Source organism: Lelliottia sp. (genome assembly GCF_045627565.1).
GTDB lineage: Bacteria > Pseudomonadota > Gammaproteobacteria > Enterobacterales > Enterobacteriaceae > Enterobacter.
In genome coordinates, this window is record NZ_JAZQNX010000042.1 from 1 (window position 1) to 57,671 (window position 57,671).

Consider the following 57,671-nt stretch of genomic DNA (forward strand, 5'->3'; position numbering starts at 1 on the left):
CAGGAAAACTGATGCCACGCCATGAGCTCACCCGCGGGCTTGAAAACCCAGAGGGCTAACGGGCTGTGGCATCAGGTCAAACGCATTGACAGTTTACCCGTCTGTTGACGGGGAACTGAAGTGACTTTAAACATACAAGGGGGAACAGGCGGCTCGGTGATTCGTTCCGTTCACCTTTCGTTCTCGGCTTCCTTGTTACACCAGAACCGGTGAACGTGTTAAGGGAGCTATCGCCATCCCCTTAACAATCCCGACTCCCGGCAAGAACATCGCCGCTTCGCGGATGACTCGCCCCATCCATGGGGCTCGCCCCGGCCTGCGCAAAACGACTCAGCGATTGACAGCCGGACCAAAACCTCGCGGTGAGTTCTTTATCTCGTTTAAAAGGTGAATCGTATAATTAAATTTTATCCCGCCCGATAAAACGGCTTATCACCCAAAATCGTGGCGCGCTCCATAATCCTGCGCTGCGGCAGATAATCGGCGTTGGCGTAGTGCTGTGTCACACGGTTATCCCAGATCGCCAGATCGTTTTGCTGCCAGCGCCAGCGCACCTGGAACTCCGGTTTGGTGATGTGCGCAAACAGGAACGTTAAGAGCGTTTCGCTCTCTTTCTCGCTCACATCAACAATGCGCGTTGTGAACCCTTCGTTCACAAACAGCGCCTGCTTACCCGTCACGGGATGCGTGCGGATCACCGGATGCAGCAGCGGCGGATGTTTCGCTACCGCCTCCAGCCAGCGCTGATGCTCTTCTTCCGTTTTACGGTATTTGTATTCCTGGAACGATTTCCTGAAATCGTGCTCCGCACGCAGGCCACTCAGTAACTGCTTAAACGGTTCTGAAAGTGCCTGATATGCCGCAATTCCGCTGGTCCATAAGGTATCGCCCCCGCTTTCAGGCAGCTGTTTTGCCGCCAGAATCGCCCCTGCGGGCGGCGTCTCAATAAACGTCACATCGGTGTGCCAGTTATCATTGTCCGGCGGGTTATCGTTGTGGGTATCCAGCACGATGATTTCTTCCACCCCTTCCGCATGCGGATACACCGGGTGAATGTGCAAATCGCCGAATCGCAACGCCAGCGCGCGCTGCTGCTGAGCAGTCACCGCCTGCTCACGCAGAAACACCACCTGATGGCGCAAAACCGCGTGATACAGTTGCTCGAACTGGTTATCGCTCAGCGGGCGGGCCACGTCGAGACCCGAAATTTGCGCGCCGATATGCGGTCCCAGCGGGGTAATGGTCAGACGTTCACTCATTGTATTTCTCCATGCCAGGGCGTCAGGCGGCGCTGTAGCGCGCGCAGCCCCAATTCTAAACCAAAGGCAATCACGGCGATCACCATGATCCCTGCCAATACCACGTCGGTTGCCAAAAACTCACCCGCCGACTGCACCATAAAACCGAGCCCGCGCGTGGCGGCGATAAGCTCCGCCGCCACCAGCGTCGACCAGCCCACGCCCAAACCAATGCGCAAGCCGGTTAAAATTTCCGGCAACGCGCCGGGTAAAATCACAAACCACAGCACCTGCGCGCGACTCGCCCCCAGCGACTGGGCTGCGCGCAAACGCACCTGCTGCGCGCTTTTTACTCCCGCGACCGCCGACATGGCGACAGGGGCAAAAATCGCCAGATAGATAAGCAAAATCTTCGACGTTTCGCCGATGCCAAACCAAATCACCATCAGCGGCAAATAGGCTAGCGGCGGCACCGGGCGATACAGCTCAATCAGCGGGTCGAGAATGCCGCGCACCGTTGGGCTTAAGCCCATCGCGATACCCACCGGGATCCCTAAAACAACCGCCGCCAACAGCGCCACCAGAATTCGGCCAAGACTTGCCGCAAGATGCTGCCAGAGCGTCGCATCCATAAAGCCCTGCGGCCCGGCGATGGTGATAAGTTTCGCCAGCACCTGTCCCGGCGGCGGCAAGAACAGCGGGCTAACCCACTGCTTCGCGGCCACTGCCCACCAGATGGCTAACAACACCAGCAAAGTAAGCGTGCTTAAGGTAATTTGACGGGAAAACGGCCAGCGCAAAGTGATGCGTTTTCCTGCCCGTTTTTCGCTAAACACGATGCTCATGAGAAGGCCTCCCGCTGCTCAAACACGCGGCTCAGCACATATTCGCGCTGGGCAATAAACTGCGGATCGGACTTGATGCTGCGAACCGGTTCTCCCGCGACGTAGCGTCGTGCAAAATCCAGCGGCAAACGTTCCAGTACGCGCCCCGGTCCCGGGGATAACAGCACCAGCTCGGTCGCCATAAACACCGCCTCTTCAATATCATGGGTAATCAGCAACACCTGCTTGCCGGTGTCGTGCCACAGGCGCAGCAGCAGAGTTTGCATCTGCTCGCGAGTGAAGGCATCCAGCGCGCCAAAAGGTTCGTCCAGCAGCAACAGCTGAGGATTAGCCGCTAGCGCGCGAGCAATGCCCACACGCTGACGCTGCCCGCCGGACAACTGCCAGATAAAGCGTTTTTCAGCGCCTTCCAGACCCACTTTTTTAAGCATCTGGCGCGCAGTCTCTAACCGCTGCTCGCGGGGTATTCCTGCCAGTTGCAGGCCAAAGGCCACGTTTTCCTGCACGTTGCGCCAGGGCAACAGCCCCTCGCTCTGGAAGACCACGCCGCGCTCTGCGCCAGGACCGTCCACGCGTTGCCCTTCCAGCTGAATCGTCCCGTGCTGATAAGGTACAAACCCGGCGATCAGATTCAGCAGCGTGGTTTTGCCGCAGCCGGACGGCCCCAGCACCACCATCAGCTCGCCGCTCTCCAGCGTCAGATTAATATCGTCCAGCGCGGGTTTCCCGCCGTAGCTGGCGGACAGGTTTGTAATATTCAGCATCGCGATCCCCTTATTTCACAAAGCGATCGGTCACGAACTGGCTATAATCCGCCGCCACCGCAGGCACTTTGCCCTGCTCTTTCAGAAACCCGGCGGTGTCGATAATCGCTTTATTCACCGGGCCAGAAAGCTGCTGGACCTGCTGCGCTGGCGTCAGATAGGTATTGCCCTTGACCAAACCCGGCACGTCCGCTTCTGGCACACCGCTGAGACGCGAGAGTTTTTCCAGATTGGCGGGCTGTTTCAGCCATTCATCGGGATTGGCGATGTAGGGCTGTTGCGCGTCGATGGCGCTTTTCGCAAAGGCTTTCACCACGTCAGGATGTTTCTCGGCAAAGTCTTTACGCACCACCCAGACATCAAGCGTTGGCGCGCCCCACTCTGCCACTTTTTCGGAATCGGTCAGCACCGTGCCGTCTTTTTCCAGCGCGTTCACCGCCGGTGCCCAGACATACGCCCCATCAATATCACCGCGCTGCCAGGCGGCGATAATCGCCGGCGGTTGCAGGTTAAGGATCTCCACCTGACCCGGCTTGATACCCCAGTGTTTGAGTGCCGCCAGCAGGCTGTAGTGGGTGGTAGAGATAAACGGCACGGCGATACGTTTGCCGATCAAATCTTCAGGTTTGGTGATCCCTTTCTTCACCACCAGCGCTTCGGAATTCCCGAGCTGCGAGGCAAGAAGAAACACTTCAATGGGCACTTGCTGGCTCGCAGCAACCGCCAGCGGGCTGGAGCCGAGATTCCCGATCTGCACGTCGCCGGACGCCAATGCCCGCACGATGGCTGCGCCGCTGTCGAACTTACGCCAGTCCACTTTCGCGCCGCTTTCTTTCGCAAACGCCCCATCCGCCTGCGCGACTTTTGCCGGTTCCGCAGAAGTTTGATACGCGACGGTGACATCAACCGCCTGCGCCTGAAATGCCCACAGCGCCAGAGCGCCGAGTAGTGTGATACGCGATGAAATTGCCATGGTGTCTGCTCCCCTCTTTTGTTATGGGTGCAGTATTTCCGGCGCGAGAATTTTGATAAAGGAATAAAAAAGCATCGTTAATGCCGAAAGGTTTTTAGAAAAAAAGCGGCAAAGGATAGTGAATTTTGTGGAATCTGGATGCGTCTTCGTTTGAGCTAACGCAGCCCGAAGCATTTAGCATCGGCACAGTCTGCTCCTTCACCCCAGGGGGAGAAGGCTGGGATGAGGGGAAAAGATAGCTCTGGCGGTCATTCCGTTCACCTTAGGTTTCTTGCTTCACTGTGACACGTTGACCTGTGAACGTGCCAGGGTGGCTCATCGCCCCCCTCTGGCAACCCGGGCTACCGGCAAGAAAATCGCCGCTACGCGGTGCCCTCAGCTTATTCCTGCAGGCTATCGGGTCGGGCGTGATCCTGCATCCATGCAGGTCACACCCTCTCGGTGCTTCCATGCGCCTCGCCCCGGCCTTTCGGAAACGCTTCGGCGATTTACAGCCGGACCCAAGGTCATCGCTGAATTATTGTCAGTGTCATCAACACTTTTCCTGCGGCCATAAGAATGGAATAGCAAAACCCGCACGGAACACTCTATATATTGCAATTCTGTTACATCCGTTACATAACCATACGCACACGATTGCCAGCCCGGCGGCGGCAGGCATCATAGAGAAACTATTCAGCAAAGGTATGAATGATGATCAAAGTGGTGCTGGTGGACGACCACGTGGTGGTCCGATCTGGATTCGCTCAGCTGTTAAATCTGGAAGAGGATCTGATCGTCGAAGGCCAATACGGCAGCGCTGCCGAAGCGTGGCCAGCCTTGTCACGTAACGATATTGACGTCGCGGTGATGGACGTCGCCATGCCCGACGAAAATGGTCTTAGCCTGCTGAAACGCCTGCGTCAGCAGCGCCCCGGCTTTCGCGCAATCATTCTCAGTATTTATGATACTCCTGCGTTTGTGCAGAGCGCGCTCGATGCGGGTGCCAGCGGATATCTCACTAAACGCTGCGGGCCGGAAGAGCTTGTACAGGCCGTACGCTCGGTCGGGATGGGCGGACATTATCTTTGCGCCGATGCGGTCAAAGCCCTGCGCGGCGGCCAGCCCATATCCAAAGTGCTCGATGTACTGACTCCGCGCGAGCGCGAAGTGTTCGACCTGCTGGTGAAAGGTGAAAGCGTCAAAGCCATCGCCTTTACGCTCGAACTGAGCCACAAAACGGTACACGTGCATCGCGCCAACGTATTGGGAAAATTGCAGTGCAACAGCACCATCGAACTGGTGCATTTCGCTCTCAATAATCAGCTGCTGACGGGCCACTGATGCGGCGCTCCGTGCGGCACATTATCCTCTCGCTGTTCATTATGCTGGCCTGGGGCACCGGCTGGCTGATGCTGTGGACGCTCAGTTTTTATCTGACGCACAACGGCCAACAGGCTGCGCTGTTCCTGCCGCAGGGCGTGTACCTGGCGCTGCTGATTTTGCTGTCGCGCCGCTTCTGGCCGGCGTTAATTCTGTCGACTCTCGTTGCCATCGGGTGGTTACACAGCGAACAGCTCCTGACCCGCTACGAGATGCTGGCGGTTCCGCTGATTGGGACGGCCGCCGCCTGGCTGACGCAACGCTACTGGCACCGTTTCCCGCTGTACTGGCAGCGTCTTTCCCTGCTGATTGCGGCGGTGACGTTCAACGCGCTGCTGCAAACGTTGCTACTTTCACCGTTTCTGGAAAGTCCTGGTACGCTTCTGCTGCTGGCCTCTTTTACCGGCGGGGTGTTGCTCACGCCGTTTGTCTATCTGGTGTTTGAGTTTTTGCGCCAGCAGCATCGCTACCATTTGCTCGGGCTGGACACCAGTAATCCACCGCTGCGCACCTCGCTTATCATCTGGTGCAGCCTGTTTTTTATCATCGGGATCGGCACGCAAATGGTGCTCTCCCCCGCCCTTGAGCGCCTGCTGCTGATTGTGGTGTTTCTGCCAAACGTGGTGATGGCGTGGAAGTTTGGCTGGCAGGGCGGCGTGCTGTCTGGGCTGCTGGGCAGCATGATGATCACCATCGCGCGCCAGGTTGGCGTGGGGTTTACCGATCTGATGGAGCTGGAGATTTTCCTCGCCACCCAGTCGTTGCTCGGGATTGGCCTGGGGATCGCCATCAGCCGTCAGCAGCAGCTGGCGCTGAACCTTGACCACTATCGCCGCCGGCTGGAAGCCGAACTTCAGGCCCGGCGGGCGCTCACCGAAAAGCTGATCCATACCGAAGAAGATACCCGCAAGCATCTGGCTCGCGAGCTACACGACGAGATTGGTCAGAACATTACCGCCATTCAAATTCAGTCTCAACTGGTCAAGCGCGCGGGCGATACCCCGCTGGCGGTTGAGGCGGCCGGGCAGATCAACGAACTGGCGCGGCGGATTCATCACTCCACCCGACAGCTGCTGCGCCAGTTGCGCCCGCCCGTTCTCGACGAACTGTCGCTGAAAGAGGCGCTGCATCATCTGGTCAACGAATTTGCTTTTGCCGAGCGCGGGATTACCTGTCGGTTTGACTATCAACTGCCCGCGCCACCGGAAAATGAAACCCTGGTATTCACCCTGTATCGCCTGTTGCAGGAGCTGCTGAATAACGTCAGTAAACACGCCGATGCCAGTGAAGTGACGATTGTCCTTCGCCAGCAGGAAAACCGGCTGCATCTGGAAGTCGCGGACAACGGCAGCGGCATCAGCGCGGAAAAAACCTCCGGCTTTGGAATTCAGGGGATGCGCGAGCGCGTCCACGCTCTCGGGGGCGAATTTACGCTGAGCTCCCACGCCGGTACGCGCGTAACTGTTAACCTGCCCACAATTTTGCAACAAACACTTCACTAACCAGGAAAAAGTCTTAGTCACTCCAGACTTTCTCTCATCCCTTTTTCGTCACGCTTTCATACAGTCATCTCAAACGGAGAACACCATGCACGCACTGTCTGCTGAAGAGATTACTCAACGCTATCGGGCGATTCGCCCACGATTGCTGTTGTGCATGGCCATCGGGTACGCCGCGTTTTACCTGACGCGCAAAAGCGTGAATTACGTTTTACCCGCGCTGCAAATGGATTTGGGGCTGAGTAAAAGCGATATCGGGCTGATCGGTTCGCTGTTTTATCTGAGCTACGGGCTGTCGAAATTTGCCGCCGGTCTGTGGCACGACAGCCACGGGCAGCGGGCGTTTATGGGCATCGGACTGCTGGCGACCGGCGTGCTGAACGTGCTGTTTACGTTTAGCGATTCGTTCCCGCTGCTGCTGTTTATCTGGACGCTGAACGGCTTCTTTCAGGGATGGGGATGGCCGCCATGCGCCCGATTGCTCACCCACTGGTATTCGCGCAACGAGCGCGGTTTCTGGTGGGGCTGCTGGAATACCTCCATCAATATTGGTGGCGCGATTATTCCATTGATATGTGCCTTTGCCGCCCATCTTTGGGGCTGGCAGGCAGCGATGCTGACACCGGGGATCATCAGCATTGTGCTCGGCATTTGGCTGACCACACAGCTGCGGGGAACACCGCAGGAAGAGGGTCTGCCGACGGTCGGGGAGTGGCGCAACGATCCGCTGGAGTTGCGCCAGGAACAGCATAGCCCGCCGATGGGGCTGTGGCAGATGTTACGCACGACTATGCTGCAAAACCCGATGATCTGGCTGCTCGGCGCGTCGTATGTGCTGGTGTATCTGATCCGTATCGCGCTGAACGACTGGGGCAATATCTGGCTGTCAGAAAGCCACGGCGTCAATCTGTTGAGCGCCAACGCCACGGTAATGCTGTTTGAAGTGGGCGGTTTACTGGGCGCGCTGTTCGCCGGATGGGGTTCGGACCTGCTGTTTAGCGGCCAGCGTGCGCCGATGATTTTGCTGTTCACGCTGGGATTGATGGTTTCCGTTGCCGCGCTGTGGCTGGCACCGGTTCACCACTACGCCCTGCTGGCGATGTGCTTTTTTACCGTCGGATTTTTTGTGTTTGGCCCGCAAATGCTGATCGGCCTTGCCGCCGTGGAGTGCGGGCACAAACAGGCGGCAGGCTCGATTACCGGTTTTCTCGGCGTGTTTGCCTATCTGGGGGCGGCGCTGGCCGGGTGGCCGCTGTCGTTGGTTATCGAACATTACGGCTGGTCGGGGATGTTCAGTTTGCTCTCGATTGCCGCCGTACTGATGGGTTTATTGCTGATGCCGCTGCTGATGTCGGGCATCACCGCTTCTCGCAGTCACATAACGTCCTAAAAAGGCTGAATAATGAAAACAACTCTCCTCTCTACCCTCATTGCTTCTGGGATCGCGCTGGCCACCTTAACGGGTGCCGCGCAGGCTAAAGGCCGTCTGGTGGTGTATTGCAGCGCCACCAACGAAATGTGTGAAACCGAAACCAAAGCCTTTGGCGATAAGTACGACGTCAAAACCTCGTTTATCCGCAACGGCTCCGGCAGCACGCTGGCGAAAGTCGATGCCGAGAAGAAAAACCCGCAGGCTGACGTCTGGTACGGCGGCACGCTGGATCCGCAGTCGCAGGCCGGCGAAATGGGTCTGTTGCAGCCGTATAAATCGGCAAATCTGGAGCAGATCATGGAGAAATTCCGCGATCCGGCCAAGGTGAAAGGCAACTACTCTTCCGCTGTCTACGTCGGCATTCTGGGCTTTGGCGTGAACACTCAACGCCTGAAAGAGAAAAACCTGCCGGTACCCAAATGCTGGAAAGATCTGACCAAGCCGGAATACAAAGGCGAGATCCAGATAGCCGATCCGCAAAGCTCCGGTACGGCGTATACGGCACTGGCGACCTTCGTGCAGCTGTGGGGCGAAGATCAGGCGTTCGATTACCTGAAACAGCTGAACAGCAACGTGTCGCAGTACACCAAATCCGGTATCGCCCCGGCACGTAATGCCGCACGCGGTGAAACCGCCATCGGGATTGGCTTCCTGCACGATTACTCGCTGGAAAAAGAACAAGGCGCACCGCTGGAGCTGATTTCACCGTGCGAAGGCACCGGGTATGAAATCGGCGGCGTGAGCATTCTGAAAGGCGCGCGTAACGAAGAAAACGCGAAGCTGTTTGTGGATTGGGTGCTGTCGAAAGAGGCGCAGGAGCTGGCGTGGAAGAAAGGCAAATCCTACCAAATCCTGACCAACACCACGGCGGAAACCTCCCCGAACTCGCTGAAGCTCGACGACCTGAAATTGATCAGTTACGACATGGATAAATACGGCTCAACGGACGTGCGCAAGGCACTGATCAACAAATGGGTCAGCGACGTGAAGATGGGTAAATAAGCCCGCAAACCGTAGTTATACCCAAATAATTCGCGTTGCAGGCAGGCGGTAAACGAGCAAATCCCCGGGAGCTTACTCAAGTAAGTGACTGGGGTGCGTGAGAGCAGCCAACGCATCTGCAACTCGAAGTATGACGGGTATATCGCCCGGCGGATTTTCCCATCGGGCCTCCAACACTCGGAAAACGTATGTCACACACATTAGCTCTCCATCCCGCCAAGAAACGGGATGCGGTATTCCTTTGGGTTTTGCTTGGCTGGCTGGCGTTTGCCCTCCTGCCAAGCTGGAGCCTGGATTACGGCCTGCTGGAGTCGACGCGCGACGAGATCCTCGACGCCTACAGCTGGTCACATTTCAACGTTAGCTGGCTGTGGTATTTACTGCCAAGCCTGCTGCTGGTGCGTCCGTTCAGTGAAGCGAAACGCGAACAGATTAGCCGCCATTATATTGATGCCGGATGGGCGCTGCTGTGTATGGCGTTTATCGTCATCAGCGCCACGGTCGAAGGACGCGGGTTAGGTTACGCGTCTATCGTGCTGTTCGTCGCGCTGGGGGCGATCATGACGCTGGCGCTGACGCGACTCGAGTGGCTGGGCGGCGATCGCTTTGTGATTGCCTCTCTGATAACCATCGTCGCCCTGATCGGCATCTTTATCGTCTGGCCGAGCATCGCCATTTTCATTCCGATGTTCACCACCGATACGGGCGAATTTGCGCCGCTGGCCTTTATGACGGTGCTGTCGCAGGCGCATATCGTTCAGGTCATTATCAACTCGATTGTGCTGTCGATTGCCGTCGGTATCGGCTGTACGTTCTTTGGGTTGGTGCTGGCGATCTACACCACCCGCATCGCCAGACGCAGCGCCATTATTGGGCGTATCTTCTCGATTCTGCCGATCGTCACCCCGCCGTTTGTGGTGGGCCTGGGCGTGACGCTGATGATGGGCCGCTCCGGCTACATCACCGAGCTGATGGTCGATTGGTTTGGCCTGACCAACACCAACTGGCTGTACGGGTTCACCGGTATCTGGCTGGCGCAGGTGCTGGCCTTTACGCCGATGGCGTTCATGATCCTCGACGGAGCCATCAAAACGATTCATCCGTCGCTGGAAGAGGCGTCGTATACCCTGCGCGCCAGCCGCTGGCAGACCTTTAACGGCGTGTTTGTGCCGTTGCTGAAACCCGCGCTGGCAAACGCCTTCCTGATTGTTATCGTGCAGTCGCTGGCCGATTTCAGTAACCCGCTGGTACTGGGCGGCAACTTCGACGTGCTCGCCACGCAAATCTACTTCTATATCACCGGCTCGCAGCTGGATTATCAGGCCGCCAGTACGCTTGGCGCGTTCCTGCTGGTCTTCTCGCTGCTGGTGTTCTGCATTCAGTATATGTGGATCGGCAAGCGGTCTTACGTGACCGTGTCGGGCAAATCCTACCGTGGCGACGTGCAGCCGCTGCCGGTGACGCTGGTATGGGGTGTGGTGGCGCTGTTGTCCGTCTGGATCGCCTTTAACGCCCTGCTCTACGGCAGCATTTTCTACGGCAGCTTTACAGTGAACTGGGGCGTGGATTACACCCTGACGCTGGATAACTTTATCAAGCTGTTCGGCCAGGGCATGAGCGACGGCGCGTGGCCTTCACTGCTCGATACGCTGCTGTACGCCGGGATCGCCGCGCCGATCACCGCAGGTTTTGGCCTACTGATCGCCTGGGTGGTCGTGCGCCAGCAGTTCCGTGGCAAAAAGACTATCGAGTTCACCACCATGCTGTGCTTCGCCGTGCCAGGCACTGTGGCGGGCGTGTCGTACATTCTGGCCTTTAACAGCGCGCCGGTTTACCTCACGGGAACCGCCGCGATTGTGATTATTTCGATGGTGATGCGTAACGTGCCGGTGGGCATTCGCGCCGGGATCGCGGGACTGGGGCAGATCGACAAATCGCTGGATGAAGCGTCGCTTAGCCTGCGCGCCGGGAGTTTCCGGACCATCACGCATATTCTGCTGCCGCTACTGCGCCCGGCGATTCTGTCGGCGCTGATTTACAGCTTCGTGCGCGCCATTACCACCGTTAGCGCCATTGTGTTCCTCGTCACGCCGGATACCCGCGTGGCAACGGCCTACATTCTGAACCGCGTGGAAGACGGCGAATACGGCGTGGCGATTGCCTACGGCTCGATCCTGATTGTGGTCATGCTGGCGATCATTTTCCTCTTTGACTGGCTGATCGGTGAATCTCGCACTTCCCGTTCAAAAGCCAAAAACCAGGCGTAACACTATGACTCAGAAACATTTCGTTGAACTGCGCAATGTCACCAAGCGCTTTGGTAACAACACCGTTATCGAGAATATTAATCTGGCGATTCCGCAGGGGCAGATGGTGACGCTGCTCGGCCCGTCGGGCTGCGGCAAAACCACCGTGCTGCGTCTGGTAGCGGGACTGGAAAAACCCACAGAGGGGCAGATTTTAATCGACGGCGAAGACGTGACGCATCGGTCCATTCAGCAGCGTGATATCTGCATGGTGTTCCAGTCTTACGCCCTGTTCCCGCACATGTCGCTGGGCGAGAACGTGGGGTACGGCCTGAAAATGCTCGGCGTATCGCGCAGCGAAATAAAAACCCGCGTCAAAGAAGCGCTGGCGATGGTGGATCTGGACGGCTTTGAAGACCGATACGTCGACCAGATCTCCGGCGGGCAGCAGCAGCGCGTGGCGCTGGCCCGTGCGCTGATCCTCAAACCGAAAGTGCTGCTGTTCGATGAGCCGCTGAGTAACCTCGACGCCAACCTGAGGCGCAGCATGCGAGACAAAATTCGCGAGCTGCAAAAGCAGTTCAACATCACGTCGCTGTATGTGACCCACGATCAGAGCGAGGCGTTTGCGGTGTCCGACACCGTGCTGGTGATGAACAAAGGCAACATTATGCAGATTGGCTCGCCGCAGGATCTGTATCGCCAGCCCGCATCGCGCTTTATGGCGAGCTTTATGGGCGATGCCAACCTGTTCCCGGCACGCTTTCGCGAGGATTTCGTGGAGATCCACGGCTATCGCCTGCCGCGCCCACTGCACTTTGCCCGCGAAGGAACGGGATCGGTTGGCGTGCGCCCGGAAGCGATCACCCTGAGCGAACACGGCGAAGAGAGCCAGCGCTGCGTGATTCGCCATGTGGCGTATATGGGACCGCAGTATGAGGTGATTGTAAACTGGCACGGCCAGGAGATTTTGTTGCAGGTGAACGCCACGCGCCTGCAGCCGAACGAAGGCGATAACTATTACCTGGAGATCCACCCGTACGGCATGTTTGTGCTGGCGGATGCAGCCTAGGTAAAAGCAAAACGGCAACGCATGTTGTCGTTTTTAATGTCTTCCCCCTCTCCCCGTAGGAGCGGGTTGGAGTAAGAGCATCAGGCTGCACAAGGTCAATGCAAAACGGCAACGCACGTTGTCGTTTTAGTGTCTTCCCCCTCTCCCCGTGGGAGAGGGTTGGGGTGAGGGCATCCGGCTGCACAAGGTCAATGCAAAGCGGCAACGCACGTTGTCGTTTTAGTGTCTTCCCCCTCTCCCCGTGGGAGAGGGTTGGGGTGAGGGCATCAGACTCGCACTCCCCCCTGTTTTTATACGAGCCATTACCAGAGAAGGCCATAAATATACCGACTCCGGGAAAGACAAGTGGCGCTATATCTGCACCATTTAACATAAATTTTCCATTAATCGCCATACATTACCCATTATAAAACTGTGGATTTAGTGTATAGCGTACGTGGTTATTTTTTATCAAAAATGCGTAATCGGCTATTAATGGACTTTAAATGCCATTCAAACTAAATCCTCTAACGGTTCGCTATATATATGAGATTGCGATACGGGTTTAGGCGTCAAACGATCGCATTTTATGTGCCGCGCTCCAGTGAGGACATAAAACCCGCACTCATCTGCGCTGCGCGTTCAGCTCCGCAATGTCTTTCGGCGTCGTACGACAGCATCCGCCAATCAGCTTCGCGCCTGCCGCCAGCCACTGCGGTAGATAACCCGCCAGCGTTTCGCAGGCTTCGCCGTGGTGATGCCAGGTTTTGGTCACGGCGTCATAGTGCTCGCCCGAATTCGGATAAACCACCAGCGGCAGCGCAGTCAGGCTGTGCAGATGCTCAAGCGCGGCGGTGGTGTTTTCCAGCGCGATGCAGTTGATGCCCAGCGCGACAATTTGCGGATAATCCACCAGGGCGGTAACCACTTCACGCAGCGGCGTGCCGTCGCTAAGGTGCTCGCTGTCACGCAGGGTAAACGAAAACCACGCGCGAGCACGGGGATATTCACTCAGCAACGCCGCCAGGGCTTTGATCTCTGCAAATGACGGCAGCGTTTCGCAGGCCAGTAAGTCGGCCCCCGCATCCAGTAGCGCCTCTACGCGCGGGCGGTGAAACTCGGTCAATTCTTGCGCACTGCGCACGTAATCCCCGCGATACTCAGACCCGTCCGCCAGATACGCACCGTAAGGCCCGACAGAACCGGCGACCAGCAGCGTGCCCGCGTGCGCGTTTTCAGCCAGATAGGCTTCGCGCGCCTTACGCGCCAGCTCCACGCTTTTACCAATCAGCGCCCGCGACTGCGCCTCGTCCAGGCCGCGCGCGGCAAAGCCTGCAGGCGTGGCCTGATAGCTGGCGGTGATCGCCACCTGTGCGCCAGCGCGGAAATAGTCCAGGTGTACGTCACGGATCAGATCCGGGTTTTCGACCAGCACTTTTGCCGACCATAGGCTGTCGGCCAGGTTACACCCGCGCGCTTCAAGCTCCGTCGCCATTGCGCCGTCCAGCACGATAAACGGCTGTGTTTCAAGGAGAGCGTTAAGAGGATTATTCAGCGACATGTTCAGGCTCCTGCGTTTTAAGATTTTGGGTGAGGTAATACGCACCATAACACAGGGCGACAAACGGAATTCCGCAGTAAAGGGCAATGCGCTGGCTTGGATCAAAGGCCAGACCGACGCAGGCCACCACGCACAGGACAAATCCCAATACCGGCACCAGCGGATACCAGGGGGCACGATACTGTAAATCCGCCAGCGGTTTGCCCGCCTGGAGATGACGGCGGCGGAACATAAAGTGCGAGGCGCAAATGCTTATCCACACCGCTACGACCGCAAACCCTGAAATCGCCGACAGCGCGACAAACACCGTGTCCGGGGCGATCACGCTGGAGAAGAGCGCCAAGACGCCGCCCAGCATCGACACCGAGATCGCCGTCAGCGGCACGCCGTTTTTATTGACGCGGGCAAAGCAGCGCGGCAGCGTTTTCTCATTCGACAGCGACCATAGCATGCGGCCCGACGCATACAGCCCGGAGTTCGCCGCCGACAGAATGGCCGTCAGGATCACGAAGTTAAAAATGTCCGCCGCATACGGAATGCCGACTTTCTCGAACACCAGCACGAACGGGCTTTTCTCCACGCCGGCCTGCTGCATCGGGATCAGCGCCGCCAGCACAAAAACGGTGCCGATGAAAAACAGGATCAGGCGCGCAATCGTGGTACGGATCGCCACCGGGATCACTTTATGCGGATTCTCGGTTTCGCCCGCTGCGATGCCAATCAGCTCGGTGCCGGAAAAAGCGAAGTTCACCGCCACCATGGTCATCAGAATCGGCAGGCCGCCGTGGGGGAACCAGCCTTCGGCGGTAATATTGGATAAGCCCGGCGCGGGTGAACCGTCCTGCATCGGGATAAAGCCGAAGATCGCCGCTCCGCCCAGGATAATAAAGGCGATGATGGTGATGACTTTCACCAGCGAGAACCAGAATTCGCCTTCGGCGAAGAAACGCGTCGAGATGACATTGAGGGCAAAAATCACCGCGCAGAACACCACGCACCACGCCCACACGGGCACCTGCGGGAACCAGTACTGCATGCAGAATCCGGCAGCGGTAAAGCTCGATCCGAGCGCCACGGTCCAGGTGAGCCAGTAAAGCCACGCGACGGTATAACCCGTGGCTGGCCCCAGATAGCGCGTGGCGTACACATGAAATGCCCCGGTTTCCGGCATCGCGACGGAAAGCTCGCCCAGACACTGCATTACCAGCCAGACCACCAGCGCACCGATCAGATACGCCAGCAGCGTGCCCGCCGCCCCGGTCGTGGAGATGATGTAACCCGTATTAAAAAATAAACCTGTGCCAATTACGCCACCCAGCGACAGCATAATCAGGTGACGCGTTTTCATGGTGCGCTTTAGCTGCCCATTGTCGTGTTCTGTTTGCATATTACCTTCTAAACGTATGGACATCTAAACATCCAAAGAAGGTTTTGTTATACCGTGATTGTTAACAAAAAGCTAGCCGCGAACCAAACGTAACCGCGCACGGCGGGCACTGAGTCGGGGTTGGTTTGTCATGATCACGTAGAGAATGGGTCGCCATGCCATAAGCACCTCCGTAAGCCGATACTGAAAGCATGGCGTGGACGGCGGGCATTTTCGGTCAGTCGAAAGTGGGATCCCGTCACCCCTTCTCATACAGAAAGGTGTGATCGCCCATTGCATCAAAGGGGTAAGGATGTGCAGAAAATCTAACGTTGTGATCCTGACGACAAAATTGGTAAATCAGCCAAAGGGTTCTATAGTCGACGGTGATTCTACGTTACCAGGACTGGCTCATGCGCTTTAAAGGACTTACCAAAGGTTTCTTCATTCTGATTCTCGCCATCGTTTCGCTGGCCTTCTTTGACATACTGGCGCCCTACTTTTCGGCCGTTCTCTGGGCCTCGATACTGGCCGTCATCTTCCATCCGGTGAAGAACAAACTGCGCAGCATGATGGGGGAACGCAACGGGCTGGCATCGCTGCTGACGCTGGGTATTATCTGCCTGATCGTGTTTACGCCGCTGATCGTGATTCTCTCGTCGCTGGCCATCGAGCTGAACGTGGTTTACGCCAAGCTCCAGCATACGAACTCCCAATTCCCGGAAGTGGTGGCAAGCCTGTTTGCGCACCTGCCGGAGTGGGCCCGGAATTTCCTTGTCGATCACAATTTGGATAATGCCGCGCAGATCCAGCAAAAGCTGTCTGACGCTGCGTTAAAAGGCGGACAGTATCTGGCCGGCAGCGCTTTCTTGATCGGCAAGGGCACGTTCGGCTTTGCTATCAGCTTCGGCATCATGATTTATTTGCTGTTTTTCCTGCTCAAAGACGGACCGTATCTGGTGCGCCAGATCCTCGATTCCCTGCCACTGTCCGATTTTGTTAAACAGCATCTGTTCGCGAAATTTGCCGCCGTCTCCCGCGCCACGGTCAAAGGCACGGTAGTTGTGGCTCTCGTGCAGGGTATTTTGGGCGGTATCGCCTTTTATATCGCCGGTATCGACGGCAGTATTTTGTGGGGCGCGCTGATGGCGTTCCTGTCGTTAATCCCGGCCGTCGGTTCGGCGATTATTTGGGTGCCCGCCGCTGTCTTCCTGTTTGCCACGCAACAGCTGTGGCAGGGGTTCTTCATTGTCGGCTTCTTTGTCATCATCGTGGGGCTGGTGGATAACATCCTGCGTCCGCTGCTGGTCGGCAAAGACACCAAAATGCCAGACTACCTGATCCTGATTTCTACGCTTGGCGGTATGGAAATTTACGGCATTAACGGCTTTGTGATTGGCCCGCTGATCGCCGCCCTGTTTATTGCCTGCTGGAATATTCTTTCTGGTCGCGACCATGCCGGTAATTCTGACGAAATCGACGAAGCCTTTATCGAAGAAGGAAAAAACCCTCCAGATTTGTGAAGCGGTGACGATATCTAACAGACCAGGCGGCCAATGGCCGCTTTTTTTTACACGGAAATCATGCGTTTCCTATAATTTCAGAAAAGATATCCCACAAATGGCCTAGAAGGATCCAACAGGTGCGTATTGCGACCATAACGAACTGGGCCTATGGTGCCACGGTGTGCCTGACAATCATCTCAGGCGTGGTGATGCTGATGGCGTCAAACGCGGATAATGTTGAGCGGCAGGCGGTAGAACAGCGACAGGTGTTTGATCAGCTGACTGAAGAAATTGAAGTTGAGATCTGGTCGCTTTCGGATCTGGCGCGGCTGTACGTGATCAAACAAGACTCCGACGTGCTGGCGGAATATCAGCAAAAAGAACAGTCCATGAAGGCCGTTGAGCATCGTCTGGCAAAGCTGAAAGACAACGGCGCGACGGATGAAGAACTGGCGCTACTGCATGAAGGATTCCGGGTTGTCGATGCGCTTCAGGATGAACAGCAGACCGCGTTAGCTCAGGTGACGCGCGGTGAGCAGTCGCAAGCCCTGGCGCTGCTTTACGCCAAACCTTACGAGCAAGAGCTGGAGCGGGCGCAAGACCAAATCGACCATTTCCGCCTGATGCTCGATCGCCGTGCGCAGGACGCCGTCCAGCAGGCGACCAACACATCACGCCTGTTACGTACCTTGTCTGAAGTGATGGTGGCCGTGACAGCCCTGCTGTTCCTGTTTGTGCTGGGTTTCATCTTAAAACGCCGGGTGCTGCGCCCGGTGGTGCGTCTGAGCGATGTGGTGAATCGTCTGGCCTCCCAGGATTATGCGGTTGAAACCCCCAACTTTAACCAGATCGACGAAATTGGTGACATGGCGCAGGCGATCCGTATTTTTCGCGAGAACGGGCTAGTACGACAGCGCCTGGAAAAAGAGCGCGACGCCGACTGGGCGATCCGCGAGCTGCTGGCGCGCATGACGCAGCGCTTGCAGGGCTGCGAAAACTTCGAGGATGTGATAAACGTCGCACAGCTTTTCGCCCCCAATATCGCGCCGGGAATATCCGGGCGGATCTATATTCTTGACCGCGATCCGTGGCAGATGCGCTGCGTCGCGCAATGGCTTGCGTCCGAAGGAAAGCAGGACCCATTCCATCCCGATGCGTGTTGGGCGGTGCGTCGCGGTCAGAGCCATCCACCGGTTAACGGCGAGCCGGATATCGCCTGCTACCATCTGCCGGAGAGCTGCGCCAATCACTCGCTCTGCGTCCCCCTGATCGCGCAGGGAGACGCGATTGGTTTACTCTCTTTCCAGAACATCACGCCAGAAACGGCGCCTTCTCGCGCGTATCTGGAACTGATGGCCGAAGCACTTGGCCTGGCGTTAGCGAACCAACGTCTGCGCGATGCCCTGCTCGAAAAAGCGCTCTATGATCCGTTAACGGGGCTGCGCAATCGTCACCATCTGGAAGACACGTTGCGCACCCAAATAAGCCTGGCGGCGCGCAATGCAGAACCTGTGAGTTGCCTGATGATCGACATTGATCACTTCAAAAATATTAACGACAGGTTCGGTCACGAGGCGGGCGATCAGGTGATCAAAAGCGTCGCGGCCATCATCCAACGCGCCGTTCACGACACTGGCGTGGCGTTCCGTTATGGCGGCGAGGAGTTTCTGGCGCTGCTGACGGGCGTCGATGAAGAAGGTGCCCACGCCTGCGCAACCGAGATTTTTGAGGGCATTCACACCCTCTCGATGCGCTATGGGCTGTCTGAAATCGGTCCCGTGGATGTGTCGATTGGCATCGCCAGCTACCCGGAGCACGTCCAGAGCGACAACCTGCTGCGTGCGGCCGACGTCGCGCTGTATCGTGCAAAAGAGCTGGGCCGTTCGCGGATTGTGAGTTTTGGGATGCTGGAGCCAGGTTAAGCGCTAGCGTGCCTGACAAAGCCAGACCGAATGCCCGCCGCATTCGGGATCTTCAAACATGACCTCAATCACTGCAAAACCATTTTCCGCCAGCCGTTGCCGGTATTCGTCCGGCGACAGGCTGGCGTGATACAGCGGTTCGCCTTCAAATTCCCCCATCGCGATACCGCTGTAGGTGCCGCTGGTGAACATCAGCACGCTGCCCGGATGGCTGTGACGCGCAAAAACGGGGAACATCTGGCGCTGATCGTCTGGGGTCAGGTGGAAAAAGCTGTCCCATGCAATCAGCCCGTCAAAGGTTTCCTTCAGCGCTAACTGACGCATATCCAGATTCAACCAGCGTTGATCAGGAAACTGCTGCTGCGCGCGAGCCAGCATTGCGGACGCGCCGTCGATACCCGTGATTTGATAATCTTGCTGAATGAAATACTCAGCGATGGGCTGACCATTCCCGCAGCCGATGTCCAGAATCGTCCCGCGTGAGCCGAGCAGATCGATAAATTTATCGAGCCAGGCTTTTTCCATTAAATGGCGGGAACGCAGGCGCGCAAAGGCATCCGCGTGCGTGTCGTAGAGGTGAAGAATGTTTTTTGCGGCGGATTCTGACATGTCCGGCTCTCGCGGTTGAGTTGTACGGTTTAGGGTTTATTCATCGCCAGCATGGTGATAATAACTGAACATATCACGCCTATAAAAAAACCGGCGCATTTCGCGCCGGTCTGTTTAAGGCTCAGTCACTGCCCGTCAGGCGGTGGTCACCGGTTTCTCTTCCGTTTTCACCTGTGCGTTTTCCAGCATACGACGCACCGGAACAATCAGCACCAGCAGCACCGCGGCACAGATCAACAGCGCAATGGAACAGCGCGCGAAGAGATTTGGCAGCATATCCAGCTGATCGGCTTTAACGTGACCGCCAATCAAACCGGCCGCCAGGTTGCCCAGCGCGCTGGCGCAGAACCATAGGCCCATCATCTGACCGCGCATTCTTTCCGGTGCCAGCAGGGTCATGGTCGCCAGACCAATCGGACTCAGACAGAGTTCACCCAGCGTCAGCATCAGGATGCTGCCCACCAGCCACATCGGCGATACGCCTGCCCCGCCGCTGTTCAATACGTTTTGTGCCGCCAGCATCATCACGCCAAAGCCCGCCGCCGCACACAAAATGCCGATCACAAACTTGGTGATGCTGCTCGGACGCACGTTATTACGCGCCAGCATTGGCCAGGCCCAGCTAAAGATCGGGGCCAGAATAATGATAAATAGCGCATTGATTGACTGGAACCATACCGCCGGGATTTCGAAATCACCGATCATACGGTTGGTATAATCGTTCGCAAACAGGTTGAACGACGTTGGTTTTTGCTCAAACGCAGACCAGAAGAACGCCGCGGAAACCAGCAGAATGAAACAGACCAGCAGTCTGGCGCGCTCTTTACGATTCAGACCGGCAAAGAGGAACAGCCAGATAAAATAGAGCGCGACCGAGGCCGCAATCACATAGACCAGCACGCTGGCGACCGCGACAGGGTTAATCACAATTACGCCCTGCGCAATCAGCGTCACAATAATCGCCACGCCAACCGCCAACGCCAGAAGCCAGGCACCTACGCCCTTTTTCTTCGCCACCGGATTGTTCCAGGTGGAATCCAGGCCAACTTCACTGTCGTAGCGTTTCATGGATGGCACGGCAAACACGCGGAAAATCACCAGCGCCACCAGCATCCCGATGCCACCGATGCCAAAGCCCCAGTGCCAGCCGTGCGTTTTAATCAACCAGCCGGAGATCAGCGGAGCGATAAACGACCCCATGTTGATGCCCATATAAAACAGCGAGAAGCCGCCGTCACGACGGGCATCGCCTTTTTTGTACAGCGTCCCCACCATGACCGAGATACAGGTTTTGAACAAACCGGAACCGAGGACGATGAACATCAGGCCGATAAAGAACAGATTGTTGCCCATAAAGGCCGACAGCGCGATCGACAGATGCCCAAGTGCAATCAGAATGGAACCGTACCAAACCGCCCGCTGCTGGCCGAGCCAGTTATCCGCCAGCCAGCCGCCAGGGAGCGCAGCGAGATACATACTGCCGGCAAAAATCCCGACGATGGCCGATGCGTTTTCACGCGCGAGCCCCATACCGCCGTCATAGACGGTCGCCGCCATGAACAGGATCAGTAACGGACGAATGCCATAAAACGAGAATCGCTCCCACATTTCGGTAAAGAAGAGCGAGCCGAGCGGATAAGGATGGCCGAAGAAAGTTCGGCTTTCGTTCTTATTAACAGAGGATTGCATAATGCTCCTGAGAAAGTGTGCCAGAGTGTTTGCTCCGCTGGCATGTACGCCGACCAGTCATCTATCTGGGCGATTTTTTACATGCAGCGATATTTTAATTAACCATATGATAACCAGACGTGGGTTTTGTCTAGCATTAAGCGTTAACTTTAAGATGAAAAGTCGACAAATGTCTACTTTTACAAATTTTATGCTAACCAATAGAATAAATTAACATCTCATTTTCATGCCAATTAACTGCAGCTAACAGCATAAACCCTGCCAAGTGAAAGGATTTATGAAGGCGTTCCTGCAGGCGGGTTATGATTTAATTTTATTAAATATGGGAGAATGAAATTTGGCTAAAATACGGGAACGTTGAGGCAATAATGTAGAGGAAATGATTATCTGGATAGCTTTCGGTGAGGGTTATTATCCGAGCGGAATAAGTCTGCGACTGTCAAAAAAATATCGTCTGGAAAAACTCGACGAAAAAAAGAGGAATGTTTACTCAAATACATCAATTAATTTATTTGTACTATAAAAACAGGCCATTTCAAATGGTCTGTTTTAGTGACACATGTTATGAGAACGCCTATTTAAGAGGGTGAAATCATATTCACGCGGGGCTTTCCTTGTCGTTTTTAAAAGTCACCTTATGATCAAAATTAAAATAGATTACAGACGGATAATATCACTCATTAAAGAGCCTTTCACGTTGCCGTCAGCGATATTTTGATCCGCAAGCTTAACAAGTTCGAGACCGAGCTTCTCGCTGTTAGAATCTTTGTCAATATCCAAAACAGTATCATTTATAGCAATTATTTCTTTGGTATCGTAGTTAAACAAACCGATAGCGACGCCTTATGCCGGATAATGCTTCTCTGTGTTCGCAAGAGAAGTGCCCTGGGCATCATCAGCCTGACCATGCAATTTCAGCGCAATATGTCCAGCGGCAACTTCCGCGTTGCAACCCGACAGATCGTCAGGATTAGCAACGCGAAGGGTCACTAAACCCATTACGCCGGGCTCACTGCCTTGCTCAATAATATCGTTGTCCATCTCATTTATAATAATTGAATTGAGTGAAGAATAAACGCCACAACTGGCGCCAGGATTAGAACCACTCACATTCCCCGTAATAGTTACTGTTGCTAATTCCGTAGGATCGCTTGCATGAGCAAACGCCGTCGACATGAGTATCGCCATACCAATATATAAAGCACTCTTTTTCATTTAAAACCTTTTGTCTTAAAAATAAATATTCATATACATTTGAATGTGAAGACTATTGTTAGTGTTTATAAAATAACGATAACTTTTCGCAAGTGAAGAGACCCATTTAACGCAAGGTAAACATTCTAAAAGAGTTTTAAATTTAGATGTGTGAGTAAATTATATAGTTGATATTAATGATTCTCCTACCGCCATCAGGAAATAACCGCCGCGCTCACCATTAACACCGTCAATATAAAATTGATGAACATTTGACTCTCAAGAGTATTAATTTAGTTACTTACACATGTTTTGGTGTTGGCTATTGATAATGGCTTAGCCAACTTGATACTAATACATAAACAAGGATCAACTGTTTGCCTCTGGTTTATCCGCTACGACAATTCAGTCCGATGCCCGGCCTGAGGACGGGCACTAAAGTGAGCTATTGAGAGCTGACGAGTGTACTTTTTTGCGTGGGTAAGACGACGCTCTGACTGGCAGTCGCAAGGGAAAATCGCGCGTGTAATCACACGCGTCAACAGAGGGTTATAAGCAGATTGAAGGCGGTGGGTGACTGCAAATCCACACGTTTGCACAGCCTCTTGTCAGTTATGGCTTGATGTAAATCAAATTTATTGTCAAAATAAGGCATAAACAATCAAATTTTTTGGTTATTACAAGGATGATGAATCACGCTATGGAGCTGAAATGAAGACTGTATTTGCCGTTATGTTGAGCCTTACATTATCAGGATGTACTGCGAGCGACTGGATCGATGCCGCTGGGGGAATCATGCAAGCCAACGATAAATATGAAAAAGATTCCAGAAACAAACGTATAAAAGCGGCAAATAAAGCCGCCGGATATTAGTTTCAGAAAGAGAAATTCATGTTTATTCCTCTTCTGCTCATCGTGAGTGAGAAGAGTACAAAAGCCGTATTCATCAATACGGCCCAAATGCGTATCCCCAACCCGCCATTATCCTGACGCTGAAAGCCGCTAACATACCTCCGTCTTTCCCTGTCCAGACGCATGCCTATGGCGTTCGTCATTGCGACGCTCGCTGAAGTCACAGCAAAATTGGGATGGAAAGTTATCCCTGACTAAATTCCTTGTTCAACGCCTCGGCAAGCGCAGAAGGGTTCTCCCAGGACATTGAGTGCCCTGCCTGTGGCACGACGGCTACAGGTATGTCGTTTTGGCTAACATATTGAAAATCATTGTCCGGTAAGGATTGTTCGCCAAAAATCAGTGCGCGTGAACAGGACAGGCTGAGAAAGATTTCCATCCATGAGGGTGAAGTGCCCTCAACCAGACTTTTGGCTCCCCGCCACATTGCCCAAGGCGCAGCATTTTGGGCTGACCCTTTCCAGGGAGAGGTTTGGTTTGCCAGCATCTGATCGTAAACGTGAGAGACAAATTCAGCTTCTGGTTTTTCTACTATGATTCGGCTGTATTCACCGCCGCCTGCATGAAAGTTAGGTTCCGAAACCACCAGTTTACCTACCCGTTCACGCAACCGTGCCGCCACTTCAATCGCGATACTGCCTCCCATGCTGTGGCCATAAATATGGCATTGTGGGAGCTGTAATGCGTTGATCACCTAGATAACCACGTCTGCCTGATGAGCGATGCTGTAATCATAGTCACGGGGTTTATCACTGAAGCCGTATCCAGGAAGGTCAATCAATATGGCGCGTCGCCCGCCAAATAGCGGATCCGCCACAATGCGTGGATACTCATAAGATGAAGCGCATCCAATCCCGTGAATAAAGACTACAGGAATACCCTTCCCTGGCAAATCATGCCAACGAACGCTGGCACCGGCAGTTAATGAAAACAAACTCTGCATCTTGTATCCCTCTGTTGATAGCGTAGTTAAATGGCTAAACAGGCTGAATATTAGCAGTCGATAAACATGCTAAAAAGCGAGTGATTCTTTCTTTTTATTGCAACGCTATGCGGAGCTTTCATCAAATCACTGGCGGAACATGCCAGGTAAATGGACTTATTTCTGGTTGGAGATGACACAAATATGGCACAAGGGGTGTTTTCAGATTTGGTTAATATCGTGTGAAGCCGCGTGAAACCGCGTGAAACCGCGTGAAACCGCGTGAAACCGCGTGAAACCGCGTGAAACCGCGTGAAACCGCGTGAAACCGCGTGAAACCGCGTGAAGAATGGTGCGATAATAGGAACAAAAGGCAATAACTAAATCATTGTTTTTATTTTTTTTCTATAAAAAGCGAAGAGGTACCCCCAAAGATACCCCCATGTGTTCACTTCTAAAGATTTTTTGAATGTTTTTTATGCAGTGAACTTTATATTACTAGCAAAAAACGTTAGCAATTTCGTCTAACATCTTTGTTAATAGCCTTTTCAGGCCACCATGTTGGATTGATACCTAAGGCTAGTTCGTTTTGGCAATGTTGTTGAAGATCTTGCCAGAACGTTACTATTGCTGAACTGAACTCGTCAAAATCGGATTCTGTTATTTGTAGATTCTCATGGCTAGTTAACGCTTCTCCAAATAATTGCTGGTAATACTTTGGATACCGTTGCAACAGGGTCTCATGACCCACCCCATATCCATGTTTATATACATTTACAACAAGGCGGCAGGCATCTAGTAGATGAAAATATGGTTTATTTTTCACATCGAAACCTATCCACTCCATCAATTCTATAATTCGCTCAAAACTAGTACGCCAGACAATATCTTTTATAGCTTTTAACTTATTCCAATGACGAAATTCTCGAAGAATTAAATCACGCAACTGTTTATCGAACTGGTGGTACATTCCAGCATTCATAGCTAGAGTGACAGTATTTTTCATATCCATCAATGCATGCATATGTGCTATACCTATTTGTGTCGCATTTTCGCAAGCCTCTGCTGGATCATCTCTTTCAGGGTCAAAGTTTTTAGCCGTACGTTCGAGATATCTTTCCTCTTCCAGGTCACATTCAGCACTAAGATCTGAAAATTGTGATAGAAGTCTAGATTTAGCTTGCCCTACGTAAAAATTATGCGGATTAAGGACAACTCGAAGATCGAAGCAATCAAATGAAAAAATATTCATACCACCCTCAAAACTTTGTAAGTATAAATTATATCATTGTAATAAAATCATTATCTCGAAACTTAAAGGATTTAATTAATCATTACAAAAACATCTCGTCAGGATAGCGCTTATAATCGTACAAACTAACTAGTCTTTTATAGTCTGAAGGTAGAATTTCAAGTGCTACCCCCTCTCGCAGATAATCGGCCACATTATCTAAATTAATATTATCCACGTAAATATTGTAGAAAAGAATGCGCACAGTTTTATAAGTTTTAAATCCTAAAGCAAGTATTTCATCAACTGTATCGCAATCAATTTTCTCTGAAGGATCTATTGAGTCAAAATAAGTATTTAAGTTCCTTTCTTGGTTCTCTTTTAGATCTTCAATACCTTGAATTTCGTTACAAATGGTAGAAAAACCACGAGCAGTAAAATACTGATTACGCGAAACTTTTATTTTATTCAACAACAATATTAGAGCATCATTTCTTGAATCCATTATATCAAAGTAATTCATAACCATTTCTGAAGCTGATTGGTAATGATATGTAATTTTCTGAACTGAACCAACTGCCATAACTAATTCATCATTAGATAAACTATCCAAATCACCTACAATTTTTACTTTTACAGAACCTCCTTCTTTAATTTTTCTCATTACACTTTCAACTTTCCTAATATCCATAGATGAAACAGGAAGTTTAAGTCCTACCAATTCTTCAAAAACACCACTGAAGTTATCAGTTTTTATTTTATTAATTTTTATATTGCCGATATTTTCAATAACTACGTCATGTTCTAAAACTTCTAGAGAGTCACTACCTTCTTCACGTTCTATCAAAAGGAAATTCTTCCTGACTTTATCTGCCAAATCAGAATCCTTTGAAATGTACGAGAAAATAGTTTTTAATATATCTCTAATATTTTCATCGCTAATACTATAACCGATGAAAATAATTGGGTTGTGAATGAATAATGAAATTAATTGAGCCCTAATTAAATGATTGCTAACGCGAAATCTTTCATAATCCGATTCAGAGATTACAATTGACTCTGGATGAGATACACAACCATGTATTTTATAAACAGACCCGTAAGGGTTACTTAATAAAATATCGTTACCAATAATAGGTTTAAAACCAATTAGAGTCTCAATGAATCTATCATAATTTGTTGTGATAATGGACCCTATGTTTCTACTAGCCTTAGCAAATAACTCCATTTCTGTTGCATAACTTTCATTATTATTTGTTTCATGGAGATCAACAAGCTCAGATATAAATATTTTTATTCGACTAGCCGAGTAGTTTCCAGAAGCAGCATATTCATAGTATTGGTCATTTATGGATTTAAATTTCCCGTTCCTATCTGACTCTAATAATCTATTAAATTCAATTTCTATTTCACTTGCCACCTTTGGAAGATCAACCTCTCCCAATGAATTTGCATTCCTACCAGCCGAATCAAAATAGAAGTCATAGCTGCCTTTCATTTCATAAACAATTTTTTTTAACAGTTCAGGCCATGAGTACGTACCAGTTAAATATCGGCGACTGAAACCTGCACCAACAAACACAACTGGATGATTTACGTATGATCCCATGAACTCACTAAGTTTCATCTATCGTTCTCCTAAGAACAATTTCTGTAATTGATTTAACACAAAGCAACATTTTCAAGTGCATACAATTTTACTAACTAGCCTTCTACATCAGCTAATCACATTTTGATGCTTAAGACGCAACTTTTTACGATAAAAGTTGTGCATTAGGTCTTAAACTTTTATCCGCATTAGTCTCTGTTACACTGCATAAATCAGTTCATCTGGCTTATCGATTAGTAGTAAAAGAGCCAATCTTGCTCTAACTTCAGTAATGATAACTGTTTGAAGCAACTGTAACTTAGAGCGCGTTCAGCCAAAAATCCCCACTGGCAGTGCCGGTGAGTGACAAGTTTTGACAACTCATTCTGAACGCCAGCTTCCGGGTAAACTGGAACATCGATCTGAAAGAGGCTCGAGGATGGTTGCAAAGGGGGAGTGCTTAACACCTCCCCTTCACAAGTTCGCGTGCCTGAAGTTTTCTAAAGCGGTAGCGGTTGACACTTTACCCCTAGTTTTCCCTAGTAAGGCATAACAAACCATAACAGGCTGACACCTGCCCTGCTTCGCATCAGACCTTTACGCGTTGGCTGCAGCTGTTGTGCATGAGCGTTAGGATTCGTTAGGTTGAGTTTACACTTTTCCCTGTTTTTCACGAAAAAGTGTCAAGTTAGAGGAGTTAGGTTTGGCCGGGGGTTTACAGTTTTTCACCTGCCAGCAGACAGAGTGCCTTTAATCCTGTGTCGCTCCAGTCATCTAGGGTGTCGGGATGCATTGCGGCCACATAGGCCAGCTCGGAACGCAGGAAACGCAGACCACCAGCCATGTGATCTTTGCCATAGAAGCTGTGGGTTTCTTCATCCAGCCGGAAGAGAATCAGTACTTGCTCATCAGATTCGTGCTGTACATCAAAACCCAGCTCAGCGGCTGCTGCCTCTATCCGCTGGCCAGTATCAATATCAGCCGGCAGCGCTTTCCCGCCGTCATGCCCCAATACCCATGCGGCGGCCTGCGCCCACGTCATTGCATTGTGATGCTCACCAGCACCAGCACCAGCACCAGCACCAGCACCAGCACCAGCACCAGCACCAGCACCAGCACCAGCACCAGCAGAATTTTGTTTAGCCTGCGATGCGTCAACATCCACTTTATCGCCTGAAATTACAATTTCACCGCGGGCTATCCAGCCGTAAACAGTTTGCCGGCTGACGCCCATATGCCTGGCGTAGGCTGATTTACTTAACAGCATCCTGGTGTTTCCCTCCGAGCAGAAAAAAGCCGCCCTCAGGCGGCCTGCTTCTCTTGTGAATGTGTCTGCCGCTGACTGCCTTTGAGCATCGCGGTGACATGTTCGCTTAACTGGTCAAGGCCGGTCATGCGTGGCTGAACGTCTGACGGATCGTCATTCTTCCCGTAAACGAGATTGTTATACCAGGTTCGAACAGCTGTAATTTGTGCAACGTCTTTCCTTACCGCGTCGACCAGATCGCCAACCGCGCTAATCACCTGCCCGTTCTCTGATGCGATACGGGAGAAGGCGAGACGTTTTAGCTGTTCTGTTTCAAGCCCCGAACATACTGCGTGCGCCCGTAGTAAGGCATCTGACAGTTCAGAATGTTTTCCGCCGTGCATCGACAGCAGCATCTTTTCCTGACTACGGCAATCGAGTCTGGCAAATGCGAGGCGCATTTCGTTATCACGCATGAACCCCTGAACATCATCAGAGGCCAGTGGTTTAACCGGTGCCAGCTTGTTCATCAGGTAATCGAGAATATTTGAGGCCTGATCACTTACTGCTGCAGCTCCGCGAGTGAATGCTTTCAGTGTGTCTGGATTTTTGGCTTCACCTGCCCTGCGGTTTTTTGCCTGTTCGTTCAAATCAGGATCGTTGCGGATAACGTCCAGCAAATCCGCCTCAGCTTCGGCCTGCTGCGCCGTTGTCCTCAGGCTGGTGAGTTCGCCCGCCATGCCACGGAATAAAGCGGCCATCTGAGTATTTGGCGCAACAACCTTACCGGCATAACCCGCCAGCTCAATGCTGTGTTTCCCTATTATGATTGAGTAGCTCACTGGCCAGCCTCCATTTTAGATAACCCTGCATCAAATACCTTACGCGCAACAACATGGATTGATGGCGCGATGCCACCTGCCGGGCGTTTAGTTCCACTTGGGGGTACCTCTTTTAGACCGAACAGCAAATACCCCCATAAGTACCCCCAAACGACTGTAGATTTCAGGGAACTTTAGTAGACGTAGAAATACTAAAAGGGGCTGTAAAGCGCAGAGTATAAGGGGTTTTAGTGAACTTTAGTCGACTTGGGGAGACGTTAGAATGGTGCCGATAATAGGAGTCGAACCTACGACCTTCGCATTACGAATGCGCTGCTCTACCAACTGAGCTATATCGGCCCTGAAAGGCCGGCTACGAATGTAACCACGGGACAAAAGGTTAAAACTAACGGGGTGATGCGTCAATGGGCTTATGAATCAAGTGCCTGTTTTTGCATCACCCACGTTTTAATTACGCACGAATCGTATCATCGCCGTAGCCAATCCACTTGTAGGTGGTCAGGGCTTCGAGACCCATTGGCCCGCGCGCGTGCAGTTTTTGTGTACTCACTGCCACTTCTGCGCCCAAACCAAACTGTCCACCGTCGGTGAATCGCGTTGACGCATTCACGTAGACGGCAGAAGAATCTACTTCATTGATAAAGCGATTGCCGTGACTGAGCGTGCGGGTGAGGATCGCGTCCGAGTGCTGCGTACCGTGTTCACGAATGTGCTCAATGGCATCATCCAGATCCGCAACCACTTTTACGTTAAGATCCAGCGACAAATACTCGTCGTCATACTGCTCTGATTTTACGGCTTCAACTTTCGCCGGGCCACCCTGCAGCAGAGCTAACGCGCGGGCATCAGCGTGCAACGTCACGCCACTCTCGGCCATTTGCTGACTCAGCGCAGGCAAGAATGTGTCGGCAATACCCTGATGAACCAACAGCGTCTCGACCGTGTTACAGGTGCTTGGACGCTGGGTTTTAGCGTTGACGATAATCTTCAGCGCAGGCTCAATCTCGGCGCTGTCATCCACCACAATATGGCACACGCCAATACCGCCGGTGATTACCGGAATGGTCGATTGCTCGCGACACAGTTTATGCAGGCCCGCACCGCCGCGTGGGATCAGCATGTCGATGTATTTGTCCATGCGCAGCATTTCGTTAACCAGCGCCCGATCCGGGCTTTCAATCGCCTGAACGGCACCTGCTGGCAAACCGCACTCTTCCAGCGCTTGCTGAATCACTTTGACGGTGGCGGCGTTGGTGCGCCATGTCTCTTTGCCCCCGCGTAAAATGACAGCATTGCCGGTTTTCAGGCACAGAGAGGCGACGTCAACGGTGACGTTCGGACGCGCTTCATAGATCACGCCAACCACGCCAAGCGGCACGCGGCGACGTTCAAGGCGCAGGCCGCTGTCGAGTAGCCCACCGTCGATCACCTGCCCAACCGGATCGGCAAGATTGCACACCTGACGCACGTCATCGGCAATGCTTTTCAGACGCGCAGGGTTCAGCGCCAGACGGTCCAGCATCGCGTCGCTCAGGCCGTTAGCGCGGGCTTCGGCTAAATCTTGTTCGTTGGCGAGCAAAATCTGTTCTGACTGCCCTTCCAGATAATCAGCGATTTTTTCCAGAACGCGATTTTTCTCGCGGCTGGAAAGGAGCGCCAGCTTATAAGAGGCGGCTTTGGCAGCTGCGCCCATTTTTTCCAGCATGTTTGGCTCCTTAGCGAATAATCATATCGTCGCGGTGCACAGCGACCGGACCGTATTCGTAGCCCAGAATGGCGTCGATTTGTTGTGAGTGGTGGCCGGCAATGCGGCGCAGCGCGTCACTGTTATAGCGCGTCACACCGTGAGCGATGTCGCGTCCTTCAAGGTTACAGATACGAATCACTTCACCACGGGAGAAGTTACCTGTCACGCTTTTAATCCCTTTCGGAAGTAATGAGCTGCCTCTTTCCAGAATCGCGGCGGTGGCACCTTCATCGACGGTGATTTCACCGGCAGGCGGCGCGCCAAAGATCCAGCGTTTACGGTTTTCCAGCGGCGTGGCTTCGGCGTGGAAACGCGTGCCAACGGAAATGCCTTCCATCACGTCGCCAATCACCCCCGGACGGCTACCCGCAGCAATGATCGTGTCGATACCAGCGCGACACGCCACGTCAGCAGCCTGTAATTTCGTGCCCATACCACCTGTGCCCAGGCCCGACACGCTGTCACCGGCGATGGCGCGCAGCGCGTCATCAATACCGTGAACATCTTTTATCAGCTCGGCCTGCGGATTATTGCGCGGATCGGCGGTGAACAAACCCTGCTGATCGGTGAGCAGAAGTAGTTTATCGGCCCCGGCAAGAATTGCTGCCAGCGCGGAGAGATTATCGTTATCGCCGACTTTGATTTCAGCCGTCGCGACGGCATCATTCTCGTTAATGACAGGAACGATATTGTTATCGAGCAGCGCCCGCAGGGTGTCGCGCGCGTTCAGGAAACGCTCACGATCTTCCATGTCTGCACGGGTTAACAGCATCTGCCCCACGTGAATGCCATAGATTGAGAACAGCTGTTCCCACAGTTGAATCAGTCGGCTTTGTCCCACGGCGGCCAGCAGCTGTTTGGAGGCGATCGTCGCGGGCAGTTCGGGGTATCCCAGATGTTCACGCCCGGCAGCAATCGCCCCGGATGTGACGATCACGATACGGTGACCTGCGGCATGAAGCTGTGCGCACTGGCGGACAAGTTCAACAATGTGGGCGCGATTGAGGCGGCGCGATCCGCCTGTTAAAACACTGGTACCGAGTTTTACCACCAGCGTCTGGCTGTCACTCATGATTCTCTGCCATTCAACAATAAGGGAAAATGATGTAATCAGACGTTTTAACAGGACTCAGCGCCGTTGCCAACTGCCATAGCACAAAGCACGATAATTTGTTGTGCGGGATCAGGAAGCGTAGCGGCAGATGTTGACAGTTTTATTACCGAAAAAATAAATGTGACTTTTTTATACATATTCTTACTTTGTCATAAAACGTTCATCCCCGGACGATAAAAACCATCCTGTTTTTCACGGGGCAATAAGCCGAATCTTATTGCTCAGCGAATATTAGCGCGTTTTAAAAAACATCAGGATTGAAAATGAAAAAGAGCACTCTGGCATTAGTGGTAATGAGCGTTGTCGCATCCGCATCCGTACAGGCAGCTGAAGTTTATAATAAAAACGGAAACAAACTGGACGTGTACGGCAAAGTTAAAGCCATGCATTATATCAGTGATAATGATGCTAAAGACGGTGACCAGACCTACGTTCGTTTTGGCTTCAAAGGTGAAACGCAAATTAACGATCAGTTGACCGGTTACGGTCGCTGGGAAGCAGAATTCTCGGGTAACAAAGCCGAGAGCGATTCAACGCAGAAAACCCGTCTGGCGTTTGCTGGCCTGAAATTGAAAGATTTTGGCTCTCTGGATTACGGCCGTAACCTGGGCGCGCTGTATGACGTGGAAGCCTGGACCGATATGTTCCCGGAATTTGGCGGTGACTCTTCTGCTCAGACCGATAACTTTATGACCAAACGTGCCTCAGGCCTTGCGACATACCGCAATACCGACTTCTTCGGCGTGATTGATGGCCTGGATATGACCCTGCAATATCAGGGCAAAAACGAAGATCGTGACGCCAAAAAACAGAACGGCGACGGCTTTGGTACCTCTCTGACGTATGATTTCGGCGGCAGCGATTTCGCCGTCAGCGGCGCATACACCAACTCTGACCGTACCGACGATCAGAACCTGCTGGCGCGTGGCGATGGCAAAAAAGCGGAAGCCTGGGCAACGGGTCTGAAATATGACGCGAACGATATTTACCTGGCCGCAATGTATTCTGAAACGCGCAATATGACCCCAATTTCAGGTGGTTTTGCGAATAAAGCGCAGAACTTCGAAGTCGTCGCGCAATACCAGTTTGACTTTGGTCTGCGTCCATCACTGGGTTATGTGCAGTCTAAAGGCAAGGATATTGAAGGTATTGGCGATGAAGATCTGGTCAAATACATCGACGTCGGCGCGACCTATTATTTCAACAAAAATATGTCAGCGTTTGTTGATTATAAAATCAACCAACTCGACGACAAAAATAAACTGGGCGTGAACAACGATGACATCGTTGCGCTTGGTATGACCTACCAGTTCTAAATATTCAGATATAAAAAAACCCGGCGCGAAAGTGGCCGGGTTTTTTATTGCGCGATTTACGCGGAGAGCTTTACCTTTTCGTTGGTAAAATCATCAGCAGGTTCGAGCTTGAGTTCAAAGGTCTCCAGCAAAGCACGCGCTTTTTCATGGAATCCACGCAAGGTTTGCTCCAGACGCTCGACAACTTCCTTATCCTTAATGGTCGTCGCTTGCCAGTGGCCCGCTTTATTGAACAAACCAAAATGATAGGTGTAGGTGAAGCGTTTTTCTTCGGCTTCCATTTCCATCCACCAACCCCAGAATTCACGCTCTTCTGGAGCGGGTTGCACATTGACGCATACAGCCAGGCAGTCGAAAAAAAAGCGATTCTCTTCACACTGCTCTTCACGAATGTATGGGCCAAGAGCCATGAACTTCTTAATCAGTCTGCTTTTCGGGTGTCCACTCGGTAACGTCATTGCGATCTCCTTTTGTCAGTCCACTGTTTTACCAAACCATCAAAATTTAGCAATCTCTTAACACAATCTCTGCGTGATCCAACGTGTAATCTCTTTCAGCCCTTTGTCAAAGTTCTGATACACCGGACTGAAGGGGATCTCCAGCAGTTTGCCATCCGAAGATGACGACGTGATTAAACGCGACTCTTCTTCCGGGCTGAACGGGTCATTTTTCCAGAAACCCGACATCATCGGGGTTGGGCAACGACGCCCCAGCAAACCCTGTGTTTTTAACGAGTAACGGTTCAGTTCTACGCGCAGCGCTTCATCTGATGCATCATGCATGCCAAGGCGGCTTGCCAGTACGTCCAGATACATTTCCGGCACACTTGCCTGACGCTGCGGATCGCTGAGTAACGCGTGGACTACCGGCCCAAGACACGCGACCGCTTTCAGACGGGACGACTCCAGATACGCCAGGCGCACCGCGACGTTGGCCCCAAAACGGAAGCCAAATGCCGCCACGCGGGTGTGATCCACCCACGGAATATTCTCGAGCGCTTTCAGCGCATGCTGGTGCAGCAAACTGGAATCTTGCGTCAGTTTCCATTTCGATGAAAACCCGATCGACGGCATATCCAGCGTCAGCATCGCGATCCCTTTTGGTGCGAAGTAACGCTCAAACAGGCTGTAATAGTCAATTTGCAAGGAGTCGAGACCGCCGCACATCAGCACCGTCGGGAACGGGCCTTCGCCTGGTGGCATATGCAAGAATCCGGTCACCGATGCTCCGCCGGGGATAGGGAATTCGATTTCACGCATATTGCAGGGCAATCGCTGTGCCGCTTCTTCGTAAGCACGATTCGCCAGCGCCTGCGCTTGTTCAGCCAGGTCATCGCCTTTGAGATGGGGATAGGCCGCAATGCTGTAGAGATTGGCGGCGTGCAGCCAGTGTTGACCGCTGAGGGTTTGATCTGGCTCCTGCGTCGCCTTTTGCTGCCAGACCATCGCCTGCGTGGCCCACTCGTAGATCCAGTTTCCGCCACGATACCCCACAACGGTATCGTAAAGTTCACTGTCGGTACGGTCGGCTTCGCTCATGACGATACGTGCCTGGACTTCGAGGATCTCACGCGCGTCAATACCGCGCCAAATCCACATCAGGCGGTTGATCATGCGATACCAGTGCGGCACGGTTTTGCCATCCAGAGCGGACTGAACTGCGGGCTGAGTGCCGGGGTTGAAACGACGCACCAGCGTCGACGTTTCCGGGTGCTTGAAACGGGGTTTGAACAGGGTTTCGCTGAGATTCGCCTGAGTCATTGCGCTCTGCCTCCATGATGACGTGTCATAGCGGCTATTGTAACGCGGTGCAGGCTAAATAAAACAACGCCCGGCATCACCGGGCGTTAAAAATAATGTCGAGGCGGTATTAGCGGCCTGAAATTGGCGGGACGAAGGCCACGCCCATATCCCATGGCTGTTCAATCCAGGTATCCTGCGGGATGTCGATAACGTAATCGTCAACCAGCGGCTGACCGGCCGGTTTAGCGAAAATCGTGACGAAATGCGCTTTTGGATACATGTCGCGGATCGCAACGGCGGTACCGCCGGTGTCGACCAGATCATCAATCACGATAAAGCCTTCGCCATCGCCTTCAGCGCGTTTCAGCACGGTCAGCTCACGCTGGTTATCATGGTCATAGCTGGAGATGCAAACGGTATCCACATGACGAATACCCAGTTCACGAGCCAGCAGTGCGCCTGGCACCAAACCGCCACGGCTAACGGCAATAATGCCTTTCCACTGTTCAGAAGGCATCAGACGCGCAGCAAGCTTGCGGGCGTGAATCTGCAACATGTCCCAGGTGACGACGTATTTTTCGCTCATGTGAAGTGTCCCAGCCTGTGTATATACGGCTTAAAAAGTGTTCGAGGGGGAAATAGGTTGCGCGAGATTATAGAGATCTGACGCGCTAAAAACCAGTATAAAGCGGCGCTGGCCGGAGTTTTTACTTGCATTATGCTAGCAGCAGACGGAGAAAGTGGTATTCTCGACCTTATCTCGCAAGCCCGACTTGTGGTGACTATTAATCTGCTAACCCTGTGACCTGCAAGCTTGTTGCAGCGCCACGACAAGGAGACTCATCGTGTCTGAACTGTCTCAATTATCTCCACAGCCGCTGTGGGATATTTTTGCCAAAATCTGTTCCATTCCTCACCCGTCCTATCACGAAGAACAGCTTGCCGAACATATTATGGGCTGGGCGAAGGAAAAAGGCCTGCACGCTGAACGCGACCAGGTTGGCAATATTCTGATTCGTAAAGCGGCTACCGCAGGGATGGAAAACCGTAAACCGGTTGTGCTTCAGGCGCACCTGGACATGGTTCCGCAGAAGAACAACGACACCGAACACGACTTCACCAAAGATCCGATTCAGCCGTACATTGACGGTGAGTGGATCAAAGCGCGCGGCACTACGCTTGGCGCAGACAACGGTATCGGTATGGCATCTGCGCTGGCCGTGCTGGCCGACGATCGCGTTGAACACGGTCCGCTTGAAGTGCTGCTGACCATGACCGAAGAAGCGGGCATGGACGGCGCATTTGGTTTGCAAGCCAACTGGCTGCAGGCGGATATCCTGATCAACACCGACTCCGAAGAAGAAGGTGAGATCTACATGGGTTGCGCAGGCGGGATTGATTTTATCTCTACGCTGCCGCTGTCCCGTGAAGCGGTTCCGGCTGGTTTCCAGACCTTCAAGCTGACGCTGAAAGGGCTGAAAGGCGGTCACTCAGGCGGTGATATTCACCTGGGCCTGGGCAATGCCAACAAACTGCTGGCGCGCTTCCTGGCGGGTCATGCAGACGAACTGGATCTGCGTCTGGTGGATTTCAACGGCGGTACGCTGCGTAACGCGATCCCGCGTGAAGCCTTCGCGACCGTTGCCATTGCCGCGGATAAAGTCGATGCGCTGAAAAACCTCTCGACCGAGTATCTGGATATCCTGAAAAACGAACTGGCCGCGAAAGAGAAAAATCTGACCGTGGTTCTGGAAGCCGTCTCCAGCGATAAAGCGGCGCTGACCAAACAGTCACGCGACAGCTTTGTCCAGTTGCTGAACGCAACGCCAAACGGCGTGATTCGCAACTCTGACGTGGCGAAAGGCGTGGTGGAAACCTCCCTGAACGTGGGCGTTGTGACCATGAGCGACGACAGCGCAGAAATCATCTGCCTGATCCGTTCTCTTATCGACAGCGGTAAAGAGTACGTGGTGAGCATGCTGGAATCATTGGGCAAACTGTCTGGCGCGAAAACGTCCGCTAAAGGCAGCTACCCAGGCTGGCAGCCAGACGCAAGTTCTCCGGTGATGGCACTGGTGCGCGAGACTTATCAGCGTCTGTTCAACAGCACACCAAATATTCAGGTGATCCACGCCGGTCTGGAGTGCGGTCTGTTCAAAAAACCGTACCCGGATATGGATATGGTGTCCATTGGGCCGACCATCACCGGGCCGCACTCCCCGGATGAACAGGTTCATATCGAAAGCGTGGGCCACTACTGGACGCTGCTGACCGAACTGCTGAAATCCATTCCGGCAAAATAATCGCCCTCTCTTAAGAGAGTGACATGAAAAGCCCGGTTAGCGCCGGGCTTTTTATAGCCCCAGCACCAGTTGTCGCTCAATCTGCGGATCGAGCAGCGTGACATGCAGGCCCACCAGCCTGACTCCCCTTCCCGCGCGGCGTTCTTGCCAGGTTTTCTTTGCGGTCGCAATCAGATCGTCTTTGTTGAGTTTCGGCCAGACGTGTTCCTGCGTGGTTTGCTGGAAATCGTTAAATTTCAGCTTCACGCCCTGGCGCGCAATCAGCAGATCCGGCTTCACTTTTGCCAGCCGCCGTTCCAGCTCGGGATAAAGCTGTTCGGTGATAATCGTTTCGCATTCGCTCCAGTCGTGAATATCGTCTGCCAGCGTGCGCTCGACACCCACGGATTTGCGCAGGCGTTCATTGTTGATACTGCGCTCGTCAATCCCCTGACTGCGCTCCCACAGCACGCGCCCAAACTTACCAAAACGCTTGAGCAGCATTGCCAGATCGCTTTTCTGCACGTCTTCACAGGTGCGCAGCCCCAGGTTTTCCAGCTTAGCGGCGGAGACTTTGCCGACACCGGGGATTTTACTCAGCGGCAGAGTTTTCAAAAAATGGGGAACCGCATCGGGCGTGATCACGTACTGGCCGTTAGGTTTGTTGAGATCCGAGGCGATTTTGGCGAGAAACTTTACCGGCGCGATTCCCGCCGAAGCGGTGAGATTCAGTTCATCAGAAATGGTCTGGCGGATCTCTTGTGCCATTAGCGTGGCGGAACCGTGGCAGTGCGGGCTGTCCGTCACATCCAGATAAGCTTCGTCCAGCGACAGCGGTTCAATAAGCGAGGTGTAACGGGAGAAGATTTCCTGAATACGAACCGAGGCCTCTTTATAAGCGTCGAAACGGCCGGGTAGCAGAATCAGTTGAGGGCAGAGCTTGAGCGCCATCGCTGTAGGCATTGCGCTACGCACGCCAAATTTGCGCGCCGGATAATTGGCGGTGCTGATTACGCCACGCTTGACGCGGCTACCGCCAATCGCGATGGGGACATCCCGCAACGCCGGATTGTCTCGCATCTCCACTGCGGCAAAAAAGCAGTCCATATCGACATGGATTATTTTGCGCATAGTAAGCCCTCACTCATCACTGGATAAGTATACAGTAAAAGTTTGAGTATTGAGAAGCACTCTGTCACGCAGGCAATTGCCCGAATAAGGCGCGCTTTTACACTGTTCTTACAGTTATTCCGCCGCGAATGCGGTATAAAGAAAACTATTTTGTAAACTCATGGCTTCGCGCTTGCGAAAAAATTCAGCGATGCTAATGTGAGCGCTCCTAATCCAGATAATTCTGATTTCGGGTCTCTTTTGCCGTCCTGGCAAGTTGGTTTGGCTTTATCAAGGAACTTGTAGTATGCGTAAAATCGCATTGTTCATTGCGATGCTTCTGATTCCGTGTCTCTCGTTTGCTGGGCTATTAAGTAGCAACAGTTCAACAACACCAATCAGCAAAGAATATAAACAGCAGTTAATGGGATCACCGGTTTATATTCAGATCTTCAAGGAAGAACGCACACTCGATCTATTTGTCAAAATGGGCGAGACATATCAACTGCTTGATAGCTACAAAATCTGTAGTTATTCCGGCGGGTTAGGTCCGAAACAGCGTCAGGGTGATTTCAAAAGTCCTGAAGGGTTCTACACCGTTCAACGTAATCAGCTCAAACCTGACAGCCGCTTTTATAAAGCCATTAATATCGGCTTCCCGAACGCCTATGACCGTGCACACGGTTACGATGGCAAATACCTGATGATTCACGGTGCCTGTGTGTCTATTGGCTGTTATGCCATGACGGACGGCGGTATTGATGAGATTTTCCAGTTTGTGACTGGCGCACTGGTGTTTGGTCAGGCGGGCGTGCAGGTGAGCATTTATCCGTTCAGAATGACGGATGCCAACATGCAGCGCCATAAGTTCTCGACCTACTCGGAGTTCTGGAAACAGCTAAAACCGGGCTATGACTACTTCGAGCAGACGCATAAACCGCCAACCGTTTCGGTTGCAGATGGACGCTACATCGTCAGCAAACCGCTGAGTCACGAAGTCGTCCATCCACAGCTGGCGTCAAATTACGCGGTCCCCGAGACAAAATAAGACCCACTCGCCTGGCATAATCTTTTGCCAGGTTTCATTGCCCGTCAGTGGCTGAGTGGCGATCACCGTAACCACATCGTTAGGTGTGGTCTCCGTTTGAAAATCAATTTCCACATCCTGATCGAGCAGCTTCGCGACACCAAACGGCGCGCGGCGCGTTATCCAAAACAGATTGGTCGAGCAGAACGCCATCACGTAGCGCCCATCCGACAGCAGCATATTAAAGACCCCCTTCTCACGCAGCTCACAGGCCAGCGAGCCGATGTATTTGAACACGGCGGTCATGTTGGTCGGCGTACGCGGATAGCGCTCAGCAAGCTTATGCAGCAGCCAGCAAAACGCCTTTTCACTGTCGGTTTCACCCACTGGGCGGAAATTGCCCGTCTGCAGCGTTTTATAACCCGTCAGCTGTCCGTTGTGCGCGTAGGTCCAGTTACGGCCCCACAGTTCACGGGTAAAAGGATGGGTATTTTCCAGCGCCACTTCACCGCGATTCGCCTGACGAATATGCGCGATCACCGAGCGGGATTTGATCGGGTAATCCTGTACCAGTTTGGCTATCGGGGAGTTAAAGCTCGGTTGCGGATCTTTGAACGTGCGACAGCCTTTGCCTTCGTAGAAGGTAATGCCCCAGCCGTCTTTATGCGGCCCGGTTCCTCCACCACGTTGCACCAGCCCGGTGAAACTAAAGCAGATATCGGTTGGCACATTGGCGCTCATCCCGAGCAATTCGCACATACATCACCTCCAAAAACGCCTGAACGCGAGAAGGCGTAATGGTTACAGCCAGTCTGGATGCGGACAGCGCGCGACACCCGGCACGTACCTGTGTACGTCACAAGTGCGAGCACTGCCCGGCTTCAAAATGGCAAACAAAAGAGCCGTCTTACTTAACCATCTCTTTTTCGATCAACTGAATCAGGATATGAATCACTTTGATGTGAATCTCCTGAACGCGGTCGGCGTAGCCGAAGTGCGGCACACGAATTTCAATATCCGCTGAACCTGCCATCTTACCGCCATCTTTACCGGTCAGAGTGATGACTTTCATCCCCTTCTCACGCGCCGCTTCGATCGCTTTGATCACGTTTGCGGAGTTACCAGAAGTGGAAATACCCAACAGAACGTCACCTTCACGACCAACCGCTTCAACGTAACGAGAGAAGATATGGTCATAACCGAAGTCGTTACCCACGCAGGAGATGTGGCTGACGTCAGAAATCGCAATCGCCGGATAGCCCGGACGGTTTTCACGGTAGCGACCGGTCAGCTCTTCTGCAAAGTGCATCGCATCGCAGTGAGAGCCGCCGTTACCGCACGAGATCACTTTGCCGCCCGCTTTAAAGCTGTCCGCCAGCAGAACCGCCGCGCGCTGAATTGCATGAATATTGGCTTCATCTTTCAGAAAGTTAGCTAACGTTTCCGCTGCTTCGTTCAGTTCGTTACGAATAAGATCCTGGTACATGAGGATAATCCTTCAGTATTGATGAAATAACTTACGGAGTGTACCGGATAGCGATAAAAGCGAGAAGCTAAAGCCATGCGAATCATCCGGCGTTTTGATGATTCGTGCCTGCCACACCCTGAACATTGTGAACCAGGTTGTAATTATTTTGTGAACGTATTGCTAAAAGAAATAACATCCACTACAACCATATCATCACAAGTGGTCAGACCTCCTACAAGACAGGGAGCTTTTCTTTATGATGATTTTGAGCATTCTCGCAACCGTTGTTCTGCTCGGTGTGCTGTTTTATCACCGCGTAGGTTTACTTCTGAGCAGCCTGATTTTACTGGCCTGGACCGCTGCGCTGGGTCTTTCGGGCCTGTGGACCATCTGGCTTGTCCTGCCGTTGGCCATCATCCTGCTGCCGTTGAACGTACCGGCGATGCGTAAGTCGATGATTTCCGCACCCGTTTTTAAAGGCTTCCGTAAAGTGATGCCGCCGATGTCACGCACCGAAAAAGAAGCAATCGACGCGGGCACAACCTGGTGGGAAGGCGACCTGTTCCAGGGAAATCCTGACTGGAAAAAACTGCACAACTATCCGCAGCCGCGTTTAACGGCCGAAGAAGTGGCCTTTATCGACGGCCCGGTTGAAGAAGCATGCCGCATGGCGAATGACTTCCAGATCACCCATGAAATGGCCGATCTGCCGCCGGAGCTGTGGGCGTTCCTGAAAGAGCATCGCTTCTTCGCGATGATCATCAAAAAAGAGTACGGCGGTCTGGAATTCTCCGCTTACGCTCAGGCTCGCGTCCTGCAAAAACTGGCAGGTGTCTCCGGGATTCTGGCGATCACCGTCGGCGTACCAAACTCGTTAGGCCCGGGCGAATTGCTGCAACATTACGGCACTGAAGCGCAAAAAGATCACTATCTGCCGCGTCTGGCGCGTGGACAGGAAATTCCATGCTTCGCGCTGACCAGCCCGGAAGCCGGTTCTGATGCCGGTGCGATCCCGGATACCGGCGTGGTCTGTATGGGCGACTGGCAGGGTCAGCAGGTGCTCGGTATGCGCCTGACCTGGAACAAACGCTATATCACCCTTGCGCCTATCGCGACCGTACTGGGTCTGGCCTTTAAGCTCTCTGACCCCGACAAACTGCTGGGCGATGAAGAAGATCTGGGCATTACCTGTGCGCTGATCCCAACCTCCACGCCGGGCGTTGAAATTGGTCGCCGCCACTTCCCGTTGAACGTCCCGTTCCAGAACGGCCCAACCCGTGGCGAAGACATCTTTGTGCCGATTGATTACATCATCGGCGGTCCGAGCATGGCGGGTCAGGGCTGGCGGATGCTGGTGGAATGTCTGTCGGTCGGCCGCGGAATCACCTTGCCGTCAAACTCGACCGGCAGCCTGAAGTCTGTGGCGATGGGTATCGGCGCCTACGCGCACATTCGCCGCCAGTTCAAAATCTCCATCGGCAAGATGGAAGGTATCGAAGAGCCGCTGGCGCGTATCGCGGGTAACGCTTACGTGATGGACGCCGCTGCATCGCTGATCACTTACGGCATCATGCTCGGTGAAAAACCAGCGGTGCTGTCGGCTATCGTGAAGTATCACTGTACCCACCGCGCACAGCAGTCAATTATTGATGCAATGGATATCGCGGGCGGCAAAGGCATCATGCTCGGCGAGAGCAACTTCCTGGCACGTGGATATCAGGGCGCACCGATTGCCATCACCGTTGAGGGGGCTAACATTCTGACCCGCAGCATGATGATCTTCGGTCAGGGCGCGATTCGCTGCCATCCGTATGTGCTGGAAGAGATGGCGGCGGCGCAGAATAACGACGTCAACGCCTTCGATAAGCTGCTGTTTAAGCATATCGGCCACGTGGGCAGCAACAAAGTGCGCAGCTTCTGGCTCGGCCTGACGCGCGGTTTGACCAGCGCCACGCCAACCGGTGATGCAACCAAACGCTATTACCAGCACCTGAACCGTCTGAGCGCTAACCTCGCGCTGCTGTCTGACGTGTCGATGGCCGTCCTGGGCGGCAGCCTGAAGCGCCGCGAGCGTATTTCTGCCCGTCTCGGCGATGTGTTAAGCCAGGTCTTCCTCGCGTCTGCCACGCTGAAACGCTACGACGATGAAGGCCGTCACGAAGCGGATCTGCCGCTGGTGCACTGGGGCGTACAGGATGCGCTGTATAAAGCAGAACAGGCGATTGACGATCTGCTGGCGAACTTCCCGAATCGACTCGTTGCAGGCGCGTTGCGCGTGGTGATCTTCCCGACCGGGCGTCACTATCTCGCCCCGTCCGATAAGCTCGATCACAAAGTGGCGAAGATCCTGCAGGTTCCAAGCGCGACGCGCTCGCGTATTGGTCGCGGTCAGTACCTGACGCCAAGCGAGCACAATCCGGTCGGTCTGCTGGAAGCGGCGCTGCTGGATGTCATGGCTGCCGATCCGATCCACCAAAAGATCTGCAAACAGCTGGGTAAAAACCTGCCGTTTACGCGTCTGGATGCACTGGCAGAACAGGCGCTGGCGGGTGGAATTATCGATCACACCGAAGCCGCCGTTTTGATTAAAGCCGAAGAGAGCCGTCTGCGCAGTATCAACGTCGATGATTTCGAGCACGACGAGCTGGCAACCAAGCCGGTAAAGCTGCCGGAGCAGGTCCGCAAACCTGAAGCGGCATAACCCGCTGCGATCCCAACCACCCCGCCCTGTGCGGGGTTTTTTATTGCCACATTTTCTCATTGCCCCGTGCTACAGTGTCAAAATGCTGTCTGACGAGGAGTCTGAATTGTGCCTGGTTTGAAGATTACCCTACTGCAACAACCCCTGGTGTGGATGGATGGCCCTGCCAACCTGCGCCATTTTGATCGCCAGCTCGAAGAGATTTCCGGGCGCGATGTGATTGTTCTTCCAGAAATGTTCACGACCGGCTTCGCCATGGAGGCGGCAAAACTGTCTCTGCCGCAGGACGACGTGGTCGCCTGGATGCATACCAAGGCTCGGCAAACCAATGCCCTCGTAGCCGGAAGCGCGGCGCTGCAAACCGATCGCGGCCCCGTTAACCGTTTCCTGCTGGTCGAGCCGGACGGGACGCTGCACTTTTACGACAAACGCCATCAGTTCCGCATGGCGGATGAACATCATCATTACGAAGCGGGTCACGAGCGGGTGATCTTTGAGTGGCGCGGCTGGCGGATCCTGCCGCTGGTGTGTTACGACCTGCGCTTCCCTGTGTGGTCACGCAACCGCAACGATTACGATCTGGCGCTGTACGTCGCCAACTGGCCAGCCCCGCGCTCGCTGCACTGGCAGGCGCTGCTGGTGGCGCGCGCAATTGAAAATCAGGCGTATGTCGTCGGCTGTAATCGCGTCGGCACGGACGGTAACGGACACCACTATCGCGGTGATAGCCGGGTGGTGACTCCACAGGGAGAAGTGCTGGCGACGGCAGAGGCGCATCAGGCGACGCGTATTGACGCCGAACTGTCGCTGACGGCGCTGAAAGAGTATCGGGAGAAGTTTCCTGCATGGCAGGATGCAGATCCGTTTAATATTGGTTAAGTTTTTGAAGCATTAATGCGACGAAGAGTTTAAGAAACAGCGAGCGTTGCAGCGATGACCTTGTCCGGCTGTAAATCGCCGAAGTGTTTCCGTAGGGCCGGGGCGACGCGCAGGGAAGCGCGGAGAGGGCGTGACCTGCATGGATGCAGGATCGCGTCCGACCCGAAAGCCTGAAGGGATAAGCTGAGGGAACCGCATCGCGGCGATTTTCTTGCCGGAAGCCAGGGTGGTGGCGAATGAGCCACCCTGGCACGTTCACGTGTTCAGTGATGAAAGATAAGGATGGAACGTGAAGTGAACGGAACCGACAACAAAGTCACCTAACGCCCCTTTCCTGAGTGAGCGGGCCAGTATAGCTGGCCCAATACGCCCGTTAACACCGGGAATACATCAACTCACTAACGCCTGTCCATCTTTGCGGCTTTCGGTTGCCGCAACGTAATGCCCTTCCGGCATGCGGTAAATCACCTGCGCACCGCCGAAGTTGTATTCCTGCAACGGATCTTCCACCACAATCTGATGCCCGCGCTCGCGCAGCGCCGCAATCGTATTGCGATCAAACGTCGATTCGACCATCACTTCCCTGCCCTGCACCACGCGCCAGCGCGGCGCATCGATTGCCGCCTGCGGGTTTTGTCCATGCAACATAATGCGCAGCGCCATTTGCATATGCCCTTGCGCCTGCATCGGGCCGCCCATCACGCCAAATGACATCAGCGGCTGACCGTTTCCATCCATCGCAAAGCCCGGAATGATGGTGTGGAACGGACGCTTGCCGCCCGCCAGCGCGTTCGGATGTTTTGGGTCGAGCACAAAACCGCAGCCACGGTTTTGCAGGCTGATGCCGGTATCCGGGACAACCACGCCGGAGCCAAAGCCCATAAAGTTCGACTGGATAAAGGAGATCATCATGCCGCTGGAATCGGCCGCGGAAAGGTAAACCGTCCCGCTTTGCGTCGGCGCGCCATAGGTGAAATCTGATGCCTTATCGTGGTCAATCTGTGCCGCGCGCGATGCCAGATACTCATCGGTCAACAACGCTTTCGCCGCGAACTCCATGTGCTCTTCGTCGGCCACGTAACGATCCAGATCGGCCAGCGCCAGCTTCATCGCTTCGATTGACAGATGCAGCGACTGCACGGAATCCGGGTGATGGCGCTCAATCCCGCACTGTTCGAGAATCCCGAGAGCAATCAGCGTCGCAATCCCCTGACCGTTTGGCGGTAGCTCTTGTACCGAGCCGCCCGCGAAATCACGCGACAACAGTTCAACCCAATCGACGCGATGATTCGCCAGATCCTCAGCCGTCAAATGCGCGCCGTGCTCTTTGGCAAAGGCGGCAATTTTCTGCGCCAGTTCGCCACGATAGAACGCTTCACCGTTGGTTTTGGCAATCAGCTCCAGGGAATGGGCCTGCGCCGGATTACGGAAAATCTCACCGACGCGCGGAGCGCGGCCTTCTGGGGCAAAACAGGCGCTAAAGCCAGGCTGATCTTTCAGTTTGTTATAGCCGCGCTGCCACAGATGACCAATCAGCGGTGAAACCGGGAAACCGTTGCGTGCATACTCAATGGCCGGTTGCGCCAGTGTCGTCATCGGCAGCGTGCCGAAACGTTCTGCCAGCGCCACCCAACCAGACACCGCGCCGGGTACGGTAACGGCATCCCAGCCAAGCTCTGGCATGGCGGTTTTGCCAGCGAACAGATCCGCATGCCAGCTGGCAGGCGAACGGCCCGAAGCGTTTAAACCGTGCAGTTTTTTACCGTCCCAGACGATGGCAAACGCATCGCTGCCAATTCCGTTGCCGGTAGGCTCAACGACGGTGAGCGCCATGGCCGTTGCAATCGCGGCGTCAACGGCATTGCCGCCGAGCTGCAGCATGCGCATCCCAGCCTGCGCCGCCAGGGGCTGAGAGGTGGCGACCGCATTGTGCCCCATCATCGGAGGGCGTCGTGACGCGTAACCGGTTGTAAAATCAAGCGCTTTGGTCATCATGACTCCTTAGTCGTGGCGCGGATCGAGCGCATCGCGTAGCCCGTCGCCGAGTAAATTAAAGCCCTGCACCGCCAGGAAAATAGCGATGCCAGGAAAAATGGACATCCAGGGGGATTGTTCCAGGAAACCTTTTGCCGTGTTGAGCATCGAGCCCCACGATGGGTTTGGCGGCTGTTGGCCCAGGCCGAGGAACGACAGACTGGCTTCGGCGATAATCGCGGAAGCAATTGCCAGCGTGGCCTGCACCAGAATCGGTGACATCACGTTTGGCAGCACGTATTTGATGATGATCCAGCGATCCGGCAGGCCAATTGCGCGGGCCCCGTCGATGTACTCTTCGTTGCGGATGGCGATCACCTGACCGCGCGTCAGTCGGGCAAAGATCGGCATGGCGGATAAACCGATAGCGATCATCGCATTGGTCAGGCTTGGACCTAAAAATGCGCCCAGCGCGATCGCCATGATCAGGAACGGACAGGCTAGCAGCGCTTCGATAAACCGCGAAATGACGCCGTCCCAGATCCCCTGGAAATAACCGGCCACCAGCCCCAACGGCACACCGATCACCACCGCGATCACCACAGACATACAGCCCGCCATCAGCGACGTGCGCGCCCCCCAGACAATACGCGAGAGAATATCGCGGCCCAGTTCGTCGGTGCCAAACCAGAACAGTTCAGACGGCGGTTTGCGCACCGCCAGAAAGTTGGCTTTGACCGGATCGAACGGCGCGAGCCACGGCGCCAGGAGCGCAATCAGCACAAAGATGCCGACCACGACGGCGCCAATCACCGCGCTTTTATTGGCGAGGAATTTCTTCAGCACCCGGTTTTGCGCGCGCGGCAGCACGGGCGCAACGGTTTGAGTGGTCATTTCCGCCATGATTAGCCTCGCATTTTCGGGTTGATGAGAACGTAAAGCACGTCAGCCAGCAGGTTCAGCAGCAGGAAACCTATTGCGACGATCAACACCACACCCTGCACCACCGCGTAATCACGGTTGAACACGGAATCGACAATCATTTTGCCAAAGCCGGGGATCGTGAAGACCTGCTCTGTCAGCACCGCTCCGCCCAACAATTCGCCGAACAGCAGCGTGGTGAGCGTGATAACCGGCACCAGCGCGTTACGAAAGGCGTGCTTGAGGATCACTGCGTTTGGCAGCAGCCCTTTAGCGCGCGCCGTACGAATGTAATCCGCTTTCAGCACCGCAATCATCGACGCGCGCGTGTGACGCATCAGCGTTGCCGCAAGCCCCGTTCCGAGTACGGACGCGGGCAGTAACAGTGTGCGCAGGTTTTGCAGCGGATCCTCGCTGAACGGCACATAGCCAGAAGCAGGAAGCCACTGCAAATTGACCGAGAACACCAGGATCAACAAGATCCCCAGCCAAAAGTGCGGTATCGAGATCCCGGAGATCGCCACAAAATTTGCCCCGTGATCGACCCAGGTATTTTTGTTGACCGCCGCGAGGATCCCCATGCCGATACCAAACACCAGCGCGATGATCATCGCCAGCAATGACAGCTCCATCGTGACCGGCAATTTGCTGGCAATCAGCTGCGTCACCGGTTCATGTGTGCGTAAGGAGACACCAAGATCGCCCTGCAACGCGCGCGTCAGCCAGTCGAAATACTGCACCGGCAGCGGCGCATCCAGGTTCAGTTCCGCGCGCAGTTGAGCGATGACCACCGGGTCACGCTCTTCCCCTGCCATGGCGATGAGCGGATCGCCGGGCAGCAATTTTTGCAGCCCGAAAACCATCATGCTGACAAGCAGTAACGTTGGGATCGCCAGCAGCAGGCGTTTACAAATCAGTTCCAGCATGGTTTCTCCTCACACCCTCGTTACTTCGCAAGCGTTAAGCCCGCCAGACGCACGATGCCATCTGGATACGGTTTGAAGCCCTGCACGCTTTTATTTAGGCCAAAAATACGCGGCTCAAAATAGAGGTAAGCGATGGGCATATCCGTCTGCAGTTGCTTAACCACCTTGTCGTACAGCGGCTGGCGCGCCGCAGGGTCGGTATTCAAACGAGCTTGAGTCAGCCATTCATCCACCTGCGCGTTGCTGTACCGACCGTCATTCAGGTTGCCTTTGCTGTTAATAAAGCCGTAGATGCTGCCGTCCGGATCCGGGCGACCAGACCAGCCGGAGAAGCTCAGCTGGTAATCGCCGCTTTGCTGACGATCCAGCAGCGTAGCGAATTCAGTCATTTGCAGATTCAGATTAAAGCCCGCTTCCGCCACCATCGCCTGTAAGACCTGGCCCACCTGCTGCGAGGTTGGGTTGTTTGGCACCAGCAGATTCACATTAAGCGGAGCGTTAATGCCTGCCGCTTTCAGCAGTGATTTTGATTTTTCAACGTCGCGCGCCGGGACGGGCACGTTGACGTGGTAGGGACTGACCGGTGAGAACGCCTGGTTTGCCGGAGTATACAGCCCTTCAAACACCACCTGATTCAGCGCGTCGCGGTCAATCGCCAGCGAGAACGCTTCACGTACGCGGGCGTCTTTGAACGGATCGTTCGCCGGGACTTTGCCGTTGTTGATGTTGAACGTGATGCCCTGATATCCCAGCCCGGTGACTTTTGCCAGCGCCAGCTTGCTGTCCGCTTCGACCGTTTTCACGTCGCTTGCCGCCACGCCTTCGGTCAGATCCAGATCGCCCGCACGCAAGTTCGCCAGACGCACAGAGGCATCCGGGATCGGCAGATAGATGATTTTGTCGAAGTGATACGCGCCTTTATTCCAGTAATTGTCGAAACGACTCAGAACGATGCGATCCTGCGAGACGCGGCTATCGAATTTGTAAGGCCCGGAGCACACCGGATGCGCGGCAAAATCAGGCTTCGCTGCCGCTTCTGGCGCCATCATCGCCCCTGCACGGTCGGTTAGCTGCATCAGCAGCGCGGCGTCAGGCGTTTTCAGGTGAATCGCAATTTGGGTTGGGCTTTTGACTTCGACGGATTCGATTGACGAAATTTCGCTTTTACGCAGCGAGCCTTTCAGCGTTAACGCGCGGTCGAGGTTATATTTCGCGGCTTTCGCATCAAACTTCTCGCCATCGTGGAAGGTTACGCCTTCACGCAAATTCATGGTCAGCGTTTTGTTGTCATCGCTCCACGACCAGTCTTTCGCCAGGCCCGGCACCACTTTCAGATTTTCATCCACGTCCACCAGCCTGTCGCACAGGGAGGCAAACACGAAGCGGCCATAGTAGGTGCGCGCCAGATGCGGATCGAGCATATCCGGATCCGCGCCCAGACCGATTCGCAGGACGCTTTCTGCGTGTGCGGGAACGGCCGCACCAAGCAACATTACACTTCCCAGTACGGTCAAAAGAGAATTACGCATTGTCATTATCATGAGTTCCTTGCTGGAAGAGACGAGTGAGTTGCCGCATGTTCGAACAGCGCGCGGCGGCGCAAAAAGGCTGCGGATGGCGGTGCTATCTGGATAACACTGCGATCGCGATTGATCTCCTGCCAGCGATGACAGGCGACCTGACGTCCCCCTTCCAGAACCTGATCGATAGGTTCTACCTGGCGGCATTCATCCGTGACGTAAGGACAGCGGGTGTGGAATCGACATCCGGTTGGTGGGTTTGCCGGGTTCGGCAAATCCCCTTGTAATAGCGGCGTAGTGCGCTGCGCGCCCGGCTGCATTTGCGGTGCGGAAGCAATCAGCGCCTGAGTGTATGGGTGTAGCGGTGCGTCAAAAATTTCATCAACGGTCGCCAGCTCAACGATTTGCCCGAGGTACATGACTGCCACGCGGTCGCTCATATGGCGGATCACCGCCAGACCGTGCGCCACAATCACCATCGTCAGGCCCAACTGATGTTTCAGGCTTTCCAGTAGATTCACGACCTGTGCCTGCACGGAAACATCCAGCGCCGACACCGGCTCATCGCCGAGCAACAGCTTTGGTCCTGACGCGAGCGCACGCGCAATCCCGATGCGCTGGCGCTGGCCGCCGGAAAACTCATGGGGATAACGCCCGGCCCAGGCGGCGGGTAGTCCAACGGTTTTGAGCAGTTCCGCCACGCGATACTGGCGGTCGGCTTTTTTCATGTTCTGATGCAACCACAGCGGCTCACCGACGATTTGCTCCACCGTCATGCGTGGATTCAGCGAGGCAAACGGATCCTGAAAGATGATTTGCAACTCACGGCGCAGCAGGTTCAGACGCGAACCTGAAGCCTGGGTGATCTCTTCGCCCTGATAAAAGACACGCCCTTCGCTGGCCGCGAGTAAACGCAGGAGCAAGCGCCCAAGGGTGGACTTGCCAGAGCCGGACTCACCGACGATAGCCAGCGTTTCACCCGGCATTACCGAGAGCGAAACTCTGTCGACCGCCGTCACAAATTTTGCCGGGGCGAAGAGTTTTTTAGAACCGGGAAAAAGTTTGCTCAGATCGCGAGCTTCAAGAATGGGTACGGTCATGCGATTTCTCCCAGCGCGATATGTTGCTCAAGGGGGACGCGGAAACAGGCGACCTGATGCCCCGCGCCCAGGGTGTTCAGCACAGGTTTTTCATCGTGACAGCGGGTTTGCGCGAACGGACAGCGAGTGGCGAAACGACAGCCTTTTGGCATAAATTCCGGCAGCGGTACGGCACCTGGAATGGTGGAAAGCTGGCCTTTACGCGCACCGAGCGAGGGAATGGAGCCCATCAAACCAATGGTGTAAGGATGCTGCGGATCGGCAAATATCGCCTCGACGCTACCCTGCTCTACTACTTGTCCGGCATACATCACCGCCACCTGCTGCGCGACTTCTGCAACGACGCCCAGATCGTGAGTGATCATTAATACCGCAGTGCCGGTTTCCGCTTTCAGCGTGTTCAGCAGGCTCAGGATTTGCGCCTGAATGGTGACATCCAGTGCGGTCGTCGGTTCGTCGGCGATGAGCAGACGCGGGTGATTGATAAGCGCCATCGCAATCATCACACGCTGGCGCATCCCGCCCGAAAGCTGATGGGGATACGATTTCAGACGCATTTCGGGCGCAGGGATTTGCACTTTTTCCAGAATTTGCAGCGCCACTGCCATGGCGTCTGAAGGGGACATTTTCTGATGGCGGATAACCGCTTCGCTGAGCTGATCGCCCAGAGTGAAGGCCGGGTTTAGCGAGGTCATGGGTTCCTGGAAAATCATCGCCAGCTCGCTCCCGCGCAGATCGGCGTATTCCCGGGGTGAGAGCTTGCGCAGATCGTGGCGGCGGAACTGCATTTCTCCGCTTACGATTTGCGCGCTGGCTGGCAACAGCCCCATCAGCGCCAGAGAGGTGATGCTTTTTCCGCACCCGGATTCGCCCACCAGCGCCAGGGTTTCACCCGATTTGACGGTCAGGGAAATACCGTCGAGCACGCTGACCGGCGAGCCGGCAAATTTTACGTTGAGATTGTGCAGGCGAAGGACGGGTGCGGCCTCCTTAAAAGGGATCGTCGTCATAACAGGGAATCATCCTCAAGGTTGATGGCCTGAATCAAGGCGGTTTGCAGGCTGAGCAAGTGTTCGCGCATGGCGGCGGCGGCTTCATTGGGTTGGCGATTGATTATCGCCGTCATGATGTTGTCGTGATGGTCGTTGTAGCTGTCGACGCGCTCCGGCGTTCGGGCAAGTTCGCGTAAATGCTGCCAGCCGGGATCGCGGCGGACGGCATCAATGGCGTCGAATAGTCCCAGCATCAGGCGATTTCCGGCGGCCTCCGCAATAGCGCGGTGAAAGGCGCTGTCCCAGAGTTCGTTAAGATCGCGGTCATCCGGGCTGACCTTATTGATGCGTTCCAGCATGCGCTGCATGAGCGCGAGGTTTTCCCTGGTGGCACGCAGTGCCGCAAGTCGGGCCAGGCCCGGTTCGAGCTGCAGACGGGCTTCCATGACTTCCAGCAAATTGGTTTGTTGCACTAAACCCTGAAGTGCCAGCGGTTCAACAGGTGCAGCCGGACCAATAAAGGTCCCTTTGCCCTGCTTGCGCCAGATGCGCCCCTCTTCTTCCAGCACGTCCAGCGCACGACGAATTTCACGTCGCCCTACGCTGAGTGTTTCCGCCAATTCACGTTCAGTGGGCAGCGGAATGCCTGGTGTTGACTCGTGCTGATGGATGAGACCACGCAACTGCTCAAGCGCAGTGCTGGAATTTGCCAGAAACCGTGACGCTTTTTCCATAATGGTTCGCCTGCTTTCATCATTGCTTTATAGTTATTAACGATAAGCTATTGATATAGATAAGTACTTATCGCCCATATGATTAAGCAATTAACGAACCAATAAATGATTGGTTCAGGAACTTTCTGGAAAACAATGAGTAAGCTAATGATTATCGGAGGATTATTTTTTACAATGCAGTTACAAAAAGTCATGTTTGCAAATGAGTTGGCACATACAGTTGCACAAAAAAGGTGCGAAAGGCGCACTGAAATTGCACAATTGTTAATTAATTGCACCACTAACATTAACTTTTAGTTAACAAGACTGAGGAAAGGATAAGAGACGTGACAGGGCTGAAAATGACGAAAGCCTGAATCATTTCTGATTCAGGCTTTCTAATGTGGCGGAACGGACGGGACTCGAACCCGCGACCCCCTGCGTGACAGGCAGGTATTCTAACCGACTGAACTACCGCTCCGCATTGTTCCCTTGGGAACGAGGCGAATATTACGGTTTGCCTTCGATCCCGTCAACGCTTTTTCTCAACATTTGAATCAGTTGCTGCAAAAATCACCCGTGCGCAGGGTTTAAAGGGTTTAAAGCTGATTTATGCCCGCCAGAGGCAGCACCCACCTTTCTTCTGGACGATATCGAGACGCGACTCATGCGCTGCCAGCTCTTCTTCACTGGCTAAAATGACGCGTAGTCGGCTGTCTTGGCGCACAACGCGTTGAATTCCGCCGTTGGCCTGCTGCTGAGAATCGCTTTCAGTGCTGAAAGCCATCGACGTCTGACCGCCCGTCATGAGCAGATAGACGTCAGCCAGAATCTGGGCATCGAGCAATGCGCCGTGCAGCGTTCGTTTGCTGTTGTCAATTTCATAACGCGAGCAGAGCGCATCAAGGCTGTTACGTTTGCCCGGATACATTTTTCTCGCCAGCGCCAGGCTGTCGGTCACCTTGCAGAAGGTGTTTGTTTTCGGGATGTCACGGTTGAGCTTGCTGAATTCATAGTCCATAAAGCCGATATCGAACGAGGCGTTATGGATGACAAGTTCTGCTCCAGAGATGTACTCGATAAACTCATCCGCTACGTCCGCAAACGTGGGTTTGTCTAACAAGAATTCATCGGCAATACCGTGAACGCCAAACGCTTCCGGATCCACCAGACGATCGGGCTTGAGATAAACATGGAAATTTCTGCCCGTCAGACGACGGTTAATCACCTCAACGGCACCGATCTCAATGATCTTGTGCCCTTCGTAGTGCGCGCCAATCTGATTCATACCGGTGGTTTCAGTATCGAGAACGATCTGTCGTGTAATTGCAGTGCTCATATCAGTCATTTATGTCAGACTCGTCGTTTTACTGATCGTTTCAAATACAGGAAGTCTACCAGAGATGACTAAGCAGGTAGAAATTTTCACCGATGGATCTTGCCTCGGCAATCCGGGGCCTGGCGGCTACGGTGCTATTTTGCGTTATCGCGGACATGAAAAAACCTTTAATGAAGGTTATCACCTGACCACCAATAATCGCATGGAGCTGATGGCGGCCATCGTCGCGCTGGAAGCGTTAAAAGAAGATTGCGATGTGGTCATCAGCACCGACAGCCAATACGTGCGCCAGGGGATTACGCAGTGGATTCATAACTGGAAGAAGCGCGGATGGAAAACCGCAGATAAGAAACCGGTCAAAAATGTGGATCTCTGGAAGCGCCTGGATGCGGCGTTGAGCCATCACACCATTAAATGGGAATGGGTAAAAGGCCACGCAGGACACCCGGAAAACGAACGCTGCGACGAACTTGCGCGCGCGGCCGCGATGAATCCCATTCAAGAAGACGTGGGTTATCAGCCGGGTTCCTGATTACGGTTTGCGAAAATGTCGCGTTGCGCCCACGGCCTGACGAATCTGGGATTTCGCTTTGCTCTGTTTCATCGGATTCAGCGTAAGGGGAATGGTCCGCTTGCGCGCGACAATAAGCTGCATGCAGCCCAGCGCCGGAAAGTGCGTGGTTAGCATTTTCCCTCCCTCTTGCGTCCAGGGTAATACCTGAAAACCGCTGTAATGCATGACTTCAAAATTCAGCAACGAGAGCCAGTCAAGCTGTCGTGTGAACGTAAACATCCGGCTGTTGTACGGCGCTTTTCGACGTAATACGGGGACCAGTTTGCGCAGTCCCATCAGGCTCATCGGGTTAAAACCGCTCAATATCAGCCATCCATCATCGATTAACACGCGGTCGGCCTCTCGCAAAAGACGATGCGGATCGCTACACCACGGCAGCGTATTTGCCAGCAGACAGGCGTCAACGGATTTTTCAGCAAAGGGTAAATGCAACGGATCTGCCTTAACCTGAATGGGTTGACCAGCGAGCGAAACATTCACCTGATGGGAGATAGCACAGCTTTCAGTATTGATTTCCGCGCTGAGATTACCAATCTTGAGCAGGTGAAAACCGTACATTTTTGCGAGCCAGGGTTTGAGCTGACGCTCAAGCGCGTCGCGAAAATATTCACCCTTAGGCAATTGTGCCCAATGTTCTGGTGCAGAGACAATCTGAGGTATCCTTGCCGGCTTCATCAAAACACTCGCTAGGTTATAAGAGGTAATTTATGAATCTTATCAGTATTCCCGCATTTCAGGACAACTACATCTGGGTTTTAGCGGACGATAAAGATCGCTGCGTTATTGTCGATCCTGGTGAAGCGGCTCCAGTGCTGAAAGCGATTGAAGAAAATGGCTGGCAGCCCGAGGCCATTTTACTGACTCATCATCATAACGATCATGTTGGCGGCGTTCCTGCCCTGTGCGCAAAATTCCCTCATCTTGAGGTATATGGACCGCAGGAGACGCAAAATAAGGGAACCACCTGCGTAGTCGAAGAGGGGCAAAATGTCCTCATACAGGAGTGGGAATTTTCTGTATTTGCTACACCGGGTCACACTTCAGGACACATTTGTTTCTACAGTTCTCCTTATCTTTTTTGTGGGGACACGATGTTTTCTGGCGGTTGCGGACGGCTTTTTGAAGGGACGCCTGAGCAAATGTATCAGTCTTTCCAAAAGATTAACGCACTGCCTGAAGAAACCATCATTTGTTGCGCTCATGAGTATACATTAGCAAATATGAAGTTTGCTGTGAGCATCCTTCCTGAGGATCGTGCGATTCAGGATTATTACCACAAAGTGAAGGAGTTACGGGCAAAAAAACTAAGTACACTGCCTGTAATTCTCAAAAATGAGCGGGAAATAAATTTATTTTTAAGAACTGATGATATTGATTTAATTAATAAAATTAAGCTAGAAACAAAATTGCAACAACCTGAACAACGTTTTGCATGGTTACGGTCAAAGAAAGATAACTTCTAACAATTGCGGGTTGCCTTTTCAAAATTTCGCCGTTATTATCGCTCGTCTTTTAAGCAACTATTGACACACACATGAAGGCAAAAGCGATATTACTCGCCTCTGTCCTGCTCGCTGGGTGCCAGTCTTCTCAGAATACTGGTAACGTTCAGCAGCACGCACAGAGCCTTTCTGCAGCTGGTCAAGGGGAAGCAGGGAAGTTTACAAGTCAGGCGCGATGGATGGACGATGGGACATCATTTGCGCAGGATCAGGACTTGTGGGCCTCTATTAGCGACGAGCTGAAGATGGGAATTCCGGAAAACAACCGGATTCGCGATCAGAAACAGAAGTATTTGAGAAATAAGAGCTATCTCCACGATGTAACTTTACGGGCAGAGCCGTATATGTACTGGATAGCAGGGCAAGTTAAGAAACGTAACATGCCTATGGAACTGGTACTACTACCCATAGTGGAGAGCGCTTTTGACCCGCACGCGACGTCTGGCGCCAATGCCGCAGGCATTTGGCAGATCATTCCGAGCACTGGGCGCAATTATGGATTGAAACAGACCCGCAGCTACGATGCGCGTCGTGATGTCGTCGCTTCAACGACTGCCGCTCTCGACATGATGCAACGTCTGAATAAGATGTTTGACGGTGACTGGTTACTCACAGTCGCAGCGTATAACAGCGGTGAAGGTCGTGTACTGAAAGCAATGAAAGCGAACAAATCGCGTGGTAAACCTACCGATTTTTGGTCTCTCTCACTGCCTCAGGAAACCAAGCTTTACGTACCGAAAATGCTGGCTTTGAGCGATATACTCAAAAACAGTAAACGTTATGGCGTACAACTGCCTACATCCGATGAAAGTCGTGCGTTGGCCAGAGTTAGCCTCAGCAGCCCAGTTGATATGAAACAGGTTGCTGATATGACGGGAATTCCGGTTAAGAAGCTTAAGACCTTTAATGCAGGCATTAAAGGCTCCACACTGGGCGCAAATGGGCCGCAGTACGTTCTTGTTCCGCAGAAGCATGCAGAGCAGTTACGCGAGTCTTTAGCCTCAGGTGAAATTGCTGCCGTTCAGTCTACGCTGATCGCTGACGTTTCCTCTGTGACGAGTCGTAGCTACAAGGTGAGATCTGGCGATACACTTTCAGGCATCGCTTCACGTCTTGGCGTGAACACAAAAGATCTGCAGCAGTGGAATAATCTGCGCGGTTCTTCTCTGAAAGTGGGTCAGAATCTGACGGTTGGTGCAGGTAGCAGTGCACAGCGTCTTGCCCGCAACAGCGATAGCATTACTTATCGCGTACGCAAAGGCGATTCGCTGTCCAGTATCGCGAAGACTCACGGCGTGAACATCAAAGATGTGATGCGCTGGAACGATGATACCGGAAATCTGCAACCTGGCGATCAGTTGACGCTGTTTGTGAAAAATAGCGCAACGCCAGACTCCTGATAGCTCAATCCTTAATGAAAAGGCACCGATTCCCCCGGTGCCTTTTTTGTTTATCCTGCTTTATATGCCTCGGCCAGGATCGTATCGCTGGTGAATGAACCGTCCTCCTGAAGCTCAAAGTACGCTCTCACGTCCGCAGAAGCACTTTCCTGATACAACCTAATCGCCTGGCGTAACGCCTCAGGTGTGCGCATACGCGCAATCCAGGAGGTGAACTCAAGGGGCAAGCGGTCAGTCACCAACGATCGTGAAATTAATCCCGCGTCTGTCATCATTGAAAACCACTCGCCGCTGGAATAGTTGCGCACATGCGAGGTGTCACGCA

General features: G+C 53.5%; 50 protein-coding genes, 2 tRNA genes and 1 pseudogene (1 of these 53 running past the window's edge). 17 read left to right on the forward strand and 36 right to left on the reverse strand.

Features of this window, described 5'->3' with window-relative positions:
- Positions 1 to 407 precede the first annotated feature (407 nt).
- From tauD to tauA, 4 genes are read right to left on the reverse strand one after another with little or no spacing between them, the layout of a single operon-like run.
- A complete protein-coding gene (gene tauD / locus ACKI5T_RS19735; protein WP_407439638.1) occupies positions 408 to 1,259 on the reverse strand; it encodes a taurine dioxygenase in 852 nt (283 codons plus the stop codon).
- Positions 1,256 to 2,083 carry a taurine ABC transporter permease TauC gene (gene tauC / locus ACKI5T_RS19740; protein ID WP_407439640.1) on the reverse strand — a complete coding sequence of 276 codons (828 nt, stop codon included), beginning with the start codon at positions 2,081 to 2,083 and terminating at the stop codon, positions 1,256 to 1,258. The genes tauD and tauC overlap by 4 nt, the downstream gene beginning before the upstream one ends.
- Positions 2,080 to 2,847, reverse strand: coding sequence for a taurine ABC transporter ATP-binding subunit (gene tauB, locus ACKI5T_RS19745; protein ID WP_407439642.1), 768 nt, complete (start codon positions 2,845 to 2,847; stop codon positions 2,080 to 2,082). The genes tauC and tauB overlap by 4 nt, the downstream gene beginning before the upstream one ends.
- A 10-nt stretch (positions 2,848 to 2,857) precedes the next feature.
- Complete coding sequence (gene tauA, locus ACKI5T_RS19750; protein WP_407439644.1) at positions 2,858 to 3,820, reverse strand: taurine ABC transporter substrate-binding protein; 963 nt, start codon at positions 3,818 to 3,820, stop codon at positions 2,858 to 2,860.
- Positions 3,821 to 4,513: 693 nt separating this feature from the next.
- Here tauA and ACKI5T_RS19755 point away from each other — a divergent pair.
- The 6 genes from ACKI5T_RS19755 to fbpC all read left to right on the forward strand — a co-directional run bounded on the left by ACKI5T_RS19755 (position 4,514) and on the right by fbpC (position 12,433).
- Entirely contained in the window at positions 4,514 to 5,143 is a 630-nt protein-coding gene (locus ACKI5T_RS19755) for a response regulator (RefSeq protein ID WP_407439699.1), read from the forward strand.
- Positions 5,143 to 6,684, forward strand: coding sequence for an MASE1 domain-containing protein (locus ACKI5T_RS19760; protein WP_407439646.1), 1,542 nt, complete (start codon positions 5,143 to 5,145; stop codon positions 6,682 to 6,684). Before ACKI5T_RS19755 ends, ACKI5T_RS19760 begins: the two co-directional genes overlap by 1 nt.
- Before the next feature lie 58 nt (positions 6,685 to 6,742).
- Positions 6,743 to 8,071 carry an MFS transporter family glucose-6-phosphate receptor UhpC gene (uhpC, locus tag ACKI5T_RS19765; protein ID WP_407439701.1) on the forward strand — a complete coding sequence of 443 codons (1,329 nt, stop codon included), beginning with the start codon at positions 6,743 to 6,745 and terminating at the stop codon, positions 8,069 to 8,071.
- A gap of 12 nt (positions 8,072 to 8,083) precedes the next feature.
- The gene (locus ACKI5T_RS19770; RefSeq protein ID WP_133631077.1) at positions 8,084 to 9,115 is read left to right on the forward strand and encodes an ABC transporter substrate-binding protein; all 1,032 of its coding nucleotides are present in this window, start codon (positions 8,084 to 8,086) and stop codon (positions 9,113 to 9,115) included.
- Positions 9,116 to 9,303: 188 nt separating this feature from the next.
- Entirely contained in the window at positions 9,304 to 11,382 is a 2,079-nt protein-coding gene (locus ACKI5T_RS19775) for an ABC transporter permease (RefSeq protein ID WP_407439648.1), read from the forward strand.
- A 4-nt stretch (positions 11,383 to 11,386) separates the two neighbouring features.
- The gene (fbpC, locus tag ACKI5T_RS19780) at positions 11,387 to 12,433 is read left to right on the forward strand and encodes a ferric ABC transporter ATP-binding protein (protein ID WP_407439649.1); all 1,047 of its coding nucleotides are present in this window, start codon (positions 11,387 to 11,389) and stop codon (positions 12,431 to 12,433) included.
- Between the two features lie 604 nt (positions 12,434 to 13,037).
- Here fbpC and mmuM read toward each other — a convergent pair.
- Together mmuM and mmuP are read right to left on the reverse strand one after the other, a co-directional pair.
- On the reverse strand, positions 13,038 to 13,973 hold the full coding sequence (gene mmuM / locus ACKI5T_RS19785) for a homocysteine S-methyltransferase (RefSeq protein ID WP_407439650.1): 936 nt from the start codon (positions 13,971 to 13,973) through the stop codon (positions 13,038 to 13,040).
- Positions 13,960 to 15,360 carry an S-methylmethionine permease gene (mmuP, locus tag ACKI5T_RS19790; protein ID WP_407439703.1) on the reverse strand — a complete coding sequence of 467 codons (1,401 nt, stop codon included), beginning with the start codon at positions 15,358 to 15,360 and terminating at the stop codon, positions 13,960 to 13,962. The genes mmuM and mmuP overlap by 14 nt, the downstream gene beginning before the upstream one ends.
- 392 nt (positions 15,361 to 15,752) lie before the next feature.
- Between mmuP and ACKI5T_RS19795 the strand changes: the two genes are divergently transcribed.
- Both ACKI5T_RS19795 and ACKI5T_RS19800 read left to right on the forward strand, forming a co-directional pair.
- Positions 15,753 to 16,862, forward strand: coding sequence for an AI-2E family transporter (locus ACKI5T_RS19795; RefSeq protein ID WP_407439652.1), 1,110 nt, complete (start codon positions 15,753 to 15,755; stop codon positions 16,860 to 16,862).
- 119 nt (positions 16,863 to 16,981) lie between these two features.
- Positions 16,982 to 18,766, forward strand: a complete 1,785-nt coding sequence (locus ACKI5T_RS19800; protein ID WP_407439654.1) for a diguanylate cyclase — start codon at positions 16,982 to 16,984, stop codon at positions 18,764 to 18,766.
- Positions 18,767 to 18,769: 3 nt separating this feature from the next.
- Here ACKI5T_RS19800 and ACKI5T_RS19805 read toward each other — a convergent pair whose 3' ends face one another.
- The 4 genes from ACKI5T_RS19805 to ACKI5T_RS19820 all read right to left on the reverse strand — a co-directional run bounded on the left by ACKI5T_RS19805 (position 18,770) and on the right by ACKI5T_RS19820 (position 22,279).
- Complete coding sequence (locus ACKI5T_RS19805) at positions 18,770 to 19,375, reverse strand: class I SAM-dependent DNA methyltransferase (protein ID WP_407439656.1); 606 nt, start codon at positions 19,373 to 19,375, stop codon at positions 18,770 to 18,772.
- Positions 19,376 to 19,510: 135 nt separating this feature from the next.
- Positions 19,511 to 21,064, reverse strand: coding sequence for a peptide MFS transporter (locus ACKI5T_RS19810; protein WP_407439658.1), 1,554 nt, complete (start codon positions 21,062 to 21,064; stop codon positions 19,511 to 19,513).
- A gap of 657 nt (positions 21,065 to 21,721) precedes the next feature.
- Entirely contained in the window at positions 21,722 to 21,892 is a 171-nt protein-coding gene (locus ACKI5T_RS19815) for a hypothetical protein (protein ID WP_407439659.1), read from the reverse strand.
- A 15-nt stretch (positions 21,893 to 21,907) separates the two neighbouring features.
- On the reverse strand, positions 21,908 to 22,279 hold the full coding sequence (locus tag ACKI5T_RS19820; RefSeq protein WP_407439661.1) for a hypothetical protein: 372 nt from the start codon (positions 22,277 to 22,279) through the stop codon (positions 21,908 to 21,910).
- A 690-nt stretch (positions 22,280 to 22,969) separates the two neighbouring features.
- Between ACKI5T_RS19820 and ACKI5T_RS19825 the strand changes: the two genes are divergently transcribed.
- A complete protein-coding gene (locus ACKI5T_RS19825) occupies positions 22,970 to 23,131 on the forward strand; it encodes a hypothetical protein (RefSeq protein ID WP_186753340.1) in 162 nt (53 codons plus the stop codon).
- A 223-nt stretch (positions 23,132 to 23,354) separates the two neighbouring features.
- Here ACKI5T_RS19825 and ACKI5T_RS19830 read toward each other — a convergent pair.
- From ACKI5T_RS19830 to proB, 9 genes and pseudogenes are all read right to left on the reverse strand, one after another.
- Positions 23,355 to 24,113: pseudogene (locus ACKI5T_RS19830) on the reverse strand (alpha/beta fold hydrolase).
- 490 nt (positions 24,114 to 24,603) lie between these two features.
- Entirely contained in the window at positions 24,604 to 25,344 is a 741-nt protein-coding gene (locus tag ACKI5T_RS19835; RefSeq protein WP_407439663.1) for a hypothetical protein, read from the reverse strand.
- Between the two features lie 82 nt (positions 25,345 to 25,426).
- Positions 25,427 to 26,950, reverse strand: coding sequence for an SIR2 family protein (locus tag ACKI5T_RS19840; protein WP_407439664.1), 1,524 nt, complete (start codon positions 26,948 to 26,950; stop codon positions 25,427 to 25,429).
- A gap of 676 nt (positions 26,951 to 27,626) precedes the next feature.
- Positions 27,627 to 27,953: a hypothetical protein gene (locus tag ACKI5T_RS19845; protein ID WP_407439666.1), complete on the reverse strand. Its 327-nt coding sequence runs from the start codon at positions 27,951 to 27,953 to the stop codon at positions 27,627 to 27,629.
- Positions 27,950 to 28,072, reverse strand: coding sequence for a hypothetical protein (locus tag ACKI5T_RS19850; protein ID WP_407439668.1), 123 nt, complete (start codon positions 28,070 to 28,072; stop codon positions 27,950 to 27,952). Before ACKI5T_RS19850 ends, ACKI5T_RS19845 begins: the two co-directional genes overlap by 4 nt.
- Positions 28,073 to 28,213: 141 nt before the next feature.
- Entirely contained in the window at positions 28,214 to 28,999 is a 786-nt protein-coding gene (locus ACKI5T_RS19855; protein WP_407439670.1) for a hypothetical protein, read from the reverse strand.
- A 263-nt stretch (positions 29,000 to 29,262) separates the two neighbouring features.
- Positions 29,263 to 29,338: transfer RNA gene (locus tag ACKI5T_RS19860), tRNA-Thr, on the reverse strand.
- Between the two features lie 112 nt (positions 29,339 to 29,450).
- On the reverse strand, positions 29,451 to 30,704 hold the full coding sequence (proA, locus tag ACKI5T_RS19865; RefSeq protein WP_407439672.1) for a glutamate-5-semialdehyde dehydrogenase: 1,254 nt from the start codon (positions 30,702 to 30,704) through the stop codon (positions 29,451 to 29,453).
- 10 nt (positions 30,705 to 30,714) lie between these two features.
- Positions 30,715 to 31,818, reverse strand: a complete 1,104-nt coding sequence (proB, locus tag ACKI5T_RS19870) for a glutamate 5-kinase (protein WP_059177828.1) — start codon at positions 31,816 to 31,818, stop codon at positions 30,715 to 30,717.
- A 305-nt stretch (positions 31,819 to 32,123) separates the two neighbouring features.
- Here proB and phoE point away from each other — a divergent pair, with 305 nt between their 5' ends.
- Positions 32,124 to 33,176, forward strand: a complete 1,053-nt coding sequence (gene phoE, locus ACKI5T_RS19875; RefSeq protein WP_407439674.1) for a phosphoporin PhoE — start codon at positions 32,124 to 32,126, stop codon at positions 33,174 to 33,176.
- A 56-nt stretch (positions 33,177 to 33,232) separates the two neighbouring features.
- On the opposite strand, the gene crl is transcribed toward phoE, so the two are convergent.
- From crl to gpt, 3 genes are all read right to left on the reverse strand, one after another.
- Positions 33,233 to 33,634 carry a sigma factor-binding protein Crl gene (gene crl, locus ACKI5T_RS19880; protein WP_407439676.1) on the reverse strand — a complete coding sequence of 134 codons (402 nt, stop codon included), beginning with the start codon at positions 33,632 to 33,634 and terminating at the stop codon, positions 33,233 to 33,235.
- 57 nt (positions 33,635 to 33,691) lie between these two features.
- Complete coding sequence (gene frsA / locus ACKI5T_RS19885) at positions 33,692 to 34,936, reverse strand: esterase FrsA (protein ID WP_186755213.1); 1,245 nt, start codon at positions 34,934 to 34,936, stop codon at positions 33,692 to 33,694.
- Between the two features lie 109 nt (positions 34,937 to 35,045).
- Positions 35,046 to 35,504, reverse strand: coding sequence for a xanthine phosphoribosyltransferase (gene gpt / locus ACKI5T_RS19890; protein WP_012016171.1), 459 nt, complete (start codon positions 35,502 to 35,504; stop codon positions 35,046 to 35,048).
- 259 nt (positions 35,505 to 35,763) lie between these two features.
- Here gpt and pepD point away from each other — a divergent pair, with 259 nt between their 5' ends.
- A complete protein-coding gene (gene pepD, locus ACKI5T_RS19895) occupies positions 35,764 to 37,221 on the forward strand; it encodes a cytosol nonspecific dipeptidase (protein WP_407439678.1) in 1,458 nt (485 codons plus the stop codon).
- A gap of 51 nt (positions 37,222 to 37,272) precedes the next feature.
- On the opposite strand, the gene dinB is transcribed toward pepD, so the two are convergent.
- A complete protein-coding gene (dinB, locus tag ACKI5T_RS19900; RefSeq protein WP_407439680.1) occupies positions 37,273 to 38,331 on the reverse strand; it encodes a DNA polymerase IV in 1,059 nt (352 codons plus the stop codon).
- Between the two features lie 286 nt (positions 38,332 to 38,617).
- On the opposite strand from dinB, the gene dpaA reads away from it, so the two are divergent.
- Positions 38,618 to 39,358 carry a peptidoglycan meso-diaminopimelic acid protein amidase gene (gene dpaA, locus ACKI5T_RS19905; protein WP_012016168.1) on the forward strand — a complete coding sequence of 247 codons (741 nt, stop codon included), beginning with the start codon at positions 38,618 to 38,620 and terminating at the stop codon, positions 39,356 to 39,358.
- Here the strand turns inward: dpaA and ACKI5T_RS19910 are convergent.
- The gene (locus ACKI5T_RS19910; RefSeq protein WP_407439682.1) at positions 39,329 to 40,096 is read right to left on the reverse strand and encodes a class II glutamine amidotransferase; all 768 of its coding nucleotides are present in this window, start codon (positions 40,094 to 40,096) and stop codon (positions 39,329 to 39,331) included. The two genes, dpaA and ACKI5T_RS19910, sit on opposite strands and share 30 nt — an antisense overlap.
- 148 nt (positions 40,097 to 40,244) lie before the next feature.
- Positions 40,245 to 40,823 (reverse strand): D-sedoheptulose 7-phosphate isomerase, encoded by a 579-nt coding sequence (lpcA, locus tag ACKI5T_RS19915; RefSeq protein WP_154127537.1) that lies wholly within the window; start codon positions 40,821 to 40,823, stop codon positions 40,245 to 40,247.
- Positions 40,824 to 41,061: 238 nt separating this feature from the next.
- Between lpcA and fadE the strand changes: the two genes are divergently transcribed.
- Positions 41,062 to 43,506 carry an acyl-CoA dehydrogenase FadE gene (gene fadE / locus ACKI5T_RS19920; protein WP_407439684.1) on the forward strand — a complete coding sequence of 815 codons (2,445 nt, stop codon included), beginning with the start codon at positions 41,062 to 41,064 and terminating at the stop codon, positions 43,504 to 43,506.
- Between the two features lie 108 nt (positions 43,507 to 43,614).
- Entirely contained in the window at positions 43,615 to 44,385 is a 771-nt protein-coding gene (locus ACKI5T_RS19925; RefSeq protein ID WP_407439686.1) for an amidohydrolase, read from the forward strand.
- 390 nt (positions 44,386 to 44,775) lie between these two features.
- On the opposite strand, the gene ACKI5T_RS19930 is transcribed toward ACKI5T_RS19925, so the two are convergent.
- The 9 genes from ACKI5T_RS19930 to dnaQ form a co-directional block, all read right to left on the reverse strand.
- Positions 44,776 to 46,377, reverse strand: coding sequence for a gamma-glutamyltransferase family protein (locus ACKI5T_RS19930; RefSeq protein ID WP_407439705.1), 1,602 nt, complete (start codon positions 46,375 to 46,377; stop codon positions 44,776 to 44,778).
- Between the two features lie 9 nt (positions 46,378 to 46,386).
- Positions 46,387 to 47,262, reverse strand: coding sequence for an ABC transporter permease (locus ACKI5T_RS19935; protein WP_012016162.1), 876 nt, complete (start codon positions 47,260 to 47,262; stop codon positions 46,387 to 46,389).
- Between the two features lie 2 nt (positions 47,263 to 47,264).
- Entirely contained in the window at positions 47,265 to 48,206 is a 942-nt protein-coding gene (locus ACKI5T_RS19940; protein WP_012016161.1) for an ABC transporter permease, read from the reverse strand.
- Between the two features lie 20 nt (positions 48,207 to 48,226).
- Positions 48,227 to 49,741 (reverse strand): ABC transporter substrate-binding protein, encoded by a 1,515-nt coding sequence (locus ACKI5T_RS19945; RefSeq protein WP_407439687.1) that lies wholly within the window; start codon positions 49,739 to 49,741, stop codon positions 48,227 to 48,229.
- 2 nt (positions 49,742 to 49,743) lie between these two features.
- Positions 49,744 to 50,826 (reverse strand): ABC transporter ATP-binding protein, encoded by a 1,083-nt coding sequence (locus ACKI5T_RS19950; RefSeq protein ID WP_407439689.1) that lies wholly within the window; start codon positions 50,824 to 50,826, stop codon positions 49,744 to 49,746.
- Entirely contained in the window at positions 50,823 to 51,836 is a 1,014-nt protein-coding gene (locus ACKI5T_RS19955; RefSeq protein WP_186755223.1) for an ABC transporter ATP-binding protein, read from the reverse strand. The genes ACKI5T_RS19950 and ACKI5T_RS19955 overlap by 4 nt, the downstream gene beginning before the upstream one ends.
- The gene (locus tag ACKI5T_RS19960; RefSeq protein ID WP_133631103.1) at positions 51,833 to 52,552 is read right to left on the reverse strand and encodes an FCD domain-containing protein; all 720 of its coding nucleotides are present in this window, start codon (positions 52,550 to 52,552) and stop codon (positions 51,833 to 51,835) included. Before ACKI5T_RS19960 ends, ACKI5T_RS19955 begins: the two co-directional genes overlap by 4 nt.
- A 383-nt stretch (positions 52,553 to 52,935) precedes the next feature.
- Positions 52,936 to 53,012: transfer RNA gene (locus ACKI5T_RS19965), tRNA-Asp, on the reverse strand.
- A 129-nt stretch (positions 53,013 to 53,141) separates the two neighbouring features.
- Entirely contained in the window at positions 53,142 to 53,870 is a 729-nt protein-coding gene (gene dnaQ, locus ACKI5T_RS19970) for a DNA polymerase III subunit epsilon (RefSeq protein ID WP_407439691.1), read from the reverse strand.
- Here dnaQ and rnhA point away from each other — a divergent pair.
- A complete protein-coding gene (gene rnhA, locus ACKI5T_RS19975) occupies positions 53,824 to 54,402 on the forward strand; it encodes a ribonuclease HI (RefSeq protein ID WP_190275364.1) in 579 nt (192 codons plus the stop codon). The genes dnaQ and rnhA overlap by 47 nt on opposite strands.
- Here rnhA and ACKI5T_RS19980 read toward each other — a convergent pair whose 3' ends face one another.
- Complete coding sequence (locus tag ACKI5T_RS19980) at positions 54,403 to 55,119, reverse strand: class I SAM-dependent methyltransferase (RefSeq protein WP_186755227.1); 717 nt, start codon at positions 55,117 to 55,119, stop codon at positions 54,403 to 54,405.
- Positions 55,120 to 55,151: 32 nt separating this feature from the next.
- Here ACKI5T_RS19980 and gloB point away from each other — a divergent pair, with 32 nt between their 5' ends.
- The gene (gene gloB / locus ACKI5T_RS19985) at positions 55,152 to 55,907 is read left to right on the forward strand and encodes a hydroxyacylglutathione hydrolase (RefSeq protein WP_407439693.1); all 756 of its coding nucleotides are present in this window, start codon (positions 55,152 to 55,154) and stop codon (positions 55,905 to 55,907) included.
- A gap of 71 nt (positions 55,908 to 55,978) precedes the next feature.
- Positions 55,979 to 57,346: a murein transglycosylase D gene (mltD, locus tag ACKI5T_RS19990; RefSeq protein WP_012016152.1), complete on the forward strand. Its 1,368-nt coding sequence runs from the start codon at positions 55,979 to 55,981 to the stop codon at positions 57,344 to 57,346.
- 50 nt (positions 57,347 to 57,396) lie between these two features.
- On the opposite strand, the gene ACKI5T_RS19995 is transcribed toward mltD, so the two are convergent.
- A protein-coding gene (locus tag ACKI5T_RS19995; RefSeq protein WP_407439695.1) for a class I SAM-dependent methyltransferase crosses the window boundary here: on the reverse strand, positions 57,397 to 57,671 show its 3' end. It continues 496 nt past the right edge of the window; only the last 275 of its 771 coding nucleotides appear in the window; its start codon lies off the right edge, out of view — the gene reads right to left on this strand; its stop codon occupies positions 57,397 to 57,399.

Coding starts and splice junctions, on each gene's coding strand:
- tauD (WP_407439638.1), bottom strand. CDS start 1,259: ATGAGTGAACGTCTGACCATTACCCCGCTGGGACCGCATATCGGCGCG.
- tauC (WP_407439640.1), bottom strand. CDS start 2,083: ATGAGCATCGTGTTTAGCGAAAAACGGGCAGGAAAACGCATCACTTTG.
- tauB (WP_407439642.1), bottom strand. CDS start 2,847: ATGCTGAATATTACAAACCTGTCCGCCAGCTACGGCGGGAAACCCGCG.
- tauA (WP_407439644.1), bottom strand. CDS start 3,820: ATGGCAATTTCATCGCGTATCACACTACTCGGCGCTCTGGCGCTGTGG.
- ACKI5T_RS19755 (WP_407439699.1), top strand. CDS start 4,514: ATGATCAAAGTGGTGCTGGTGGACGACCACGTGGTGGTCCGATCTGGA.
- ACKI5T_RS19760 (WP_407439646.1), top strand. CDS start 5,143: ATGCGGCGCTCCGTGCGGCACATTATCCTCTCGCTGTTCATTATGCTG.
- ACKI5T_RS19770 (WP_133631077.1), top strand. CDS start 8,084: ATGAAAACAACTCTCCTCTCTACCCTCATTGCTTCTGGGATCGCGCTG.
- ACKI5T_RS19775 (WP_407439648.1), top strand. CDS start 9,304: ATGTCACACACATTAGCTCTCCATCCCGCCAAGAAACGGGATGCGGTA.
- fbpC (WP_407439649.1), top strand. CDS start 11,387: ATGACTCAGAAACATTTCGTTGAACTGCGCAATGTCACCAAGCGCTTT.
- mmuM (WP_407439650.1), bottom strand. CDS start 13,973: ATGTCGCTGAATAATCCTCTTAACGCTCTCCTTGAAACACAGCCGTTT.
- mmuP (WP_407439703.1), bottom strand. CDS start 15,360: ATGCAAACAGAACACGACAATGGGCAGCTAAAGCGCACCATGAAAACG.
- ACKI5T_RS19795 (WP_407439652.1), top strand. CDS start 15,753: ATGCGCTTTAAAGGACTTACCAAAGGTTTCTTCATTCTGATTCTCGCC.
- ACKI5T_RS19805 (WP_407439656.1), bottom strand. CDS start 19,375: ATGTCAGAATCCGCCGCAAAAAACATTCTTCACCTCTACGACACGCAC.
- ACKI5T_RS19810 (WP_407439658.1), bottom strand. CDS start 21,064: ATGCAATCCTCTGTTAATAAGAACGAAAGCCGAACTTTCTTCGGCCAT.
- ACKI5T_RS19820 (WP_407439661.1), bottom strand. CDS start 22,279: ATGAAAAAGAGTGCTTTATATATTGGTATGGCGATACTCATGTCGACG.
- ACKI5T_RS19825 (WP_186753340.1), top strand. CDS start 22,970: ATGAAGACTGTATTTGCCGTTATGTTGAGCCTTACATTATCAGGATGT.
- ACKI5T_RS19835 (WP_407439663.1), bottom strand. CDS start 25,344: ATGAATATTTTTTCATTTGATTGCTTCGATCTTCGAGTTGTCCTTAAT.
- ACKI5T_RS19840 (WP_407439664.1), bottom strand. CDS start 26,950: ATGAAACTTAGTGAGTTCATGGGATCATACGTAAATCATCCAGTTGTG.
- ACKI5T_RS19845 (WP_407439666.1), bottom strand. CDS start 27,953: ATGACGTGGGCGCAGGCCGCCGCATGGGTATTGGGGCATGACGGCGGG.
- ACKI5T_RS19850 (WP_407439668.1), bottom strand. CDS start 28,072: ATGTTGACGCATCGCAGGCTAAACAAAATTCTGCTGGTGCTGGTGCTG.
- proA (WP_407439672.1), bottom strand. CDS start 30,704: ATGCTGGAAAAAATGGGCGCAGCTGCCAAAGCCGCCTCTTATAAGCTG.
- proB (WP_059177828.1), bottom strand. CDS start 31,818: ATGAGTGACAGCCAGACGCTGGTGGTAAAACTCGGTACCAGTGTTTTA.
- phoE (WP_407439674.1), top strand. CDS start 32,124: ATGAAAAAGAGCACTCTGGCATTAGTGGTAATGAGCGTTGTCGCATCC.
- crl (WP_407439676.1), bottom strand. CDS start 33,634: ATGACGTTACCGAGTGGACACCCGAAAAGCAGACTGATTAAGAAGTTC.
- frsA (WP_186755213.1), bottom strand. CDS start 34,936: ATGACTCAGGCGAATCTCAGCGAAACCCTGTTCAAACCCCGTTTCAAG.
- gpt (WP_012016171.1), bottom strand. CDS start 35,504: ATGAGCGAAAAATACGTCGTCACCTGGGACATGTTGCAGATTCACGCC.
- dinB (WP_407439680.1), bottom strand. CDS start 38,331: ATGCGCAAAATAATCCATGTCGATATGGACTGCTTTTTTGCCGCAGTG.
- dpaA (WP_012016168.1), top strand. CDS start 38,618: ATGCGTAAAATCGCATTGTTCATTGCGATGCTTCTGATTCCGTGTCTC.
- ACKI5T_RS19910 (WP_407439682.1), bottom strand. CDS start 40,096: ATGTGCGAATTGCTCGGGATGAGCGCCAATGTGCCAACCGATATCTGC.
- lpcA (WP_154127537.1), bottom strand. CDS start 40,823: ATGTACCAGGATCTTATTCGTAACGAACTGAACGAAGCAGCGGAAACG.
- fadE (WP_407439684.1), top strand. CDS start 41,062: ATGATGATTTTGAGCATTCTCGCAACCGTTGTTCTGCTCGGTGTGCTG.
- ACKI5T_RS19930 (WP_407439705.1), bottom strand. CDS start 46,377: ATGACCAAAGCGCTTGATTTTACAACCGGTTACGCGTCACGACGCCCT.
- ACKI5T_RS19935 (WP_012016162.1), bottom strand. CDS start 47,262: ATGGCGGAAATGACCACTCAAACCGTTGCGCCCGTGCTGCCGCGCGCG.
- ACKI5T_RS19940 (WP_012016161.1), bottom strand. CDS start 48,206: ATGCTGGAACTGATTTGTAAACGCCTGCTGCTGGCGATCCCAACGTTA.
- ACKI5T_RS19945 (WP_407439687.1), bottom strand. CDS start 49,741: ATGACAATGCGTAATTCTCTTTTGACCGTACTGGGAAGTGTAATGTTG.
- ACKI5T_RS19950 (WP_407439689.1), bottom strand. CDS start 50,826: ATGACCGTACCCATTCTTGAAGCTCGCGATCTGAGCAAACTTTTTCCC.
- ACKI5T_RS19955 (WP_186755223.1), bottom strand. CDS start 51,836: ATGACGACGATCCCTTTTAAGGAGGCCGCACCCGTCCTTCGCCTGCAC.
- ACKI5T_RS19960 (WP_133631103.1), bottom strand. CDS start 52,552: ATGGAAAAAGCGTCACGGTTTCTGGCAAATTCCAGCACTGCGCTTGAG.
- dnaQ (WP_407439691.1), bottom strand. CDS start 53,870: ATGAGCACTGCAATTACACGACAGATCGTTCTCGATACTGAAACCACC.
- ACKI5T_RS19980 (WP_186755227.1), bottom strand. CDS start 55,119: ATGAAGCCGGCAAGGATACCTCAGATTGTCTCTGCACCAGAACATTGG.
- gloB (WP_407439693.1), top strand. CDS start 55,152: ATGAATCTTATCAGTATTCCCGCATTTCAGGACAACTACATCTGGGTT.
- mltD (WP_012016152.1), top strand. CDS start 55,979: ATGAAGGCAAAAGCGATATTACTCGCCTCTGTCCTGCTCGCTGGGTGC.